At 66.6% G+C, this 56714-nt stretch carries 51 protein-coding genes and 1 tRNA gene (2 of these 52 running past the window's edge); 22 read left to right on the top strand and 30 right to left on the bottom strand.

Annotation, left to right across the window (positions count from 1 at the left end):
• Both ACFWIX_RS13070 and ACFWIX_RS13065 read left to right on the top strand, forming a co-directional pair.
• Positions 1 to 1208, top strand: the 3' portion of a protein-coding gene (locus tag ACFWIX_RS13070) for an MFS transporter (RefSeq protein WP_377216556.1). Its footprint begins 94 nt before the window's first position; only the last 1208 of its 1302 coding nucleotides appear in the window; its start codon lies beyond the left edge, outside the window; it ends in the stop codon at positions 1206 to 1208.
• A gap of 68 nt (positions 1209 to 1276) precedes the next feature.
• Positions 1277 to 2089, top strand: coding sequence for a GDSL-type esterase/lipase family protein (locus ACFWIX_RS13065; protein ID WP_377216555.1), 813 nt, complete (start codon positions 1277 to 1279; stop codon positions 2087 to 2089).
• Positions 2090 to 2106: 17 nt separating this feature from the next.
• Here ACFWIX_RS13065 and ACFWIX_RS13060 read toward each other — a convergent pair whose 3' ends face one another.
• From ACFWIX_RS13060 to ACFWIX_RS13045, 4 genes are all read right to left on the bottom strand, one after another.
• Positions 2107 to 2862, bottom strand: coding sequence for a GAF and ANTAR domain-containing protein (locus ACFWIX_RS13060; RefSeq protein WP_377216554.1), 756 nt, complete (start codon positions 2860 to 2862; stop codon positions 2107 to 2109).
• Between the two features lie 161 nt (positions 2863 to 3023).
• Positions 3024 to 3578, bottom strand: a complete 555-nt coding sequence (locus ACFWIX_RS13055) for a cysteine hydrolase family protein (RefSeq protein WP_377216553.1) — start codon at positions 3576 to 3578, stop codon at positions 3024 to 3026.
• Between the two features lie 6 nt (positions 3579 to 3584).
• A complete protein-coding gene (locus ACFWIX_RS13050; protein ID WP_377216552.1) occupies positions 3585 to 4157 on the bottom strand; it encodes an HhH-GPD-type base excision DNA repair protein in 573 nt (190 codons plus the stop codon).
• An 886-nt stretch (positions 4158 to 5043) separates the two neighbouring features.
• Positions 5044 to 5116: transfer RNA gene (locus ACFWIX_RS13045), tRNA-Lys, on the bottom strand.
• 184 nt (positions 5117 to 5300) lie between these two features.
• On the opposite strand from ACFWIX_RS13045, the gene ACFWIX_RS13040 reads away from it, so the two are divergent.
• The 4 genes from ACFWIX_RS13040 (at position 5301) to ACFWIX_RS13025 (ending at position 8352) form a co-directional block, all read left to right on the top strand.
• Complete coding sequence (locus ACFWIX_RS13040; RefSeq protein ID WP_377216551.1) at positions 5301 to 5960, top strand: hypothetical protein; 660 nt, start codon at positions 5301 to 5303, stop codon at positions 5958 to 5960.
• Positions 5961 to 6158: 198 nt separating this feature from the next.
• Positions 6159 to 6776, top strand: a complete 618-nt coding sequence (locus tag ACFWIX_RS13035; protein ID WP_377216550.1) for a DUF47 domain-containing protein — start codon at positions 6159 to 6161, stop codon at positions 6774 to 6776.
• 1 nt (position 6777) lies between these two features.
• Complete coding sequence (locus ACFWIX_RS13030) at positions 6778 to 7788, top strand: anion permease (RefSeq protein ID WP_377216549.1); 1011 nt, start codon at positions 6778 to 6780, stop codon at positions 7786 to 7788.
• A gap of 156 nt (positions 7789 to 7944) precedes the next feature.
• Positions 7945 to 8352: a hypothetical protein gene (locus tag ACFWIX_RS13025; RefSeq protein WP_377216548.1), complete on the top strand. Its 408-nt coding sequence runs from the start codon at positions 7945 to 7947 to the stop codon at positions 8350 to 8352.
• Between the two features lie 21 nt (positions 8353 to 8373).
• On the opposite strand, the gene pstB is transcribed toward ACFWIX_RS13025, so the two are convergent.
• From pstB to pstS, 4 genes are all read right to left on the bottom strand, one after another.
• The gene (pstB, locus tag ACFWIX_RS13020; RefSeq protein ID WP_377216547.1) at positions 8374 to 9153 is read right to left on the bottom strand and encodes a phosphate ABC transporter ATP-binding protein PstB; all 780 of its coding nucleotides are present in this window, start codon (positions 9151 to 9153) and stop codon (positions 8374 to 8376) included.
• A gap of 95 nt (positions 9154 to 9248) precedes the next feature.
• Entirely contained in the window at positions 9249 to 10361 is a 1113-nt protein-coding gene (gene pstA, locus ACFWIX_RS13015; protein ID WP_377216546.1) for a phosphate ABC transporter permease PstA, read from the bottom strand.
• The gene (pstC, locus tag ACFWIX_RS13010) at positions 10362 to 11294 is read right to left on the bottom strand and encodes a phosphate ABC transporter permease subunit PstC (RefSeq protein ID WP_377216545.1); all 933 of its coding nucleotides are present in this window, start codon (positions 11292 to 11294) and stop codon (positions 10362 to 10364) included.
• A gap of 108 nt (positions 11295 to 11402) precedes the next feature.
• Positions 11403 to 12521: a phosphate ABC transporter substrate-binding protein PstS gene (gene pstS / locus ACFWIX_RS13005; protein ID WP_377216544.1), complete on the bottom strand. Its 1119-nt coding sequence runs from the start codon at positions 12519 to 12521 to the stop codon at positions 11403 to 11405.
• Positions 12522 to 12753: 232 nt separating this feature from the next.
• Between pstS and ACFWIX_RS13000 the strand changes: the two genes are divergently transcribed.
• Positions 12754 to 13881: an aromatic acid exporter family protein gene (locus ACFWIX_RS13000; protein WP_377216543.1), complete on the top strand. Its 1128-nt coding sequence runs from the start codon at positions 12754 to 12756 to the stop codon at positions 13879 to 13881.
• Between the two features lie 6 nt (positions 13882 to 13887).
• Here the strand turns inward: ACFWIX_RS13000 and ACFWIX_RS12995 are convergent, their stop codons facing one another.
• Genes ACFWIX_RS12995 through ACFWIX_RS12985 form a run of 3 tightly spaced genes read right to left on the bottom strand, consistent with a single transcriptional unit; the run spans position 13888 to position 18212 of the window.
• A complete protein-coding gene (locus ACFWIX_RS12995) occupies positions 13888 to 14757 on the bottom strand; it encodes a PRD domain-containing protein (protein ID WP_377216542.1) in 870 nt (289 codons plus the stop codon).
• 56 nt (positions 14758 to 14813) lie between these two features.
• Complete coding sequence (locus ACFWIX_RS12990; protein WP_377216541.1) at positions 14814 to 16223, bottom strand: glycoside hydrolase family 1 protein; 1410 nt, start codon at positions 16221 to 16223, stop codon at positions 14814 to 14816.
• A 42-nt stretch (positions 16224 to 16265) separates the two neighbouring features.
• Positions 16266 to 18212, bottom strand: a complete 1947-nt coding sequence (locus ACFWIX_RS12985; RefSeq protein WP_377216540.1) for a beta-glucoside-specific PTS transporter subunit IIABC — start codon at positions 18210 to 18212, stop codon at positions 16266 to 16268.
• A 218-nt stretch (positions 18213 to 18430) separates the two neighbouring features.
• Between ACFWIX_RS12985 and radA the strand changes: the two genes are divergently transcribed.
• The gene (gene radA / locus ACFWIX_RS12980) at positions 18431 to 19804 is read left to right on the top strand and encodes a DNA repair protein RadA (RefSeq protein WP_377216539.1); all 1374 of its coding nucleotides are present in this window, start codon (positions 18431 to 18433) and stop codon (positions 19802 to 19804) included.
• On the opposite strand, the gene ACFWIX_RS12975 is transcribed toward radA, so the two are convergent.
• The gene (locus ACFWIX_RS12975) at positions 19801 to 20067 is read right to left on the bottom strand and encodes a hypothetical protein (RefSeq protein ID WP_377216538.1); all 267 of its coding nucleotides are present in this window, start codon (positions 20065 to 20067) and stop codon (positions 19801 to 19803) included. The genes radA and ACFWIX_RS12975 overlap by 4 nt on opposite strands.
• A 131-nt stretch (positions 20068 to 20198) precedes the next feature.
• Here ACFWIX_RS12975 and ACFWIX_RS12970 point away from each other — a divergent pair, with 131 nt between their 5' ends.
• The 3 genes from ACFWIX_RS12970 to ACFWIX_RS12960 all read left to right on the top strand — a co-directional run bounded on the left by ACFWIX_RS12970 (position 20199) and on the right by ACFWIX_RS12960 (position 23378).
• Positions 20199 to 20666: an NUDIX domain-containing protein gene (locus tag ACFWIX_RS12970; RefSeq protein WP_377216537.1), complete on the top strand. Its 468-nt coding sequence runs from the start codon at positions 20199 to 20201 to the stop codon at positions 20664 to 20666.
• A 166-nt stretch (positions 20667 to 20832) separates the two neighbouring features.
• Entirely contained in the window at positions 20833 to 21756 is a 924-nt protein-coding gene (locus tag ACFWIX_RS12965; RefSeq protein ID WP_377216536.1) for an ATP-binding cassette domain-containing protein, read from the top strand.
• On the top strand, positions 21756 to 23378 hold the full coding sequence (locus ACFWIX_RS12960) for an ABC transporter permease (RefSeq protein ID WP_377216535.1): 1623 nt from the start codon (positions 21756 to 21758) through the stop codon (positions 23376 to 23378). The genes ACFWIX_RS12965 and ACFWIX_RS12960 overlap by 1 nt, the downstream gene beginning before the upstream one ends.
• A gap of 14 nt (positions 23379 to 23392) precedes the next feature.
• Here ACFWIX_RS12960 and ACFWIX_RS12955 read toward each other — a convergent pair whose 3' ends face one another.
• Complete coding sequence (locus ACFWIX_RS12955; RefSeq protein WP_377216534.1) at positions 23393 to 24622, bottom strand: beta-ketoacyl-[acyl-carrier-protein] synthase family protein; 1230 nt, start codon at positions 24620 to 24622, stop codon at positions 23393 to 23395.
• A 6-nt stretch (positions 24623 to 24628) separates the two neighbouring features.
• Positions 24629 to 26242: a peptide chain release factor 3 gene (locus tag ACFWIX_RS12950; protein WP_377216533.1), complete on the bottom strand. Its 1614-nt coding sequence runs from the start codon at positions 26240 to 26242 to the stop codon at positions 24629 to 24631.
• Positions 26243 to 26602: 360 nt separating this feature from the next.
• Between ACFWIX_RS12950 and ACFWIX_RS12945 the strand changes: the two genes are divergently transcribed.
• Both ACFWIX_RS12945 and disA read left to right on the top strand, forming a co-directional pair.
• Positions 26603 to 27787 carry an acyltransferase family protein gene (locus ACFWIX_RS12945; protein WP_377216532.1) on the top strand — a complete coding sequence of 395 codons (1185 nt, stop codon included), beginning with the start codon at positions 26603 to 26605 and terminating at the stop codon, positions 27785 to 27787.
• A 174-nt stretch (positions 27788 to 27961) separates the two neighbouring features.
• Positions 27962 to 29038 (top strand): DNA integrity scanning diadenylate cyclase DisA, encoded by a 1077-nt coding sequence (disA, locus tag ACFWIX_RS12940; protein WP_377216531.1) that lies wholly within the window; start codon positions 27962 to 27964, stop codon positions 29036 to 29038.
• Positions 29039 to 29057: 19 nt separating this feature from the next.
• Here the strand turns inward: disA and ACFWIX_RS12935 are convergent, their stop codons facing one another.
• Positions 29058 to 29711, bottom strand: coding sequence for a hypothetical protein (locus ACFWIX_RS12935; RefSeq protein WP_377216530.1), 654 nt, complete (start codon positions 29709 to 29711; stop codon positions 29058 to 29060).
• Positions 29712 to 29922: 211 nt separating this feature from the next.
• On the opposite strand from ACFWIX_RS12935, the gene ACFWIX_RS12930 reads away from it, so the two are divergent.
• Together ACFWIX_RS12930 and ACFWIX_RS12925 are read left to right on the top strand one after the other, a co-directional pair.
• The gene (locus ACFWIX_RS12930; RefSeq protein ID WP_377216529.1) at positions 29923 to 30882 is read left to right on the top strand and encodes an A/G-specific adenine glycosylase; all 960 of its coding nucleotides are present in this window, start codon (positions 29923 to 29925) and stop codon (positions 30880 to 30882) included.
• A 41-nt stretch (positions 30883 to 30923) separates the two neighbouring features.
• Positions 30924 to 31412 (top strand): hypothetical protein, encoded by a 489-nt coding sequence (locus ACFWIX_RS12925; RefSeq protein WP_377216528.1) that lies wholly within the window; start codon positions 30924 to 30926, stop codon positions 31410 to 31412.
• 17 nt (positions 31413 to 31429) lie between these two features.
• Here the strand turns inward: ACFWIX_RS12925 and ACFWIX_RS12920 are convergent, their stop codons facing one another.
• The 6 genes from ACFWIX_RS12920 to lysS all read right to left on the bottom strand — a co-directional run bounded on the left by ACFWIX_RS12920 (position 31430) and on the right by lysS (position 37339).
• Positions 31430 to 31585: a hypothetical protein gene (locus ACFWIX_RS12920; RefSeq protein WP_377216527.1), complete on the bottom strand. Its 156-nt coding sequence runs from the start codon at positions 31583 to 31585 to the stop codon at positions 31430 to 31432.
• Between the two features lie 191 nt (positions 31586 to 31776).
• Positions 31777 to 32286: an amino-acid N-acetyltransferase gene (locus ACFWIX_RS12915; RefSeq protein WP_377216526.1), complete on the bottom strand. Its 510-nt coding sequence runs from the start codon at positions 32284 to 32286 to the stop codon at positions 31777 to 31779.
• A 93-nt stretch (positions 32287 to 32379) separates the two neighbouring features.
• The gene (locus tag ACFWIX_RS12910; RefSeq protein ID WP_377216525.1) at positions 32380 to 34872 is read right to left on the bottom strand and encodes an ATP-dependent Clp protease ATP-binding subunit; all 2493 of its coding nucleotides are present in this window, start codon (positions 34870 to 34872) and stop codon (positions 32380 to 32382) included.
• A gap of 289 nt (positions 34873 to 35161) precedes the next feature.
• Complete coding sequence (locus tag ACFWIX_RS12905) at positions 35162 to 35491, bottom strand: Lsr2 family protein (protein WP_377216524.1); 330 nt, start codon at positions 35489 to 35491, stop codon at positions 35162 to 35164.
• 136 nt (positions 35492 to 35627) lie between these two features.
• Positions 35628 to 35804, bottom strand: coding sequence for a hypothetical protein (locus tag ACFWIX_RS12900; protein ID WP_377216523.1), 177 nt, complete (start codon positions 35802 to 35804; stop codon positions 35628 to 35630).
• A 2-nt stretch (positions 35805 to 35806) separates the two neighbouring features.
• Positions 35807 to 37339, bottom strand: coding sequence for a lysine--tRNA ligase (lysS, locus tag ACFWIX_RS12895; RefSeq protein ID WP_377216522.1), 1533 nt, complete (start codon positions 37337 to 37339; stop codon positions 35807 to 35809).
• 45 nt (positions 37340 to 37384) lie between these two features.
• Between lysS and ACFWIX_RS12890 the strand changes: the two genes are divergently transcribed.
• Positions 37385 to 38248, top strand: coding sequence for an alpha/beta fold hydrolase (locus ACFWIX_RS12890; RefSeq protein WP_377216521.1), 864 nt, complete (start codon positions 37385 to 37387; stop codon positions 38246 to 38248).
• Positions 38249 to 38309: 61 nt separating this feature from the next.
• Complete coding sequence (locus ACFWIX_RS12885) at positions 38310 to 39146, top strand: alpha/beta fold hydrolase (RefSeq protein WP_377216520.1); 837 nt, start codon at positions 38310 to 38312, stop codon at positions 39144 to 39146.
• Positions 39147 to 39212: 66 nt separating this feature from the next.
• Here ACFWIX_RS12885 and ACFWIX_RS12880 read toward each other — a convergent pair whose 3' ends face one another.
• The 5 genes from ACFWIX_RS12880 to ACFWIX_RS12860 all read right to left on the bottom strand — a co-directional run bounded on the left by ACFWIX_RS12880 (position 39213) and on the right by ACFWIX_RS12860 (position 45354).
• Positions 39213 to 40688, bottom strand: a complete 1476-nt coding sequence (locus tag ACFWIX_RS12880; protein ID WP_377216519.1) for a DHA2 family efflux MFS transporter permease subunit — start codon at positions 40686 to 40688, stop codon at positions 39213 to 39215.
• A 151-nt stretch (positions 40689 to 40839) separates the two neighbouring features.
• A complete protein-coding gene (locus ACFWIX_RS12875; RefSeq protein ID WP_377216518.1) occupies positions 40840 to 41406 on the bottom strand; it encodes a type 1 glutamine amidotransferase domain-containing protein in 567 nt (188 codons plus the stop codon).
• 76 nt (positions 41407 to 41482) lie between these two features.
• Positions 41483 to 42424 carry a sugar ABC transporter permease gene (locus ACFWIX_RS12870; protein WP_377216517.1) on the bottom strand — a complete coding sequence of 314 codons (942 nt, stop codon included), beginning with the start codon at positions 42422 to 42424 and terminating at the stop codon, positions 41483 to 41485.
• Positions 42421 to 44025 carry an ABC transporter permease subunit gene (locus ACFWIX_RS12865; RefSeq protein WP_377216516.1) on the bottom strand — a complete coding sequence of 535 codons (1605 nt, stop codon included), beginning with the start codon at positions 44023 to 44025 and terminating at the stop codon, positions 42421 to 42423. The genes ACFWIX_RS12870 and ACFWIX_RS12865 overlap by 4 nt, the downstream gene beginning before the upstream one ends.
• Before the next feature lie 6 nt (positions 44026 to 44031).
• A complete protein-coding gene (locus ACFWIX_RS12860) occupies positions 44032 to 45354 on the bottom strand; it encodes an extracellular solute-binding protein (RefSeq protein ID WP_377216515.1) in 1323 nt (440 codons plus the stop codon).
• Between the two features lie 216 nt (positions 45355 to 45570).
• Between ACFWIX_RS12860 and ACFWIX_RS12855 the strand changes: the two genes are divergently transcribed.
• On the top strand, positions 45571 to 47286 hold the full coding sequence (locus ACFWIX_RS12855) for an alpha-amylase family glycosyl hydrolase (protein WP_377216514.1): 1716 nt from the start codon (positions 45571 to 45573) through the stop codon (positions 47284 to 47286).
• Positions 47287 to 47308: 22 nt separating this feature from the next.
• On the top strand, positions 47309 to 48331 hold the full coding sequence (locus ACFWIX_RS12850) for a LacI family DNA-binding transcriptional regulator (RefSeq protein ID WP_377216513.1): 1023 nt from the start codon (positions 47309 to 47311) through the stop codon (positions 48329 to 48331).
• Here the strand turns inward: ACFWIX_RS12850 and ACFWIX_RS12845 are convergent.
• From ACFWIX_RS12845 to ACFWIX_RS12830, 4 genes are read right to left on the bottom strand one after another with little or no spacing between them, the layout of a single operon-like run.
• Positions 48325 to 49497 (bottom strand): ROK family transcriptional regulator, encoded by a 1173-nt coding sequence (locus ACFWIX_RS12845; RefSeq protein ID WP_377216512.1) that lies wholly within the window; start codon positions 49495 to 49497, stop codon positions 48325 to 48327. The genes ACFWIX_RS12850 and ACFWIX_RS12845 overlap by 7 nt on opposite strands.
• On the bottom strand, positions 49494 to 50429 hold the full coding sequence (locus ACFWIX_RS12840) for an N-acetylglucosamine kinase (protein WP_377216511.1): 936 nt from the start codon (positions 50427 to 50429) through the stop codon (positions 49494 to 49496). Before ACFWIX_RS12840 ends, ACFWIX_RS12845 begins: the two co-directional genes overlap by 4 nt.
• Entirely contained in the window at positions 50426 to 51580 is a 1155-nt protein-coding gene (locus ACFWIX_RS12835) for a glycerate kinase (protein ID WP_377216510.1), read from the bottom strand. The genes ACFWIX_RS12840 and ACFWIX_RS12835 overlap by 4 nt, the downstream gene beginning before the upstream one ends.
• The gene (locus tag ACFWIX_RS12830; RefSeq protein ID WP_377216509.1) at positions 51577 to 52932 is read right to left on the bottom strand and encodes a glycogen debranching protein; all 1356 of its coding nucleotides are present in this window, start codon (positions 52930 to 52932) and stop codon (positions 51577 to 51579) included. Before ACFWIX_RS12830 ends, ACFWIX_RS12835 begins: the two co-directional genes overlap by 4 nt.
• 236 nt (positions 52933 to 53168) lie before the next feature.
• On the opposite strand from ACFWIX_RS12830, the gene ACFWIX_RS12825 reads away from it, so the two are divergent.
• From ACFWIX_RS12825 to ACFWIX_RS12815, 3 genes are all read left to right on the top strand, one after another.
• Positions 53169 to 54617 (top strand): extracellular solute-binding protein, encoded by a 1449-nt coding sequence (locus ACFWIX_RS12825; protein WP_377216508.1) that lies wholly within the window; start codon positions 53169 to 53171, stop codon positions 54615 to 54617.
• Positions 54618 to 54757: 140 nt separating this feature from the next.
• Entirely contained in the window at positions 54758 to 56065 is a 1308-nt protein-coding gene (locus ACFWIX_RS12820; RefSeq protein WP_377216507.1) for an extracellular solute-binding protein, read from the top strand.
• Between the two features lie 2 nt (positions 56066 to 56067).
• On the top strand, positions 56068 to 56714 hold the 5' portion of the coding sequence (locus tag ACFWIX_RS12815; RefSeq protein ID WP_377216506.1) for a carbohydrate ABC transporter permease. The gene runs 412 nt beyond the window's last position; 647 of the gene's 1059 nt are visible here — the first part of the coding sequence; the start codon lies at positions 56068 to 56070; the stop codon falls past the right edge of the window.

Genomic DNA, 56714 nt, shown 5'->3' with positions numbered 1-56714 from the left:
GCGGAACGCTTGGCCAGGAACGGACGGTCCTGCCACTGCTGGCCGGACAGATCTTCGCCCTGGACCTTTACACCGGAGCCCTGACCTACATCCTGGCCTTCGGCCTGGCGAAGGCCGCCACGAACTATTTCGCCGGCACCCTCTCGGACCAGTACGGCCGCAAACCGGTCCTTGTCGCCGGCTGGCTCATTGCCTTACCGGTTCCGCTGATGCTGATAACTGCCCCCACCTGGGGGTGGATCGTTGCCGCGAATGTGGTGCTGGGCATCAGCCAGGGCCTGACCTGGTCCACCACCATCGTGATGAAGATGGATCTGGTGGGCCCGGCCCGGCGCGGGCTGGCCATGGGCCTGAACGAGGCTGCCGGGTATCTGGGCGTTGCCGGTGCCGCACTGGGAACGGGTTACGTGGCCGCCCATTATGGACTGCGCCCCGCGCCGTTCCTGCTCGGCGCAGCGTTCATCGCCGTGGGCCTGGGACTGTCCGTCCTCACCGTCAGGGAGACCCACCAGCACGCCAAGACCGAGGCCAGCGGGCACGTGGACAGCCACGCCGGCGCCCACGCTGGCCTGAGCAACCGGGAGATCTTCTCCCTGACGAGCTTCCGCGACCGTTCGTTGTCCTCGGTGAGCCAGGCCGGGCTGGTCAACAACCTCAACGACGGCCTTGCCTGGGGCCTCTTTCCCGTCCTGTTCGCGGGAGCCGGGCTGGGAGTTGACCGGATCGGCATCCTTGCCGCGGCCTACCCGGCAGTATGGGGTGCCGGCCAACTGCTTACCGGCGGGCTTTCCGACAAAGTAGGCCGCAAGCCGCTGATCGTTGGCGGCATGCTTGTCCAGGCCCTCGCCCTTGCCGTGACCGGCCTCGGTGAAGGTTTCGGGATCTGGCTGGCCGCCGCGATCCTCTTGGGTGTGGGGACGGCCATGGTCTACCCAACCCTCCTGGCAGCGATCGGCGACGTCGCCCATCCCCATTGGCGCGCCCGCTCCGTCGGGATCTACCGGCTATGGCGCGACGGCGGATTCGCCGTAGGTGCGCTGCTCTCCGGCCTTATCGCGGACGCCTACGGGATCCCGGCGGCGATCATCGCCGTCGCCGCCCTCACCGCCGCCTCCGGCATCCTGGTGGCGTTCCGGATGCGCAACGACGACCACGCATCGGCAGCAACGGACGAACCGCCGTCGACACAGCCGAGGCACCGGGTGTAGCTTTTTGCCTCCAGGGTCTTTTTGTGGGCGCCGGCCCGTCGCAGCGCCGGCCATACCAGGAGGTTGCCGTGCGCAAGATCGCGAAGTTCCTGCTCATTCCACTGCTGTTCTTCTTCATCGCCGCCGGGGCACAGCCCGCGGCCGCGGCTGCCTATCCCAAGAGCATGGCCGCCCTTGGCGACTCGATTTCGCAGGCTGCCGATGTCTGCTGCTGGTACGGGGACCACCCGGCCCAGTCCTGGTCCACCGGGAACAACCAGTACGATGGCATCCGCAGCCACTACGAGCGGCTGCTGGCCGTGCAGCCGGCCATCGCAGGGAAGAACTACAACAACTCGCGCAGCGGCGCCAAAGCCTCAGACCTCCCTGCGCAGGCCCGAGCCGCGGTGGCACAGAAGGCCCAGTACGTCACCATCCTGATCGGCGCCAACGACCTCTGCACGTCCACGACGGGAGGAATGACGGATCCTGGCAGCTTCGAGACCTCCATCCGCACCTCCTTGCAAACGCTCAACCAGATGCGGCCCCGGCCCCAGGTTTTCGTCAGCAGCATCCCTAATGTCCACCATCTGTGGTCCGTCCTGAAAGGCAGCGAGATCGCGCAGTGGGTCTGGTCCACGGCCAAGGTCTGCCAGTCCATGCTCTCCACCGCCAACACTGACGCTGACCGGCAGCTCGTGGTGGACCGGGAACTCGCGTTCAATGCTTCCCTCGCGCTGGTCTGCCAGGAGTTCGGGCACATGTGCCGGCACGACGGCGGGGCGGTCTACAACTATCCCTTCACCGCCGGGGATGTCAGCGTCCTGGACTATTTCCACCCCAGCCTCCGGGGCCAGGCAGCCCTGGCGGACGTTACGTGGAATGCGGCCGGATGGTCCTGACCTGCTGACGTCCCCGCCTACTCGTCGAAGTAAGTGAAGGTTTTCGCCCCGCCGGCGATGGATGCCACCACCGCGGCGGCGACATCCCGGAGCTTCATGTTGCGGGTGTTTGAAGCCTTCTGCAGCACGCGGAAGGCGGAATCCTGCCCGCACCTGTTCTGGGCCATGATGGCACCGGTGGCAAGATCGATCACGGTCCGGCTCTGCATAGCAGCGCTCATGCCTTCCCGGGTGTCCTCGAGTTTGGCCATCCGCAACACGAGCGAGAGCCCCTTCGACGCCTGCTGCACCAATGCATCGGCGGCCGCAACGGCATTGCGGTCGAATGCACCGGCCTCCCTGCCGTAGACGTTCAGTACGCCGCGGCACCCGTCTTCGAGCTTCAGCGGAACGCTCAGCACGGCAAGAAACCCGTTGTTCCCGGCGGCAGCGGCGTACTCCGGCCACAGCCGTTCACCCCTCAAATCCGGCACGTTGACCGTGGAGTGGGTGTGCACCGCAGTCATCCCGGGGCCGCCGCCGAAACGGCCTTCCAGCTGATCGAGGAGCTGCGCGGCAGGATCGCTGCCAGCTACCACGGAGGCCTTCTTGTGCCGGTCCAGCCGGATTCCACACACCAATTGCGAGCCGTCTGCGCCCAGAGTGGCTGCCGCATACCGGGCCAGCTCCGAGAGAAGCACGTCGACAACGGGGCCACTTTCCAGAACCAGGTTCTGCAGGTGCAGGGCCACGTCGGCCTGGATTCTGTCGTGTGGGACAGCTGTATGGGGCACGGTTCTCCCTCCGGACATTGGTCTCGACCCATAACTGCATGGCCCGCCCACTGCCGAACGGTAGTTCCACCCTACCCGCGCCGCCGGAAACCACGGAGGCAGCGGCGGGCAGTGACGCCGTCACCCGTCTCTTGAGGCGTGGGGAGGCCCTGGAGTGGAAACTATCCGCCCCGCAGCCTGGCGAGGATTTCGTCGTTGGACTGCACCGCCTGCCGGTAGGCCGTGGACAGGATGCGCAGCATGTCCGCGGCGTCCTCACTGTCCTCGGAGGCCACCGCGTCCCTGGCGTAGGTAACGCGGATGTTGTGCGCAAAGGCGTCGGCGCCGGTCTGCGCGATGCAGTTATGCGTTGAGATGCCGGCGAGCACCACTTCCTCGGCACCCCAGTTCCGCAGCCGGGCCAGGAGGTCGGTGCCCACGAAGGCGCTGTCGCGGGTCTTGTTCAGTTGCGGCAGCCCGTCCTTGGCCAGGCCCGGCACGGCCTCGGCCTGCTTGCTGCCGCGGAAGATGAAGCCCTGGTCGTCGTCGAGCATGTTCAGCGTCCAGGTGGACTTGTCCCGCTCGTGTTCCGTCCCTACCAGGAGGGCCTTGTGGCCGGTTGCGGTGAAGCCCTCCAGGAGCGCGTTGCAGGAGGCCACCACCCGGGCCTGCTGCGCGGCCAGTTCGGGCGCCTCGAAGTAGGCGTTCTGCATGTCGATTACCAGCAGTGCGATCACGGGAGCCTACTTCGCAGCCTTGGCGGCCGCCTTGGCCGCCTGTTTGGACGCGCGGACTTTGGCGAGGGATTCGGGGTCCACGATGTCCGCCACCGAAAGGTAGGCGCCAGCCTCGCCGTATCGGCCTGCGGCCTCGCGCCAGCCAGGAGCCTGCAGCCCGCGCTGCTTGCCCAGCAGCGCAAGGAAGATCTTCGCCTTCTGATCCCCGAAACCGGGCAATGCCTTCAACCTTCGCAGCACCTCAGGGCCGTCCGGGTCGCCTTTGGTCCAGATTGCTTTGGTGTCGCCGCCCCATTCGGTGTGCACGGTGTCCGCGAGCGCCTGGACGCGCGCGGCCATGGATCCGGGAAACCGGTGGACGGCCGGGCGCTCCTTGAAGAGCTCCACGAACGCCTTTGGATCGTGCCCTGCGACGGCCTCCGGATCGATGGAGCCGAGCCGTGCCCGAATCTTCTCCGGCCCCGCGAACGCGGATTCCATGGTCACCTGCTGGTCCAGCAGCATTCCGGTCAACAGCGCGAAGTCATCTTCGCTGAGCAGCTTATCCGCGGCGGGGTCGCCTGTGATGTGCAGTTCCATGCGCCCATCCTGCCACTCCGCGGCCCTCCCCCGGGAAACCAAGTACCGGCCCTGCCAAAAAACGAGTACTCCTTACGCGTTACCTGCCATACCCGCCCGGGCTAAGTTTTTCCTCACAGCCAACGGGGGTCTGGCTCGCAGCACTTGACTCATGAGGGGGTGGGGCTGGCGATGCATATGCGGCACACAGCAGGTTTCCCTGGGCACCGGCCCCGGGTACTAAGCGGGGCCGGCGATGAGGAGGCCTTTGAGACCGAGGCCTCTCCCCCAGCCGTCGCCGGCCCCCTCCTCCTGGACACAGTCGCCGAATTCGAACCGATCACCGGCGTCGAAAGCCTCTCGGCATCGCTGCTGCGGCTGGCTGCCGCGGCCGCCGCGGTGATGGCGTCGAACGTCCGAATCCCCGTGGACTGCGGCCTCGTAGTCCTGCAGCCCACCCGCCCGGCGCAGGTGTCCGGTACCTCCCCGGATGCGGCCCGCCTCCTGGAATGGGAAATCGCAAGGCATCAGGGGCCGGCGAGCGCGGTGCTCGCGGGCGGCCACCCCGTGGGGGCGCTTCAAGGAAGCGGAGACGTGCGCTGGCCGCAGTACGCCGAACAGATGTACGACGCCGGACTGGCCAGTTCGCTGGCCGTGCGGCTTCGGCTGGACTGCTGCAGGGAGTGGCAGGGGACGCGGGCGGCCCTCACCTTCCATTCCCGCAGCGCCGGCGGGCTTTCGATGGACGTGATCGCAGCCGCCCGTTTCCTCGCCGTACCTGCGGCCCGCGGCCTGGAGCGCGTGCTTGAGGGAGTTGCGCGGACCAGAACTGCCCTCCCCGGAACGCACAATCCCCGGCTCCCTGCAGCAGCAGGAAACCGGGGATCATGTCCACTCTCCGAAAGAGTGGGCCCTGTGGGGCTCGAACCCACGACCCACGGATTAAAAGTCCGATGCTCTACCAACTGAGCTAAAGGCCCCTGCCGGGCAACACTGCCGCCCGGCCCAATCCATTTCTGGACGTTTAATACTCTAACGCATGCTCCCGCCGCCTTCGCACCCGGCCGGGCGCCGCCGTCGTACGCTGACGCCCGCCCGGCAGCGCCTCCATGGTGCGCCCCCGGATGCTCGATTTCCACCGCGGCACAGGAGTAGCGTGGGGGCATGAGCGAGGAACCAGGATCCAGTCCGTATGGCGGCGCGAACCGGCACCACAAGCCGAAGCCCTTTGCCCCGGTTGATTTCGAGCCTTTCGCGGGCGGCGCGGATCCGGCACGGATCTCCGAGGCCGCCCACCTCGCCGCTCAGGCGCTGGTCCGCCATGGCCGGGACAGCGATGATCCGGTGGTCACCGAGCGCCTGGTGAAACTCGCCGATGAACAGGGTCTGGAGGCGATCGCGGAGATGTGGGCGGAGAGCCCCGCACGCTCTCTGCCCGGAGCCCTGTGGCGCCTGTACGCACTGCGGGCCGCCACCGTCCGCGACCCGGAGCGGATCTCGGTGTACTTCCGCGCCGGCAAGGACACGGCGCAGGTCTCCAACGTGGTGGCCGGTGCTGCGGAGCCGCCCGGGGCGGATGAGATGACAGCCATGGCAGACGCCATACTTTCGGGCGCGTTCGACGGCGAGTTCGACGTTGCGCTGGAACGTTCCGCCGCGTTCTGCCGCGTCGTCGCGCTCGGCCAGGCGACCCTCGCCGACGGTGCCGAGCACGCCAATGAGGCCCACGCCAGCAAGCTCACCCGCAGCTCCCACCAGCTGGTGAAAACCGCGGAGGACCTGGAGCACGCCGCCAACGCCTGGCGCCTGGGCGAGCTGGACTAGCACCCTGGCGCCACCCCGGATGCCCCGATTGTCAAGATTGACTTGGACCAAGCATCGTAGAACACTGAAACTGGTGCCGAACCGCGAAACCCCCGGGCTTCAACAATTAGCCGCCTAGAGCGGCCTACCGCCGAGAGGCGTATCCGGTTCGGCACCATTTTTGCGCCCGTTTTCATACCCTGCCGGTAGAGTTAGCGCGTGAAGCTGCGCCTTTTCCCCCAGGAGCCCGCCGGGCTGAACCTTCTCTCCCAGATGGCACAGCAGATTGTGCTCGCCTCCGGCACGCTCGCGGAGATCCTGGGCGTACCGGCAGCCGAGCAGGGCCGGCTCGTGGAGGACATGCACAACCACGAGGCCAAGTCGGCTGAACTGAACTTCGCCCTCCTAACGCACATGCGCACCAGCTTCGTGAACCCGCTCCCCCGCGAGGATATGTACGCCCTGTCCCGCTACCTGAACGAAGCCATGGAGAAGATGGACGCCGCCGCAGAGCTGGTGGGCCTCTACAAGCTGGACCGGTTGCCCAAGCGCGCCGCCGAGCAGCTGGAGATCATCAGCCGGCAGGCCGAGCTCACCGTTGACGCGATGCGCCGCCTGGACAACCTGGACGACCTCGAGGACTACTGGATCGAAATCCTCCGCCTCGCCAAACGGGCCGAACGGACGCACCGGCTGTGGGTCTCGGACATGATCAACGACATGAAGTGGGCGCAGTACTCCCGCAACCGCGACGTCGCCAACCAGCTGGTGGAGGTCACCAAGGACATGCGGCGTGTCGCCGTCCAGGTGGGCAGCATCATCGTCAAGGAATCGTGAGGTGGCTCCGGTCATCTTCGGCGCGGTGGTGCTGCTTGCTGCCGGATTCGCATTCTTGAACGGCTTCCGTGACGCATCTACTTCCGTGGCACTGGCCGTCCGCACCAGGGCCCTTACCCCAAGCGTGGCCGTTCTGCTGGCGGGATTCTTCAACTTCGTCGGCGCCCTCCTGAGTGCAGGCTTTGCCGTGGCCATCAGCCGGACCTGGATCAGCCTCCCCGGCGGAACGGACGGCCTTACCATCCTCGCGGCGGGGCTGGCCAGCGCCTGTGCGTGGGGAATCCTGATGTGGTGGCGCGGCATCCCGACCTCCTCCACGCATGCATTGGTAGGCGGGCTGGCCGGCGCAGCCCTGGCCAGCCTGGTGGTGGGCGGCCCAGGCGTCCGCGGGGTTGACCAGTCCCTGCTGCTGCAGGTGGTGCTGCCGCTGCTGCTGTCACCGCTGGTTGCGTACAGCGGCGCCTTCCTGCTGGTCTATCCCGCCACCTGGAGCGCCCGCTACACGCAGCCGTCCGTGGTCAACCAGCGGTTCCGCCGCAGCCAGGCGGTTGCCGCGGGGGCGGTGGCCTTCGGCCACGGCCTGCAGGACGGGCAGCGGATCAGCGCCGTGCTGCTGCTGGCGCTGATCGCCGGGGGGTATGACGACGGCGGCGGCATCCCCTCCTGGGTGGCCCTCCTGACCGCCGTGCTCATCAGCGCGGGGACACTGTTTGGCGGCTGGCGCATTTCCCACACGGTGGGCTACAAGATCACCCGGATCGACCCCCTGCGCGGCTCCGTGGCGCAGATCCACAGCGCGCTCCTGCTGCTTCTGGGGGCCGTGGTGTTCCACTGGCCACTGTCCAGTACCCATACCGTCACCGCTGCGGCCCTCGGCGCGGGCGAAAACCAGCACTTTTCAGTCACCAACCGGAAGCTCGTGTTCCGCATCGTGGCGCTCTGGGTGCTGACGCCGCTGGCTGCTGCCATGCTGGCGTTCATCCTGGCGCTGGCGCTCTCGCCCCTGCCGTAAGACCCTATACACCCGGGCGGCGGTGACGTACATTCAAAAGTACGTTCCGGCGGCGGTGACGCCTGGAACGTGCGTCCGGGCCGCGTGCTGGGCCCGGAACCGCGCCGCTGCAGCCACCGGCGGCCCCCATGCACTTCGTGGAAAAGAGCCGGCGCTTTGTCCCACTCCGTTCCCCGGTACCCCCTGCCACTGCCCAGGGCTCTGCGGTGCGAGTCCTGCGGAACCGAACACCGGCTCACCATCCATGCGATCACCGCGATGGAGACAGGCAACAGCGAACTCGTTACCGTGTCCTACACCTGCGCCGACTGCCAGCGGTTCCAGGAGCATCCTGCCTACGCTGCGGACGTGACGGCCGTCCTGCACCAGGTCCGCTGGATGGCGCGGGTCATCCTGTTCGGCGACGACTACGTGCACTGCGGTTTCCCGATGGAGGAGGCCGAACTGGAGGTCGAGCGGCTCTGCTACCGGAGCAGTGCGACCGGCGGCGGGCTCAACACGCTGTCACTGCCGGTCCGCGTGCTGCGCTGCCACTGCGGCTTCCAGCTCGAAGTCCCGGGATAGCGTTCCCGGGACAGAAGAGCTTTATCCGAAGCGGCCGGAGACGTAGTCCTCGGTGGCCTTCTGGGTGGGGTTGCTGAAGATGGTGTGCGTGTCCCCCACCTCGATCAGCTTGCCGGGCTTGCCGGTGCCGGCAATGTTGAAGAACGCGGTGCGGTCCGAAACGCGCGCCGCCTGCTGCATGTTGTGCGTCACAATGACAACGGTGTACTGGTCCTTGAGCTCATTGATGAGGTCCTCAATGGCAAGGGTGGAGATGGGGTCCAGCGCGGAGCAGGGTTCGTCCATCAGGATGACCTGCGGCTCCACGGCGATGGCCCGCGCGATGCAGAGGCGCTGCTGCTGGCCGCCGGACAGGCCGGAGCCGGGCTTCTCCAGCCGGTCCTTGACCTCGTTCCACAGGTTGGCACCCTTGAGTGAGCGCTCCACCAGGACGTCGGCCTCGCCCTTGGAGATCTTCTTGTTGTTCAGTTTCACGCCGGCCAGGACGTTGTCCCGGATGGACATGGTGGGGAACGGGTTGGGGCGCTGGAACACCATGCCGATCTGCGAACGCACCGTCACCGGGTCAACGCCGGGCCCATAGAGGTTGTCGCCGTCCAGCAGGACGTCGCCTTCCACGCGGGCGCCGGGGATGACCTCGTGCATGCGGTTCAGGGTCCGCAGGAAGGTGGACTTGCCGCAGCCGGACGGGCCGATGAAGGCGGTCACCGACTTGGCCTCGATGTTGATGGTCACGTCTTCCACGGCAAGGAAGTCGCCGTAGTACACGTTCAGGTCCTTGACGTCGATGCGCTTAGACATGGTGTTCCTTCACTAACTGGGTATGAATTGAAGTCTAGGATCCGGCCCGGAAGAGTGGAAGGGCCGGCGTCCGGGGAACGGAGCGGAAGGGCTGGTCAGCGGCCGATCTTCGGCGCGAACACCCGGGCGATCAGCCTTGCGCCGAGGTTCAGGACCATCACCAGGATGATCAGCACCAGGGCCGCCCCCCACGCACGCTGGTTGGACGGGTCCGGGTTGGCCGGTGACGTGGGATTGAGGATCTGGGTGTAGATAAAGGTGGGCAGGGAAGCCATCCATCCGCCGAACACGTTGTTGTTAATGCTGGTGGCGAATCCGGCGGTGACCAGGATGGGCGCCGTTTCGCCGATGACGCGGGCGATGGCCAGGGTGACGCCGGAAGCGATACCGGAGATCGCCGTCGGAATAACGACCTTAAGGATGGTCCGCCACTTCCGCACGCCCAGGGCGTAGGCGGCCTCACGCAGCTCGTTCGGGACGATCTTGAGCATTTCCTCGCTGGAACGCACCACAACGGGGATCATCAGGACGGAAAGCGCAACGGCGGCTACCGCGCCGGTCTTGGTCCCCGGCCCCACCACCGCGAAGAAGAAGGCGGCGGCGAAGAGACCGGCCACGATGGACGGGATGCCGGTCATGACGTCCACGAAGAACGTGATGGCCCGGGCCAACCGGCCCTCGTTGCCGTATTCGACCAGGTAGATGGCGGTCAGCAGGCCCACCGGAACGGAGATCACGGTGGCCAGGAGGGTGATCTGCACAGTGCCCAGGAGCGCGTGGTAGATGCCCCCCAGAACCGGGGTCCCGTTCTCCACGGCCTTGTTGTCGTAGACGCCGGTGACGCCGTTCATGGAGTTGGTCAGGAAGCCGGGGGTCACGAGGCCCGGGATGCCGTTGACCAGGACCGTCCAAACCACGGAGACCAGCGGAAGCAGCGCAACCAGGAAGGAGCCCACCACGAGGCAGGTGGCCAGCTTGTCCTTGGCCTTCCGGGGTCCTTCCACCGCTGCGCTCCAGGACACGAGCCCCACGGCGAACAGGATGGCCGAGACGATGCCCCAGCCGAAGACATTGAACCCGATCAGGGCCATGATGGCTGCACCGGCAATAAGCGCGCCGGCCAGCACCGCGTAGGGAGCATACTTGGGCAGTTGGCCCTTGGTCAGGGCGGAGCGCTTGCTGCGCAGGGGGGTAAGCGTGGAGGTCATTTAGTTGGCTCCCGAGAATTCTTTGTGCCGGCTGATGATCCAGCGGGCGACCATGTTCACGGCCAGGGTGATGATGAACAGGACCAGGCCGGCGGCGATGAGGGTGCTTACCTTCAGTCCGCTCGCTTCCGGGAAGTTCAGTGCGATTTCCGCGGCAATGGTCTGGTTACCGGACTGGATGAGGCTGGCGGTGAGGGCACCGGAGGAGAGCACCAGCGCCACGGCCATCGTTTCACCCAGCGCGCGGCCCAGGCCGAGCATGACGGCGCTGATGATGCCGGGACGGGCGAACGGAAGAACAGACATCTTGATCATTTCCCAGCGGGTGGCGCCGAGCGCCAGGGCGGCCTCTTCGTGCAGCTTGGGGGTCTGCAGGAAGATTTCACGGGACAGGGAAGTGATGATGGGGAGCACCATGACGGACAGCACGATGCCGGCGGTGAGGATCGTCTTGCCGGTGGCGGATGCCGGTCCCTGGAAGATAGGCAGCCAGCCCATGTTCGCGGCCAGCCAGTTGTAGGCGGGGGAAATTTCCTTGGCCAGGAACGCCGCGCCCCAGGCGCCGTAGATCACGGAGGGAATCGCGGCCAGCAGGTCAATCACGTAGCCCAGGCCCGCGGCGAGGCCGCGGGGGGCAAAGTGCGAGATGAAGAGGGCGACACCAATGGCGATCGGGGTGGCGATGACAAGGGCAATCACCGCGGCGATCAGCGTGCCGATGACGATGGGCCAGATGTAGGCGAAGAATCCTTCACCGCCGCCGATCTCTTCGGCGGGGGCAGTCAGGGCAGGGATGGCCTGGACCACCAGGAAGAGGGCGACGCCGAAGAGGACGGCGAGGATGAGGCAGCCCGCGGCCAGGGCGGCGCCCGAAAATACTTTGTCCCCGGCGCGGCCGGCGCCCTGGGTGCTGGTCAGGGTTGTGGCGGTCATTCGACGGCCCTTCGATCGTGGAGGTACTGAAACTGGGGGTGCGGCTTCAATGCCAAGTTCCCCGCACTGCCTCACGGCTGTGCGGGGAACCCGGTTTTGGTGCGGTAATTAGGACTTTACCTTGATGGACTCGATGGCCTTGACAGCCTTCTCGGCCAGCTCGGCGGAAATCGGAGCCGACTTCGCGGAATCCGCGGCGGCCTGCTGGCCTTCCTCGGACACTACGTAGTTCTCGAAGGCCTTGACGAGGTCAACGGTTTCCTGGTCTGCGTAGGTGGAGCACACCACGTGGAAGGAGACCAGAACGATCGGGTAGGCACCCTCGATGGTGGTCTTGCGGTCCAGCTTGATGGACATGTCGTTCTCGGAACGGCCTTCCACGGGCTTGCCGGCGTCGACGGCCTTGGCGGCGGCCTCGGCGGAGATGGTGGTGAAGGACTCGCCCACCTTGATCTGGGCCACGCCGAGCTTGCCGCTCACGGCGGAGTCGTCAGCATAAGTTACGGCGCCGGGGGTGTCGGTGACGGCTTTGACCACACCGGAGGTTCCCTTGGCGTTCTCACCCTTCAGGCTTGCCGGCCATTCGCCGTCGGCCTTGTCGGTCCATGCCTCGGGGGCAGCGGCAGCCAGGTACTCGGTGAAGTTCTTGGTGGTTCCGGAATCGTCGGAACGGTGCACTGCGGTGATCTTGAGGTCGGGCAGGGTGGTGCCCTCGTTCAGCGCTGCAATCGCGGGGTCGTTCCACTTGGCGATTTCGCCGCGGAAGATCTTGGCAGCCGTAGCGGCGTCAAGCTTGAGTTCCTTGACCTCCGGCAGGTTGTACGCGATGGCGATCGGGGAAACGTATACCGGAATGTTCAGCGCGCCTTCAGGACCGCAGACCTTCTTGGAGTCCTCGAGCTCTTCGTCCTTCAGGTAGGCGTCGGAGCCTGCGAACTGGGCGGAGCCGTCCAGGATGGCCTTGCGGCCGGCGCCGGAACCGTCCGGGGAGTACTGTACGGTTGCGCCGGGGTTGGCGGCCGCGAACTCGGTCTTCCAGGCGTCCATGGCTGCGCCCTGGGCGGATGAACCGATGCCGGTGAGGGTACCGGTGACCTTAGCGCCGCCGGACGCCTGGTCTGCGGGAGCGGTGCCCGTAGCGTTGTCTGAACCGCATGCCGTAAGCGCGAGTGCGCCGGCTGCGATAACAGCGATAGCCGCGTGGCGGCCGAAGCGGAGTGCCTTCACAGATGTACCCCTTCCAGGGTTATTCAGGTGCGGGACAGGGCTGGAGGGGCCCTGTTGCGCGATGCGTACGTTTTGTACCTCGAAGAAACTTATGGGCCCCAGGTAACGGGATTGGCCGTCCAAGATGAACGGAAGGTGAACGCGCAGACCACATTAGTTTACAAATACCGGGTCGCCGTTGCGCAGATCACATTTCAGGCCCTAAAGGCGGCCACGAAATAGACTGGGCCCCATGGCGCCCTCCGCAGGACTCTCAGCAGGCAGGCGGTTCCTGCGCGGCCGTGTCCAGACTGGGCTGATCCGAAGCCGGAATTCCCTTGTGCCTGCCGTGCAGATGACCGTTTGCGCCGTGGGAGCGTATGCCTTTGCCGAGTATGTACTCGGGCACTCGGGACCCCTCTTCGCCGCCACTTCCTCGCTGATCGCCCTCGGATTCTCCCGCGAACCGCGGCTTCGGCGTGTCGTGGAGGTGGGCCTGGGCTGCACCATTGGCATCGCCGTAGGTGACTTGCTGCTCCACTGGCTGGGCAGCGGAATCTGGCAGGCCGCCGTCGTACTTCTCTTCTCCATCCTGCTGGCCCGTTTCCTGGACAGCGGCACGATCTTCACCACCCAGCTGGGGCTGCAGTCCCTGCTGGTGGTGCTGCTGCCGGCGCCCGACGGCGGCCCCTTCACGCGCAGTCTCGACGCCGTGGTGGGCGGGCTGTTCGCCCTGCTGGTGACCATCCTGATCCCGAAGGATCCGCGGCGCGAGCCCCGCAGGGATGTCCGGAAGCTGCTCCACGAGCTGGCGGAGGTGCTGCGCGAATGCAGCACGGCCCTGATCAACAGCGACTCCACGCAGGCGTGGCACGCGCTGATCCGCGGCCGGAACTGCCAGCCCTTGGTGGACGCGATGCGCCAGTCGCTGCGGGCTTCCGGCGAGGTGGCCACCCTGGCGCCCGCCTACCGGCGGCACCGGGACGAGCTGGAACGGCTCGCCGGGTCGCTCGATTTCATTGACCTTGCACTGCGCAACAGCCGCGTTTTTGCCCGCCGCCTCACCAGCGCCATCAATCATGCCGCGCTCACCGATGCGGCCACGGAGAACATCGCGGAGGTGCTGCAGGACACCGCTGCCGCGATTGACGAGCTCTCGCTGGGCCTTGCGGAAACGCACGACGGCGTCCGGCGCGCCCACCTGCGCACCGCCCGGCAGGAGCTCAGCGAAATCGCCCTGCGGCTGCACCCCAAGCTGCTTGAGGTGGAGCGGTTGGAGGGCGAGACCGTGGTGATGCTGTACCGCCCCTTGATGGTGGACCTCCTGGAGGCCACGGGGATGGACGCGCAGGAAGCGCGGGACGTGCTGCCGGCGCTGTGAGCGGCCTCAGCCCTGGGTTTCGGCTGCCTGCTGGAGCCTCAGGTCATCGGCCATACGTGCCACGTGCAGGGTCAGGTAGGTGACTTCGTCCTCGGTGAGGGGTTGGCCCAGCCGCAACTCCAGCACAGCCTGCAGCTTCAGTGCCGTTCCGTAGGCGTCGGGGTAGGCGGTACGGATGGCGGATCCCAGGCCGGTGGCACCTTCGGCCAGCTGCCTGCCGGTGTGGGCACGGACGAAGAAGTACCTCAGGTGGGTGATGAACCGGGCGGCATTCACGGTTTCCCGGTCGAACGCCCGCCCATAGGCCTGTTCCAGGACCTCGAACAGCTGCGCGAACACCCCGGTCATCTGGTACGTGTAGGACAGGTCTCCGCTGGCAAAACCGGCATTGACCAGGTGCAGGGCAACCGCCACCGCCTCATCGCGGGGCAGCGGCTCCTCAAGCCTGCTGTTGACGAAATCCACAATTTTCTGGGCCATCCGCAGCTCGTCCGGATAGAGATGGGCCACCTCGGCGCGGAGGGGGTATTCGATCACCAGGCCCTGGCGCAGCCGCTTGATGGCGAAGCTGAGGTGGTCCGCGAGCGCCACGACGGTGGTGGAGTTCAACGGCCCCGCCATGCCGCCGCGGGCAATCTCGAGTGCCTGGTCCGCGAGCATCAGGTGTTCCGGCGGGATGGCGGCCACCAGCGCACCGAAGTTGTCCGCGTTGCGGCCGTCTTCCGGGACGAAGACCCGAACCACCTTGGCCTGGTCAACCTGCTGACCGGGCTTCGCCTGGAAACCCAGGCCGCGGCCGGTGAGGATGACCTCTCCCCTGCCGTCCGCGTCCCGGGCGAGGACGACGTTGTTATTAAAGACGCGAAGCACCTCCACGCCGTCCTCCTTTCGTTCGTAACCCGGCAGCCGTCGTCGTGCGCTGCCGGGTGCTGCTAGTTCAGGCTGGCGCCATTGGTGGCAATGACTTCCTTGTACCATCCGTAGGACTTTTTGGGGTAGCGGGCAAGGGTGCCGGTGCCGTCATCGTTGCGGTCCACGTAGATGAAGCCGTAGCGCTTGCTCATCTGGGCCGTCGAAGCACTCACCACATCGATGCAGCCCCAGGAGGTGTAGCCCATCAGCCGGACGCCGTCGGCCACCGCCTCGCGCGCTTGCACAAGATGGTCGTTGAGGTAGGCGATCCGGTAGTCGTCAACCACCGTTTTCGTCCCGTCCACCTCCACAAGCTGGTCTTTGGCGCCCATGCCGTTCTCCACGATGAACAGCGGCTTCTGCCAGCGGTCCCAGTAGTCGTTCAGGGCCACGCGCAGACCCTGCGGATCGATCTGCCAGCCCCATTCGGAGGCCTTGAGCGTGGGGTTGGGCACTCCGCCCATAATGTTGCCGGGACCCTTGCCCTTCCTGGCGGGGTCAGCAGTTTCGCAGATGCTCATGTAGTAACTGAAGGAGACGAAGTCCACGGTGTTTTTGAGGTCTTCGCGGTCCTGCGCGGTGATCTCCAGTTCGATGCCGTTGTCCCGGAAGTAGCGCAGCAGGTAGCCCGGGTACTCGCCGCGGCAGTGGATGTCGCCGAACGCGTAGCTGTCCTGGGCTGTGTGCATGGCAGCCACAACGTCGGCGGGATCCGGGGTGAGCGGGTAGACCGGCAAGGCGATGATCATGCAGCCCACCTGCGCGCCGGGCATGAGCTCGTGGGCCAGTCTGGTCGCCCGGGCCGACGCCACCAGCTCGTGGTGGATCGCCTGGTAGAGGTCCTGCTTGGTGAGCTGGTCCTTCGGTGTGGGGATCCCGCCGGAGAGGAACGGTTCATGGATCACCGAGTTGATCTCGTTGAACGTGAGCCAGTACTTCACGCGGCCGCCGAAGTGCTCAAACAGGGTGCGGCAGTAGCGTTCGTAGAAGCCGATCAGTTCGCGGTTGGTCCAGCCGTCGTACTTCCGCGCCAGGTGCAGCGGGGTCTCGTAGTGGCTGATGGTCACCAGCGGTTCGATGCCGTGCTTCTCCAGCTCGTCCAGCACACGGGAGTAGAAGGCCAGGCCTTCGGCGTTGGGGGTTTCCTCATCGCCGAGGGGGAAGATGCGGCTCCAGGCAATGGAGAACCGGAACACTTTGAACCCCATCTCGGCGAAGAGTGCGATGTCCTCCGCATAGCGGTGGTAAAAATCGATCGCCACCTGCTTGAGGTTGTCCGGCGTCGGCCCCTCGGTGGGGGCCTCCGTGATGCCCTTGGGCATCACGTCCTGGATCGACAGGCCCTTGCCGCCCTCGTCGTAGGCGCCTTCGAGCTGGTTGGCGGCAGTGGCGCCGCCCCACAGGAATCCGTCAGGGAAAGTGGTGGTCACAGTTTTTCCTTTGTCAGTCGGGATTGGCTGGATGTGGCGGCATCAGGGCCGCACGCTGATGGCGGCCTGGCCCTGCGCCAGGGTGCCGCCGGGCAGTGACGAACCATCCACGGGTGTCACGCTGGCAAGTTGAGCGGTGTTGGTGACCATCACCAGGGTGGTGGTGTCATAGCCGGCTTCGGCCACCAGGTCCAGGTCCACGACGGCGAGAAGGTCGCCCGCCCGGACCTGGTCGCCGCGGACCACGGCTGCTTCGAAGCCACGCCCCTGTAGTTGCACGGTATCGATTCCGATGTGGACCAGGACCTCCACGCCATCGTCGGATTTGATGCCGAAGGCGTGGCCGGTCTTCATGGCGGCCTTGATGGTTCCGGTGACGGGTGAACAGATGCGGCCGTCCGCAGGGACGATGCCCAGGCCACTGCCCATGGCGCCGGAGGAGAACACTTTGTCCTGGACCTCCGCCAGTGCCACAGCCTGACCGGACACGGGAGCCAGGAGCTCCACGGTGCCGGCCGTACCGGCGGACGCGGCGGGTCCGGCCGCGCCGGTGGCCGGCTGAACCGGGACGGGCGAACCTGCCTCCAGCGGGTCCGCGGCGGACCCGGGAAGGGGCGCGCCGGCGTCCGCGGCTTCCAGCTCACGCGGGCCGAAGAAGAAGGTGAGGGTGAAGGCAATGGCGACGGCGAGGCCGGTGCCCAGCAGCTGGAGGCTGAAGTTGCCCACGGTGCTGAAAGCCGGCAGGCCAAGGAGTGACGGGAATACGAAGGAGCTGGCGCCGCTGCCGCCGACCGCCGCGATGGCGCCACCGACGATGCCGCCCGCAATGCCGAAGTAGAACGGCTTCTTCAGCGGCAGGTTGACGCCGTAGATGGCCGGTTCGGTGATGCCGGCGAGGAAGCCGGAGAGTGCTGCAGGTCCCGCCACGGTACGGCGGGCCTTGTTGCGGGTGCGGAGCATGACGGCAAGGGTGGCCGCGGCCTGGCCGAGGACTGCCGCTAGCAGCGGGCCCATCATGAGCGAGTAGCCCTGCGTGGACATTTCACTGAGCATGCCGGGGACCAGACCCCAGTGCAGTCCGAAGAGGACGAAAACCTGCCAGAAGCCGCCCATGATGGCGCCGGCGAGCCAGGGCACGTAGGTGAAGGCGGCGTTGATCCCGGCGGAAAGGCCCTGTGCGGCAAAGGTGGTGACTGGGCCCACCGTCATCAGGACCAGTGGAACCATGACCAGGAGCGTGAGCAGCGGCGTGGTGAAGTTCCGGATGGCTGACGGAAGGACACCTGTCAGGAAGCGCTCAAGGTAACCCTGCAGCCATACGGCCACGATGATAGGCAGCACCGAACTGGTGTAGTTCATCATCACCACCGGAATGCCGGCGAAGCTGACCGGTGCGCCCGCGCCGGCCAACGCCACGATGCTTGGGTAGACCAGGGCTGCAGCGATGGCCATGGACGTGAACTGGTTGGTCTTGAACCGTTTGGCAGCCGTGACAGCCAGGAACACCGGCAGGAAGTAGAAGAGGGCGTCAGCGGTGGCTGCCAGGATCACGTTGGTTTGGGATTCCGGTGCCAGCCAGCCCAGCTGGGTGGCCAGGCTGAGGAACGCCTTGAGCAGGCCCGCCGCCGCCAGCGGCCAGATGACTGGCGAGAAGATGGACGAGATGAGGTCGATGAAGCGGTTGAAGAGGTTGCCTTGCGGCGCCGTCTCCGCTTCGGCGGGGGTGCCGTCCGTGACTTTGGTGATCCTGCCAAGCTCAGCGTAGACCGTAGGAACGTTATCTCCGATCACGACCTGATATTGGCCGCCGGCCTTCATCACGGTGATCACTCCGGGCAGCTTTTCCACGGCTGCGGTGTCTGCCTTTGCCTCGTCGCGCAGCTTGAGCCGGAGTCGGGTGGCGCAGTGGGTGGCGCCGGCAATGTTGCTTTCGCCGCCAACCCCCGCCACGATGTCGCCGGCCAGTGACCGGTAGTCCACAGTTGCCATGTCAGACCTCTCTGTCTATTTTTGGGCACAAAAAAAGACCCGAGACGCACGTGCTGTGCTTCTCAGGTCTTGCCTCTTACGAGTAACAATCCTGTAGGCGAAATTGCCTTCGACGTTGAACTATAGCGGTGATTCAGGTCACGCGCAACGTCTCTCTTGGGTTGGGTCGTTTGGAGCCAGGCAGTTCGTTGTCGGTGGCCGCCGCTAGGGTGGAACGCATGGCAACGAAGACTTCCCGGGCCGCTAAAGCGCCCGCCTACAAATGCGCTGAATGCGGCTGGACCACGGTCAAGTGGGTGGGCCGCTGCGGCGAGTGCCAGGCGTGGGGCACCGTGGAGGAAACAGGCATCGCCGTAGCGCGTACGACGGCGGCCGCCACCGTTGCGGAGCCGGCCCGCCGCATCGCCGAGGTGGACGCCACTACGGCGGCTTTCCTGCCCACGGGCGTGGACGAACTGGACCGCGTCCTCGGCGGCGGACTGGTGCCCGGTGCCGTAATCCTGCTGGCGGGCGAGCCCGGCGTCGGAAAATCGACGCTGCTGCTTGATGTCGCCGCGAAGTTCGCACGCACCGCGCAGGACGTTCTCTACGTCACGGGCGAAGAATCCGCCGCGCAGGTGAAGCTTCGTGCCGAGCGGATCGACGCCGTCGCCGAATCCCTCTACCTCTCCGCGGAAACGGACCTCGGCCAGGCGCTGGGACAGGTGGAGAAGGTGGAGCCGCGGCTCCTCATCGTCGACTCCGTCCAGACCCTCAGCAGCGCGGATGTGGACGGCAGCGCCGGCGGCGTCTCGCAGGTGCGCGAAGTGGCCGCCTCCATCATCGCCGCGGCCAAGCGCCGGAACATGACGACACTGCTGGTGGGCCACGTGACCAAGGACGGCTCCATCGCGGGCCCGCGCCTGCTGGAGCACCTGGTGGACGTGGTGTGCCAGTTCGAGGGCGAAAGGCACTCCCGGCTGCGGCTGCTGCGCGCCGTGAAAAACCGCTACGGGCCAACCGATGACGTTGGCTGCTTCGACCTGAACGAGAACGGCATCGAAGGGCTGGCGGACCCCAGCGGGCTGTTTGTCAGCCGCACCAAAGACCCGGTTTCCGGCACGTGCATCACGGTGACCATGGAAGGCCGGAGACCCCTGCTGGCAGAGGTGCAGTCCCTCCTGGCCGAAAGCCCCAACTCGCAGCCCCGCCGTGCCACCAGTGGCCTGGACAGCTCGCGGGTGTCCATGCTGCTGGCCGTGCTCCAGCAGCGGGCCGGGACCCTGCTGCACAAGGACGATTCCTACGTGGCCACCGTGGGGGGAGTGAAGCTCAGCGAGCCTGCGACGGACCTCGCCGTTGCCCTGGCGGTGGCCTCGGCGAAAGCCCGGAAACCGCTGCCGGTCCGCCTGATCGCTTTCGGCGAGGTGGGGCTTGCCGGGGAGGTGCGGCCGGTGCCCGGCATCAACCAGCGGATCCAGGAAGCGCACCGGCTTGGTTTCACCCACGCCGTGGTTCCGGCCAGCCACACGGGTCCGGGGCCAATCCCGGCAGGGTTTTCCGTCCGGGAAGTGGAGCACCTGACGGAGGCCCTGAGTTTGCTCATCGGTTAGGCGATGGGACGCGGATCCGGGTCGTCGAGGTGGGACGTAAACAGCCACCCGGACACGTCGCTGCGGAGGACCAGCAGCGGGGCGCCGGTGCTGGTGACGTTTCCGGTGGGCACGTAGTAGCCGCGGCCCGACCCCGGTCCGCCGGCTGCCCGGTCCAGCGCGTCAACCAGGTGGCGGGGCAAGTGGCCCTGCGGCCCCAGGCCCCGGAGTTCATCCAGTTCTTCCGGCGTCAGCCGTCCCAAAACCTCAGCAATATTGGCCATGACGGGTGTCCCTTCGAGCTAAGTGCCTGAAGGATTACCCTAGAGCAGGGCTGTGAACTGCAGGTTAACTTCTGCGGCCATTTTGAAGTCGTCCGGCCTGAATTCGTCGCCGGAACCAGGAAGGGGCCGGAATGCCTGTCCGAAGTGCCGGAATCCTGCTGTACCGGCGTCGAACCGACGCCGTGCTTGAAGTGTGGATCGCGCACATGGGCGGGCCGTTCTGGGCCCACAAGGATGAGCGCGCATGGTCGCTTCCCAAGGGCGAGTACGCGGTAGGCGAAGATCCGCTCGCTGCCGCACTGCGCGAGTTCCAGGAGGAGATGGGAACTCCCGCTCCCGCCGCCGGATACACCCACCTCGGCGACTTCCGCCAACCGTCGGGCAAAGTGATTACCGTATTCGCCGCCGAGGCAGCGTTTGACCCGGAGGCGATCCGCAGCAATACGTTCCCCCTCGAATGGCCCAAGGGTTCCGGCCGGATCCAGGACTTCCCGGAAATTGACGACGCCCGGTGGTTCCCCGAGCAGGACGCCCGCCTGAAGCTGGTCAAGGGCCAGGTCCCGATCCTCGACGCGCTGGTGGCGGATGGCCGGTCGTAGGGACCTTTAGCCGGGGTGGCGGCAGCCTCTTCCACGGGGATTACGGCGCTTGTATGATGTGGACACGGAGAGCCGGGAAGCCTGGTCGGCCCGCAGGTACGCAGGCCTGCGGCACGCAGATTGCGTCCGCCATATGCGTGAGCGACGACCCTGAACGGACCCGGCCATGCGTACAGATCAAGCACCCGTCGTGCATACCTCCCGCCTTGTGAAGGACTTCGGTCGGACTACTGCCCTGGCGGGTCTCGACCTGACGGTGACGCAGGGCGAAGTGCACGGATTCCTCGGCCCCAACGGCGCCGGAAAGTCCACCACGTTAAGGGTCCTCCTGGGCCTGATCCGGCCCACGTCCGGAACCGTGCGGGTTTTCGGCATCGATCCCTGGGCCGAGCCCGTCAAGGCGCACCGTGACGTGGCGTACGTCCCCGGCGACGTGACCCTGTGGCCCAACCTGACCGGCGGCGAGGTCATCGACCTGCTCACCGGCCTCCGGGGCGGCGCAGACCAGGCCCTGCGCCGGCAGCTCATCGAGGAGTTCGACTTCGATCCGCGCAAAAGGGCCAGGACCTACTCCCGGGGGAACAGGCAGAAGACCGCCCTGATCGCCGCCTTTTCCCGCCCGGCCAAGCTCTACCTGCTGGACGAGCCAAGCTCAGGACTGGATCCTGTGATGGACGCCGTGTTCCGCCGGCACGTCCGGCGGGTCACCGCGGAGGGAGCCACGGTGCTGCTGTCCAGCCACATCCTGGCCGAAGTGGAGCAGCTCTGTGACAGGGTCACCATCATCCGTGCGGGAGCCGCCGTTGAGTCGGGGACCCTCGCCGAGCTCCGCCACCTCACCCGGACACGCTTCCGGATCATCGCCTCCACACCTGCGGAAGCGGTCTCCTCATGGCAGGGCGTCTACGACCTCAGGACGGACGGGGACGCCGTCGAGTTTGACGCTGATCCGGCCCACCTTGGGCATGTCATGGAATCGCTGGCCGCCGCAGGAATTACCGGCATTACCGCTGCCCCGCCTTCCCTGGAGGAGTTGTTCCTGCGCCACTACGGCCAACAGCCCCCTGCAGAGCAAAGCACGGTGCGGTGATGGCGCCGGTGCTGCGCCTGGTACTGCTCCAGGCACGCAGGGACCGGGGAATCCTCACTGCGTGGATCCTGGGCATCGCGGGGCTGGGGTATGCCGCCGCCGTCGCCATCACCACACAGTTCGCGGAGGACAGTGACCGTACGGCCCTGATGGCCCTCGCGGCAGCCAGCCCGGCGTTCCTGTTCCTGCGGGGGCTCCCGGACGGAATCAGTTCCGGGGCGGTGACAATCTTCCAGGGCTACTCCTTCACGGCCGTCCTGGCCGGGCTGATGGGATCATTCCTGGTGATCCGGCACAGCCGGGCCGACGAAGACCAAGGCCGGCTGGAGCTTCTCGGTTCAACGGCCGTGGCCCGCATAGCGCCCCTGCAGGCCACCCTCCTGCTGGGAACCGGAGCCAACGCTTTCCTGGTCCTGGCCGTTGCCGGCGGATTCATAGCCGCCGGCCTTCCGGCTACGGGTTCGTTCCTCGCCGGTTTGGCGGTAGCGGCAGCGGGTCTGTTCTTTATGGCCGCCGCGGCGCTGGTCGCACAGGTGATGCCGTCCGCCCGCACCGCCAACGGCACAGCGGCGGCCCTGGTGGGTGCAGCCTACGTGGTCCGTGGCGCAGGCGATGCGCTGGGAACGGTCGGACCCTCCCTGGTGCACGTAGCCCCGGCCTGGCCTTCGCTGTTGTCGCCCATCGGCTGGGGGCAGCGCGTCCGGCCCTTCACTGACACCGATCTGCTTCCGCTGCTGGTGCTCGGCGGCATCGCGGCGGTCCTGGCAGTGGCGGCGGTGGCGCTCCGCAGCAGGCGGGATATGGGCGCGAGCTATATCCCGGCCAGTGATTCCGGCCCCGCCCGGGCCGGTGCAACGCTGGCGACGATGCCCGGCCTTGCCTGGCGGCTGCAGCGCGGAAGCCTGGCTAGCTGGTGCTTCACCACCGGGGTGCTCGGCGCCATAGCGGGCGGCCTGGGACCGGTAGTCCGTGACGCCCTGGCCGCAAATCCGACCCTGCTGGAAGTGATGAGCCGGCTGGTTCCCGGCAATGCCGCGGTGGTGGACCTCTTCACCACTGCCATGCTCGGCATCGCCGGCACCCTGGCCGGGGCCGCGGGGATCCAGGCTGTGCTCCGGCTGCGGGCGGAAGAAGCGGAAGGCCGGGCCGAGCTGCTCCTTGCCGTGCCGGCGTCACGCGCGCGCTGGCTTGCGGGAACGCTCGCCGTCGCAGCAATGACGACGGCGGCGGTCGCCGCCGCAGCGGGAGCCGCAGCGGCCATCGTGCTCACCATCACCCAGGCCGGGGGCAGCGGCCCCGGCGAGGTCTTCGCGGCTGCCCTGGCCCACATACCGGCGGCTCTGGTTTTTCCCGCGGTGACGGTCCTGGTGTTCGCGTTCGCCTCCCGGTGGGCTGGCCCCGTCGGGTGGAGTGCGCTGGCGGCGGCGCTGGTGCTGGGGCAGTTCGGGGAACTGCTCGGGCTGCCGGTGTGGCTGCAGGACCTCAGCCCGTTCCGGCACTCCTCAGCGATGCCCGTCGAAGCCTTCGACCCGGCAGGCGCCCTGCTCATGGGCGCAGTTGCCGTGGCCGCGGCGGCCGTGGCCCTGCGCATTATCCGGACCCGCGACCTGGTGGGCGCCTAACGGATAACCGGCTGCTATCCGCCGGTGACCACCAGGGCGACGCTGTGCCCGCCGAAGCCGAACGCGTTCACCAGGCCGGTGCGCGGGCTGTCCGCAGACAGGGCCCGGGCGTGTTCCGCCACGACGTTGAGTTCCACTTCGGTGTCCTGCGCCTGCAGGTTCAGCGTGCCCGGCAGCCGGCCCTCGCGGAGCGCTTCGAGGACCACAACTGCTGCCAGCGCCCCGGCGCCGCCCAGCAGGTGGCCGGTGTGGCCCTTGGTGGAGGTGACCGGCACGTCGGGTCCGAAGATGGCGTTGATCGCCAGCCCCTCCAGCCGGTCCCCCACCGGCGTGGAGGTGGCATGGGCGTGGATGAAGCCAATGTCAGCCGGTTGCAGGCCGGCAGAATCCAGTGCCTTCTGCATGACGCGGCGCTGCATCACGGGGTCGGCGGCGACGATGTCATTCGCGTCGGAAGTCACCGCACCTCCTGCCACGGCACCCAGGACGGCGGCTCCCCGGGCACGTGCATGGGCCTCGCTCTCGAGCACCACGATCCCTGCCCCTTCTGCCAGCACGAAACCGTCGCGGTCGCCGTCGAACGGCCGTGACGCCCGCGCGGGCTCATCGGAGCGGCCCGACAGCGCGCGGATCTGGGAAAACCCGGTGATCACCAGGTCGTTCACGGACGCATCCACGCCGCCGGCAATCACGACGTCGGCCGCACCCGAGCGGATCATCTCCGCTCCCTGGACAATCGCCTCTGCCCCGGAGGCGCAGGCGCTGACAGGGGTCCGGGCGCCGCCCTTGGCGCCGAGGTCGATGGACACCCAGGCGGCGGGGCCGTTGACCATCAGGCGGGTCAGTGTGTGCGGCGAGACCTTGCGCGGGCCCGAGGCAGCGAGCACGCGGTCCTGCTCGATGGTGGAACCCAGGCCGCCGTACGCGGAACCGATGACCACAGCGAACCGCTCCGGATCGACCTCGGGCGCACCGGCCTGCGCCCACGCCTCGCGGGCGGCGATCAACGCGAGCTGGCCGCAGCGGTCCATCCGCTTCATCTCGCGCGTGCTGAGCCGCTTCGAAAGGTCCGCGGTGACCCGGCCGGCGATCCTGACCGGAAGGTGCTCCGCCCAGTCCTCATCCAGCGCGGCGATCCCGGAGGTCCCGGAGATGAGTCCGGCCCAGGTTTCGGGAACGGTGGAACCCACCGGGTTGATGGTGCCGGAGCCGGTGACCACGGCACGGGGCTGCGATGCGTTCAAGATGCCCTACTTCGCGGGGTTGTGGGTGCCGATGGGCACCAGGGTGAGGTCGGGGTGGTTCTTTTCGATCCGGCGCAGCGCCCATACGTCGGTGAAGAGGGCGAGGTATTCGCCGTCGGACCGCAAAAGAACCTCAGCGCCCGGCACGTTCGCCAGCGCAGGCATCGCGTCCGCCGTCGTAATCCTGGCGAGGGAGTAGGACAGTCGCTCCAGGCGCATGGGGGCGCTGAAGTCGTGCGCCATGCGGTCCTCCACCACCTCGAACTGCATGGGTCCGACGGCGGCGAGCACCGGCGCCTGGTCACCGCGGAGGTCGGAGCGGAGCAGCTGGATGACGCCCTCGTGCTCGAGCTGCTCGATACCGCGGCGGAACTGCTTGAACTTGCTCGGGTCCTTGGAGCGGGCCACCTGGAAATGCTCCGGTGCGAACAGCGGAATGGCCGGGAATTCGACCGGTTCTTCAAGGAAGAGGCTGTCGCCCACGCGCAGGGAGGAGGCGTTGACCAGCCCGACGACGTCGCCGGGGTAGGCCTCGTCGATGACTTCGCGTTCGCGGCCAAACACCTGCTGGGCGTACTTGGTGGCGAAGGATTTGCCGGTGCGGGTCTGGGTGACCACCATGCCGCGTTCGAACACTCCGGAGCAGACGCGAATGAAGGCGACGTGGTCGCGGTGGGCCTTGTTCATGCCGGCCTGGACTTTGAAGACAAAGCCGGAGAAGGGCGCCTCCACCGGGCGAGGGGTGCCGTCCACGTCCGGGCGGGGTGCTGCAGGCGGGGCGAAGTCCACCAGGGCGTCCAGCAGTTCCTTGACACCGAAGTTCAGGGCGGCGGAGCTGAACAGGATGGGGGTGGCCCGGCCGGCGTGGAACGCCTCGGTATCGAACTCCAGGTTGGACTCGATGACCAGCCCGGCCTCGTCCACCGCGTCGGACCAGTTGCTGCCCTGGTCCGCGGCGGCTTCCTCGGGGCTGAAGTACTCGGTGATGGCGATCTGCGCGCCGGCGTTGTTGCGCTGGAAGCGGGCGAATCGGTCGTTGCGGAGGTCCCAGACGCCGCGGAAGTCGCCGGAAATGCCTACGGCCCAGGTGAGCGGCATGGGCTGCAGGCCGGTCCGCTCGGTGATTTCATCCATCAGGGCCAGGGCGTCCAGGCCGGGCCGGTCCCACTTGTTGATGACGGTGATGATGGGCAGGTTGCGCTGTTTGCAGACCTCGAACAGCTTCATGGTCTGCGTCTCCAGGCCCTTGGCGGCGTCCACGAGCATTACGGCGCAGTCCACGGCCGCCAGCACACGGTAGGTGTCCTCGGAGAAGTCGGCGTGGCCGGGGGTGTCCAGCAGGTTGATGACGGTGTCCCGGTAGGAAAACTGCAGGGCCGCCGAGCTGATGGAGATGCCGCGGTCCTTCTCCATCTGCATCCAGTCCGAGACGGTTTCCTTGCGGTTGGCCTTGCCGCTGGAGGCGCCGGCGGTGCCGATCACCTTCGCGTGCAGGGCGAGCGCCTCCGTCAGGGTGGACTTGCCGGCGTCCGGGTGCGAAATGACAGCGAAGGTCCTGCGGCGGCCGGCCTCTTTGTGAATCGCATTGATCCGGGCGGGAGTCAGGACATCTTGGGACACGGTGCTACCTTCGCTGCGGTTGGGGCTGCCCGGAGCGCCTTCATGGAGCCGCGCCCAGGGCACTGCGGCCGCGGGGTTTCTTACCTGCGGCCGGGGATACAGGCTGCCAAACAGCCAAGCATCCAGTTTATCGCAGGGGCACAAACCACGACGGCGGGCCGGGCGGCTTAACGTTCCGGCACACAGGCGGCGGCGACTTCCTGCGGAAATCCTCGCTAAGTCCTTTGGCATTCCTGTCCCTCTTAGCCCACTGGAGGCGTGACGTTTCACTTAGCCTTAAAGGGCACAGCGAGCGTCCCCCTGTTGTCAGCTCGACCGGGGACCCGCCCTCCGTCACGCATCCCCGAAAGTAGTCCCCTCATGAATCCTTCCGCCGACACGGCTGTACAGCGCGGAGCCCGTACTGCCGCCGCGGCAGCGGGATTCGCCGTTGGAGGGGTTGAAGGCAGGGGCGCGCGGCTGAACTCCCTGACGAGCCTGAGGTTCTTTGCCGCGGCAGCCGTGGCGCTCATGCACGCATTCGGCCTTTACGCGGTCCCTCTCCTGAATGTCGGCTTTGTCGGTGTGAGCTTCTTCTTCGTACTGTCCGGCTTCGTCCTCACCTGGGCAGGAGCGGCCGACAACGGCGTTGGAACCTTCCTCCGGAACCGCATTGCCAAGCTTTTCCCCCTCAGTGCAGCCACGCTCGCCATCGCTGCACTGATCCCAGTGGCACCGAATTCGAATGGGGTGTCCTTCCTTCACAGCCTGTTCCTACTCCAGGCCTGGTGGCCCTCGTCAGCACCATCGTTCAACCCCGTCGCGTGGTCACTCTCAGCGGAAGCTTTCTTCTACCTCCTCCTGCCCCCACTTGTGGCGAGAATGCGTCGCTTCAGCACCCGCGAACTGTTGGGCGCCATCGTCTTCCTGGGCGTTCTGCAACCTGCAGCGGGAACTGCGTTCCAGGTCATTCTGGGAACACAGGTCAACGCATGGGCAGCGCAGTTCTTCACCTATAACTTTCCGCCGTACCGGATTCTTGAGTTCATCATCGGGGTGGCTCTAGCGTTGCTCCTCAAGTCGGGTTATGCCCCTGCCCACCGGACGCAACTTCTGGTAGCGGGCCTCGCCACTGCAGGAACCATGCTCACCGTCCTCGCAGCGAGCGCACACGTGGGCCCCTGGTGGGTTTACCAATCGCTCATGCTTCCAGCCATTGTTGCCCTGATCTGGACAGCTGCACGGCGGGAAATCGCCGGCGCCAGCGGCCTGCTAACCTCACCACGGCTGGTCAGGCTCGGCGAGCTCTCCTTCGCGTTCTATATGGTCCACTACCTTGTCCTGGGTACGGTCGGTGTCCTCGTCAACCGGTGGGCACAGGGCCTCCCATGGCAGCTCGCGTTGCCCGCGTTGATCGCTGCGGCGGGCATCGCATGGCTTGCCCACACATACATCGAAAAACCCTGCGAGCGTGCGCTGCGCGACAAGCTGCCCCGGCTGGCTCTACCAAAGGGTGAACCGCAGCGAAATGCGGGTGCCGCCGTCCGCCGTCGGACGCGTTCCTGAAGCTGTTTGCCGCACCGCCTGATGGGGCACTTTGGCGCATGAACATGCGGAAAACAGGCCCTCTTACCTCTATCATGGTGCTTGCGGGAATCAGAGCACTTTTGAATCCTGCCGGCGGAGCACCGAAGCCGGCATTCCTGCGGGCGGCGGTCCGCACCTTTGAAGGGAACACCTATGGCGCGGAGCCCCGAAGAATCGCTCAAGGCGACTCTGGGCAGGGTGGCACCCGGTACCCCCTTGCGCGACGGCCTGGAGCGGATCCTGCGGGGACGCACCGGCGCGCTGATCGTGCTCGGCTCTGACCGGACCATCGATTCGATCTGCTCCGGCGGTTTCGACATCGGGATCGACTTCTCCCCCACGCGGCTGCGGGAACTGGCCAAAATGGACGGCGCCATCATCTGTGACAAGGATGCCGGGAACATCCTGCGCGCCGCCGTACAGCTGGTCCCGGACTCAAGCATTGAGACGCACGAGTCCGGCACCCGCCACCGGACCGCCGAGCGCGTCGCCATCCAGACCGGGGTTCCGGTGATCTCCGTCAGCCAGTCCATGCAGATCATCGCCCTTTACGTGAACGGGCTGCGGCACGTCCTGGAGGGCTCCGAGAAGGTCCTTGCCCGCGCCAACCAGGCCCTGGCCACGCTGGAACGCTACCGGTCGCGGCTGGACCAGGTCACCAGCTCCCTCTCCGCCCTGGAAATCGAGGCTATGGTCACCGTCCGGGACGTTGCCGTGACCCTGCAGCGGCAGGAAATGGTGCGGCGGATCTCCGAAGAGATATCCCAGTACGTCCTGGAACTCGGCGAGGACGGACGGCTGCTGTCCCTCCAGCTGGACGAACTGACGGCGGGGCGCGGCCCGGGCAGCGACGTCGTGATCCGCGACTACGCCGGGCCGGATGCCACTCCGGAGGACATCGAGGGCGCCGTCAATGCACTAATGAACCTGGGACCCACCGAGCTGATCGACCTGGGCAAGATCTCGGGCATCATCGGCTTCGCCGGCGGGGTGGAAACACTCGATGCCGTGGTCCAGCCGCGCGGCTACCGGCTGCTGTCCGGGCTCAAGGCCGTGCCGAAGGCCGTTGCAGACCGGCTGGTGGACCACTTCGGCGGTCTCCAGTTCCTCATGGCCGCCACCATCGATGACCTCATGACCGTTGACGGCATCGGCGACCAGCGCGCCCGGACAGTCCGCGAAGGGCTGAGCCGCATGGCGGAGGCGAGCCTGCTGGACCGCTTCCTCTAACCCCATCGGTTGCTGGGAATCAGTTGAGCTGGAAGACCGCTTTGGGGCTCGTCTTGGCGCCGAGCTTCGCGGTGAACACGTAGTACGCGCCGCCGGCGCCCGGCTTCGCATCGATCGCCCGGCACCCTTCGACGGTACGGTTCCGCGACCACGGGAAGTTGGCAGTTTCGCTGGCGCCCGGCGCGATCTCCTTGATCAGGTCCTCGCTCCTGGCCTGGCAGTCGCGCGAGGAGAAGATGCGGTCCTCGCCGCTGGTGACCAGGAATTCCATCTGGGACGTGCCGATGTTGACCTTGCACGGCATCTTTCCGCCATTGGTGACCTTGAGGGTGAGCAAGGGTTTTTCGTCCGGACCGTAGGCAGGCTTGTCCGTGGCGGCTGTGACGGTCACCAGCTTCTGGTCGCAGGAAGGCGTGGGAGTGGGTGTCGGGGTTGCCGCCGATGAGGCCGAGGGAGCAGCCGAAGGCGATGCCTGGCCGGCTGAGGAAACCTGTTCACGCCCGTCGAAGGCTCCGCCGGCAGCCATGCCGCCAACAACCATTGCGACGATCGCCAGCAGCACACCCCCGAGGAACAGCCGACGCCGGCGGTACACGGCAGCGCTCGGCTTCCGTACCGCGGATGATCCAGAGCCCGCCTTGCCCCGTGCTGGTGAAGTGCCTTCCCGTCCCATCCTCCTAGGCTAAAGAGTCACCACGCATTCAACCCCGGGACCACGCCGGGGCGGACCATTGCGCTGGTCACATCGGCTGCTTCCGCCCCCGGGAGACCCGGTTTTCGGGCGGCCGGGAGCGATCCATTACAGTGTTGGAATCGACACTCACACCGCCCTTCCCGCGGACACCTCCGCGCCCGCCGGCACGCCCTCCACCACGCCTGCCGCCGTGGCTCCTGGCTCTGAGCCTGACCCTGACCACCTGGCCCGCCTGCACGAGGACATCACCGCCTGGTTCTCCAGGACCGCGCGCAACCTCCCCTGGCGGCATGCCTCCTGCTCTCCCTGGGGCGTCCTGGTCAGCGAAATCATGCTGCAGCAAACACCGGTGGTCCGTGTCCTCCCGGTATGGGAGGAATGGCTCCGCCGCTGGCCCACCCCGGCTGCCCTCGCCGTCGAACCTTCCGGGGAGTCCGTGCGGCACTGGGGCCGGCTGGGCTATCCGCGCCGCGCGCTCCGGCTGCACGCGGCGGCGTCCGCCATCGTGCGCGACCACGGCGGCGAGGTGCCCGGAAACTACACCGAACTGCTCGCGTTGCCGGGTGTTGGCAGCTATACCGCGGCGGCCGTGGCGGCGTTCGCCTTTGGCCGCCGGGAGACCGTGGTGGACACCAACATCCGCCGCGTCCACGCCCGGCTGGTTTCCGGAGCAGCGCTGCCCGCCCCTGCCCTCACCGCCGCGGAGATGCGCCTGGCCACCGCGCTTTTACCGGACGACGACGGCGCCTCCGTGCGCTGGAACGCTGCGGTCATGGAGCTGGGCGCTTTGGTCTGCACCGCCCGTGCGCCAAGGTGCGGCGACTGCCCGGTGCGGCACTCCTGTGCGTGGCTCGCTGCAGGTGAGCCGCCGCCGTCGTACGTTCCCAAGGGCCAGGCGTGGCACGGCACCGACCGACAGGTCCGCGGCGCCGTGATGGCGGTCCTGCGGTTGGCGGAGGCGCCGGTTCCAGCGGAGATGTTCCGGCAGGAACCGGCGGACCTGGGCTTTGCGCCCGAGGGAATCGGGGTGCCGCTCGTGGCTCTCCACCGGCTCAACACGGCCCCGGAACAGCTGGACCGTGCGCTGGCCGGGCTGGTCGCGGACGGACTCGCCGAGCTCGACGGCGGGGGCTACCGGCTGCCTGCCTGACAACCCTCGACGGGCGTCCGCGGCAGTCCTACGCTGAAGGTATGGGCAGGCCAGGGCTGCTGATCGCGTTAATGACGACGGCGGGACTCGCCACCGCGTGCGAGCCTTACGCCCCGCCGTGCCCGGCCATCGCCCAGGCGACCGTGGTTGCGGTGACGGTCGCGGCAGACTACGCCCCCGAGGTCAGGTCCCTGCACCTGAAAGCGTGCCAGGACGGGAACTGCAAGGAAGGGGAGCTCGAATTGTGCCCTGGCAGCGCGTCCATCGACCAGGGCTGCGATGCCTACGGCGCATGCTCAGCGACGTCCTCCCCCGACGGCACCAAGGTGGGTTCGCTCATGCTGGATGTCCTGACCGAGTCGGTCATCGACGTCACGGCTACGGGCACAGCCACCGACGGCTCGGCGCTCCCGGTGCGCACGCTGACGTTCCGTCCCCGGGCCAACTACCCCTTCGGGGAACAGTGCGGACGGTTCCTGGACGCGTCCGTGATCCTGGACCGGGACGGCCTGCGCGCGCGGGAGGGCTGACGAGCGAAGGCCCGCTGTTAGAAGAGCGCCGGCTGGCTGAACGGCGCGTTGGTTCCACCAGGGGTGGTCCCGGCACGCCATTCGAAGCCCAGCTCAGCCAGGAGCTCCTCGACGGATATCTGTCCGTCAAGCACTTCGATCTCCGTGGCGTTTTCGAGCTCCAGCCGTTCCATGCCCCCGAGTTTATTAGCCGGACCCCCGGCGGCCGCCGCTAACACACCGGCAACGCCCGATCGGTCCGTTTATCCCGGCGTCACCCGCGGCTACGCGAAAGGGACAGCCCCCAATGACTGTCCCTTTTCGCGGGCCCCCCATCGCGGCCACCCACAGTTTATCCAGCGAGTCGAATAACACAAGTCAAGCGTCACAGCATGCGGATCATGCGGGTGTTTCCCAAGGTATTGGGCTTCACGCGGGCAAGGTCCAGGAATTCCGCCACACCTTCGTCGTGTGAGCGGAGCAGTTCCGAGTAGACCTCCGGGTCCACGGCCGATTGGTCCGCCATCACCGAGAAGCCGTGCCGGGTGAAGAAGCCCACCTCGAACGTGAGGCAGAAGACGCGTTTAACTCCTAACGCCCGGGCCTCCTCCAGCAGGCTTTCAACCAGGACGTGCCCGACGCCCTTACCGCGCCAGTCCGGCGAGGTTGCCAGAGTGCGGACCTCGGCCAGGTCCTCCCACATGACGTGCAGGGCCCCGCAGCCAATCACGTCGCCGTCGTCCGACTCAGCGATCCGGAACTCCTGGAGGCTCTCGTAATACGCCACCGTCTCCTTAGCCATGAGGATCCGCTGGTCGGCCAGCGGCGCCACCAGCTTCTTGATGGCGGACACATCGCTGGTACGGGCAGGCCGGATGCGGAACGAGTCAGTCACAGGCCCATCCTAGTTCGCCGCCTGGCCGCCGGCCCCACAAGCCAAAAGCCCCGCCGCTCCTTGCGGAGTGGCGGGGCTTTTGGCAGGCGCTGGTTAGACGCTGGGTGCGATCTCCGGGATGCGCGGCTTGGCGTTGCCTGCGAACGTGAACTTGGCGTCGTCGCCTTCGCCTTCGACGTCCACCACCACTATGTCGCCGGGGTGCAGCTCGCCGAACAGGATCTTCTCGGAGAGCTGGTCCTCGATCTCGCGCTGGATGGTGCGGCGCAGCGGCCGGGCACCCATGGCGGGATCGTAGCCACGGGTCGCCAGGAGCACCTTGGCTTCCTTGGTGAGCTCGATGCCCATGTCCTTGTCCTTGAGGCGCTTCTCCAGCCGGGTGACGAACAGATCCACGATCTCGATGATCTCGTCCTGGGTCAGCTGCGGGAACACCACGACGTCATCCACACGGTTCAGGAACTCGGGGCGGAAGTGCTGCTTGAGCTCCTCCGTCACACGGGCACGCATGCGGTTGTAGCCGGTCTGCGTGTCGGTGCCGGACTGGAAGCCGGTGGCGACACTCTTGGAGATGTCCCGGGTACCCAGGTTGGTGGTCATGATGATCACGGTGTTCTTGAAGTCCACCACGCGGCCCTGGGAGTCGGTCAGGCGCCCGTCTTCCAGGATCTGCAGCAGCGAGTTGAAGAGGTCCGCGTGGGCCTTCTCCACTTCGTCGAAAAGCACGACGGAGAACGGACGGCGCCGGACCTTCTCGGTCAGCTGGCCGCCTTCCTCGTAGCCCACGTAACCCGGAGGGGCACCGAAGAGCCGCGAGACGGTGTGCTTCTCGGAGTACTCGGACATGTCCAGCGTGATGAGGGCGTCCTCTTCGCCGAACAGGAACTCCGCGAGGGCCTTGGCCAGCTCGGTCTTGCCGACGCCGGTGGGGCCGGCGAAGATGAAGGAGCCACCGGGCCGCTTGGGGTCCTTGAGCCCTGCACGGGTCCGGCGGATGGCCTGGGACAGTGCCTTGATGGCCTCGTCCTGGCCCACCACACGCTTGTGCAGTTCGTCTTCCATCTTCAGCAGGCGGGTGGACTCTTCCTCCGTCAGCTTGAACACGGGGATGCCGGTGGAATTGGCCAGCACCTCGGCGATGAGGTCCTCATCCACCTCGGAGATGTCATCCATGCCGCCCGACTTCCAGAGGCGTTCCTTCTCGGAACGCTCGGCAATCATCTTCTGCTCCTTGTCGCGGAGCGATGCGGCGCCTTCGAAGTCCTGCGCGTCGATGGCGGATTCCTTCTCCATCTTCAGCTTGGCGATGCGCTCGTCCATGGCCTTGAGCTCCGGCGGAGCGGTCATGCGGCGGATGCGCAGGCGGGCGCCGGCCTCGTCGATCAGGTCGATCGCCTTGTCCGGCAGGAAGCGGTCCGAAATGTAGCGCTCGGCGAGGCTGGCCGCGGAGGCCAGGGCGCCGTCGGTAATGGTGACGCGGTGGTGCGCCTCGTACCGGTCGCGCAGGCCCTTGAGGATCTCGATGGCGTGCGCCACGGAGGGTTCCTTGACCTGGATCGGCTGGAAGCGGCGCTCCAGGGCAGCGTCCTTCTCGATGTGCTTGCGGTATTCGTCCAGCGTGGTGGCGCCGATGGTCTGCAGCTCGCCCCGGGCCAGCATGGGCTTGAGGATGGAGGCTGCGTCAATGGCGCCTTCCGCGGCACCGGCGCCGACGAGGGTGTGGATCTCATCGATGAACAGGATGATGTCGCCGCGGGTGCGGATCTCCTTGAGGACCTTCTTCAGGCGCTCCTCGAAGTCACCGCGGTAGCGGGAACCAGCCACCAAGGATCCGAGGTCCAAGGTGTAGAGCTGCTTGTCCTTGATGGTCTCGGGGACGTCGCCGCGGACGATCGCCTGGGCCAGGCCCTCGACGACGGCGGTCTTGCCGACGCCCGGCTCACCGATCAGGACGGGGTTGTTCTTGGTGCGGCGGGAGAGGACCTGCATGACGCGTTCCATCTCGTGCTCGCGCCCGATCACGGGGTCAAGCTTGTTCTCGCGCGCCGCCTGCGTCAGGTTGCGGCCGAACTGGTCAAGGACCACGGACCCGGCGGGAGTGCCTTCGGCCTGTCCCTGGCCGACGCCTGCGCCCGTGGTCTCCTTGCCCTGGTAGCCGGAGAGCAGCTGGATGACCTGCTGGCGGACCCGGTTCAGGTCTGCGCCAAGCTTGACCAGCACCTGCGCAGCAACGCCTTCACCCTCGCGGATGAGGCCCAGCAGGATGTGCTCCGTGCCGATGTAGTTGTGCCCCAGCTGCAGCGCCTCGCGCAGCGAGAGCTCCAGCACCTTCTTGGCGCGGGGGGTGAAGGGGATGTGACCGGACGGAGCCTGCTGGCCCTGCCCGATGATCTCCTGCACCTGCTCGCGAACGCCGTCGAGCGAAATGCTCAAGGACTCCAGAGCCTTGGCGGCAACACCTTCACCCTCGTGGATCAGACCCAAGAGGATGTGTTCGGTACCGATGTAATTGTGGTTCAGCATGCGTGCCTCTTCTTGGGCAAGCACAACTACGCGACGGGCACGGTCCGTAAATCGCTCAAACATTTCGCCACACTCCTAGCTACGACGTACTTTGATGCTACGTGGCGGGCCCGGCGTTGGGGAGCGTGTTCGCCACAGGGGAAACCCGGACCAGTGAGAGGTCCGGGGGCGGGCTGGACCGGGCCGGGCGTCCGGCCGGCACAGTTGCCCATCACAAAATCCTTCGGCCGGTCAGAACCAAAAAATTCAGGCGCCTGTCCAATTTCGCTAAAAACGAAAGCCCCGCCCCTGCCGGAACCGGCGGAGGCGGGGCTTATCGTTTGAAGCGTTTTACCGCAACTGCAGATGAGTCCTAGGAATTTGCCTTTTGATAGGCTTCCTGGATTTCGGCCTGAATTCGGCCCCGGCTGTTAACGGTGTAACCGTTATCCCGGGCCCACTGCCGGATCTGCGCAGACTCATTGCCGCGTCCCCCCGACGGCGCTTTGGTCCGGGCAGTCCGACCGCTGGAGCTCTTCCGCCCGGCCGCTACATAGCGTTCCAGGGCAGAGCGGAGTTCAGCAGCATTGGCAGCCGATAGGTCAATGTCGTAGTTCGTCCCGTCAAGGCCGAACCGGACATTCTCATCTGCGGGTCCCCCATCCAGATCGTCCACAAGGACGATGTTTACTTTCTGTGCCATTAAAGGCCTTCCTCTTTGAAAGGTGGTTTTTCAGAAAAGCAGGATGTTTCCGATAAAAGTATGACCCTTTTTATGGCAACGCGTCAAAGCGGCTAATGGCCGGCCCGGAATGGAGGCCGCAAACAAATGGACTTATCTATTGGGAATCGGCGTCAGGGCGGTTCTCGGGCGAGGCAGCCCGGGCTTCCGCTTCTTCCTGGGCCTTGGCTTCTGCCTGCCGTTCCGCCTTGTCCGCGTTGAAAATCGACTTCATGGCGAACCAGAACAGCAGGCCCACCACGATCGAGGGAAGCAGGACAGCTACGTATTCCACGGTCAGTGCCCTTCAGGCTTCAGCAGGGGGAACAGGATGGTTTCGCGGATACCGGCGCCGGTGAACAGCATCACCAGGCGGTCAATGCCGAGGCCGATCCCGCCCATGGGCGGCGCGCCGTATTCCAGGGCACGCAGGAAGTCCTCGTCCAGCTGCATGGCTTCGTCGTCGCCGGCGGCAGCATGGCGTGACTGCTCGGTCAACCGCTCGCGCTGGATCACGGGGTCGATCAGCTCGGAGAAGGCTGTGCCGCGCTCCATGCCGCCGATAATCAGGTCCCAGGCTTCGATTAGCCGGCCGTCCTCGCGGTGCGGACGGGCCAGCGGCTGCGCGGACGGCGGGTAGTCGTAGACGAAGGTGGGGTTCAGCAGCGTGGGTTCGACAATTTCGCCGAACAGTTCCACCGCGAGCTTCTCCGCGTCCCACTTGGGGTCGACCTTGACTTCGTGCTTTGCCGCAACCTCGCGAAGCACCTCAAGGGGAGTGTCCGGAGTGATTTCCTGCCCAACGGCGTCGGACAATCCGGGGTAGACGGCCAGCCACTTCCACTCGCCGTCGAGGTTGATCTCCCCCGCCTCCGTCTGGATGGTGCGGCCGGCACCCACGGCATCCGCGGCGTCGAGGATGATCTCCTTGATGCGCTCCGCCATGACGAACTGGTCCGCCCAAGCCTCGTAGCACTCAAGGGTGGTGAATTCGGGGCTATGGGTGGAGTCCACGCCCTCGTTGCGGAAGACGCGGCCCATGTCGTAGACGCGGTCGATCCCGCCCACCACGGCCCGCTTCAGGTACAGCTCGGTGGCGATGCGGAGGGTCATCTTCTGGTCGAAGGCGTTCATGTGGGTCTCGAAGGGGCGTGCAAGGGCACCGCCGTGGACCAGGTTCAGGATGGGCGTTTCCACCTCCACGTAGCGGTGGCGGAACAGCGTCTCCCGGATGGAGCGGGTGATGGCAGCGCGGGTGTAGACCATTTCGCGCGCTTCGTCGCGGACCATCAGGTCCACGTAGCGCTGCCGGACCCGGGTCTCCTCGTTCAGGTCAGCGTGCAGCACGGGCAGCGGGCGGAGCGCCTTGGAGGCCATGGACCAGGACTCGGCCATGACGGAGAGCTCGCCGCGGCGGGAGGAAATCACCTCGCCCTTGATGAACACGTGGTCGCCGAGGTCAACCAGGGCCTTCCAGTCGGCGAGCGCTTCCTCGCCCACGTTGGCAAGGCTCAGCATCGCCTGGAGCCGGGTGCCCTTGCCGTCCGTGCCGCCTTCCTGGAGGGTGGCGAAGCACAGCTTGCCGGTGTTGCGCACAAAAACCACACGGCCGGTGACGCCAACAATATCTCCGGTGGTGTCGTCAGCCTCGAGGTGGGCGTACTTCTCCCGGATCTCGGCGAGAGAATGCGTCCGCTCCACACCCACCGGGTAGGCCTCGGTGCCGCGCTCGATGAGTTTGGCGCGCTTTTCCATGCGGATCCGCATTTGCTCGCTGGCGTCGAGGGGTTCCGGGGCGTTCTTGGGCGCGGGGGTGTTTTGGGAAGTCACAATGGACAAGTTTACCGGGACTTCGCTCCCCCGTTCCCGCCTAGGATGGGACGGGTGGAAGAACAGGAAATTCCAACGTACGACGGCGGCCGGCTGGCTTTGTACAGCTACGGCACCGAAGATGCGCCGGGAGACCGCCGGGTGCTGCTGATCGGCGGGGCTTTCCTCACCGCCCTGATCTATCGGCCCTTTTCCGTGGCCCTGGCGAAAGGCCTCGGCGACGGGTGGGCCGTTGACGTCTACGACCGCAGGGGCCGGGGCAGCTCCTCCCCGCAGCCGCCCGACTACTCCATGGCAACCGAGATCGAGGACGTGCGGACCATCCTGGATGCTACCGGCGCCCGGAACATCCTGGGCCACAGCCTGGGCGGCTCCGTGGCCCTGAACGCGGTCCAGGAATTCACCGGCACCCGATACGTTCCGGACAAGCTCGCTGTCTACGACGCCGCAGTGAATATCGACGGCAGCATCGACACCGCCTGGCTGGACGGGTTTGAGGACGCCGTGAACCGTGGCCGGGTAGGCCACGCCCTGGCGCACATGAAGAAGGCCACCAGCCCGGGATCGGCCATTGCCCGGATCCCGGAACCCGTCCTGGCAGGCCTGATGGCGGTGCTGTCCCGGACCAAGGTCAACCGGCTGCTCCGCGAAGTGATGCCCAGCGCGGTGGGTGAGCTCCGGGCGGCGTACAACGAGGTGGACCACGCCCGGGACTTCAGCGTCCTTCCGGCCAACACCCACTTCATGGCCGGCGGAAAGAGCCCTTCGTATTACAAGGCCACTGCGGAGCGGCTGCATGCGGCCGTGCCCGGCAGCACGTACCAGCTCTCCCCAAAGTGTTTCCACGGGTCCATCCCCGCGGCGGTGGGGGAACTGGTGACCGACATTTCCGCGTATTTCAAGGGCTGAGTCCGGGCGGCGGCCGGTGCGGGTACTCCCTGCACCCAGCTTGCTCCGCTAGGCTCGGGGAATGACGCGCGAGAACATCAGGACCCCCGACGGCGGCACTCTGGAGCTCTTCTCCACCGGACTGGACCTGGCCTCGGCCGGATCGGGCGTGGTTGTCGTCCCGCCCTCCATGGTCACGGCCGCCGATTACACGAAGTTCGCCCAAAAACTGAGCGCTGCGCTCGGCCGGCCGGTGCACACATTCAACCGCCGGGGCCGCGGCACGTCATCGCCGCAGCCTGAGGACTACACGCTGGACGTGGACATCCGTGACCTCGATACGGTGATGAAGCACACCTCGAGCACGGACGTGTTCGGCCACAGCTTCGGCGGGGCCGTTGCCCTGCACGCGGCGCGGACCCTGCCGGTGGAGCGGCTCGCGGTCTACGACCCCGCCGTTTCCGTCAACCACAGCGTCAAGGCGGATTGGACGGCCGAATACGAGCGCGCTGTGGCGGCGGGGGATGACGACCGCGCCCTGGCCGTCCTGCAGCGCGGCCTGGAGGCCGGCGGATCCTTCTCCTCCCGGATGCCGCTGTCCATGCTGACCCTGGCCAATAAGCTCACGGCGGCAACACCGATGGGCAAGCAGCAGCGTGAGCTGATGCGCACCTGCGTACGCGAAATCAAGGCCATCATCGCCGCGGACATGCCCGCCGAACCGTTCCTGGAGCTGCCGCTGGAAACGCTGATCGTGGTGGGCGAAAAGAGCCCGGCCTACTTTGGCGTGGCATGCGGCCAGATCCACGACGTCCTGTCCGGCTCCAGCTACACCATCCTGCCGGGCATGGGCCACGACGACGTCCTTAAGGCCCCGGACCGCCTGATCAAGGAACTGAGCGACTTCTACTCCGGCTAACCCAACTAGGTAGCGCTAAGTGCCGTTTTGGACCCCCAAAACGGCACTTAGCGCTACCTGGTTGGATCAGTGGGCGGCAGTGGGGACGGCCGCACCATCCGTCTTACGCATCATCGCGGAGAGTACGACGGCGGCAACGGCTATGACGGCTGCCGCCAGGAAGGCGGCGCTCATCCCGGCGACGAGGCCCGCCGTCGTACTTACCACCGCGAAAATGGATACGAGCAGGGCCGTTCCTGCCGCGCCCGCCACCTGCTGGGTGGTGCTCATGATGGCGGATCCGTGCGAATACAGGTGCGGGGGCAGCGGGTTCAGGCCGGTGGTGAACGCCGGCGTGAAAAGCAGTGCCAGGCCGAAGCTCAGGCCTACGTGCAGCACGATGATCCACCAGACCGGCGTGCCGGCGTCGAGCCTGGAGAACTGGAAGAGGCTCAGGACCAGGAGGATCGAGCCGGTGACGGTGAGAGGGAGCGGGCCCACCTTGTCAAAGAGACGGCCGATGACCGGGCCCAGCAGGCCCATGGCGAGTCCGCCCGGGAGCAGTGACAGGCCGGTCTCCAGGGAGCCCAGCCCGCGGATCTCCTGCAGGTAGAGCGGCAGCAGGATCACTCCCCCGAACAGCGACATCATGGCAACCACCATGAGCAGCACGGACACTGTGAACATCCGGAACTTGAAGGCCCGGAGGTCCAGCAGCGGCGCCTGGGACTTCTGCAGCCGGACCTGGCGGAGGATGAAAACAGCCAGGCTTGCCACGCCGATGACCAGGGCTGCGATGGGGACAGCGCCCGGACCGGCCTGCCCGCCGTGTCCGCCGCCGATCTGGCTCAGGCCGTAGACCAGGCCGCCGAACGCCGGGACGGTGAGAAGCACCGAGAGGAAGTCCAGCCTGGCTTTTTCAGCTTCCCCCACGTTGGTGAGGTACTTGGCGCCGATGGCCAGGGCGGCGAGGGCGACCGGCAGGACGAAAACGAACATGAAGCGCCAGGTGAAGTGCTCCAGGATGAGCCCGGAGACGGTAGGACCCATTGCCGGTGCCACGGAGATGGCGATGCTGACGTTGCCCATGACAGCGCCGCGCCTTGCCACCGGAACCAGCGTGAGGATGGTGGTCATCAGCAGCGGCAGCATGATGGCCGTGCCGCCGGCCTGGATGATACGGGCCAGCAGCAGCACCTCGAAGCCCGGCGCGGCCGCGGCCAGGGCAGTGCCGATGCTGAAGAGGCCCATGGCCAGCATGAAGACTGCACGGGTGGTGAGGCTTTGCAGGATGAAACCGGTGGTGGGTATGACCACTGCCATGGTGAGCATGAACCCGGTGGCCAGCCACTGCACGGTGGGGGCGTCCACGCCCAGGTCCACCATGAGCCGCTGCAGGGCCACGTTCATGATGGTTTCGTTCAGGATCACCACGAATGTGGCCACCAGCAGCGTGGCGATGACCGTCACCGATTCACGGGACATTTTCGCCGGTGCGGACGGCTGCGCTTCAGCGGCCTGGACGGGCTTGCCGGAGGCGTTTGAAGAGACTTCTGTAGACATGGGTGTTCCCTCAGGGAGTAATGAGTGGGGCACGCGATCGGCGTCGCTGCAGATTCCAACACTCTACCGGCAGGAGTCATTCCTCCATCCGGACTTTTCTCTTAACCCTGAGGGAACACTTGGCCCCGTAGAACCGGGCCGGGATCGGCCTTTAAGCGGTCTGGCCCGCGTGGGTGCCTTCGGCGATTTCCTCCACCAGCTTGCTGTTGAACGCCGGGAGGTCGTCCGGCTTGCGGCTGGTGACCAAGCCCTGGTCAACCACCACCTCCTGGTCCGACCAATTGGCTCCCGCGTTCTTCAGGTCCGTCTGGAGCGTGTGGTATGAGGTGACGTTGCGGCCGCGGATGACGCCGGCATCGATCAGCAGCCAGGGGCCGTGGCAGATGGAGGCCACCGGCTTATGCTGCTCAAAGAACGCCCGGGCGAACGCCTGCGCGTCGCCGTCCACCCGCAGGTGGTCCGCGTTGACGACACCGCCCGGGAGGACGAGTGCGTCGAAGTCGCCCGCGCTTGCCTCGCCAACGGTGATGTCGACGTCGAACGTGTCGCCCTTGTCGGTGCCGTTGAAGCCCTGCAGCCGGCCGGCCTTCAGCGCCACCAGCGTGGGCTCGCCGCCGGCCTCTTTCACGGCCTGCCACGGGCTGGTCAGTTCAACCTGTTCCACGCCGTCGGTCAGCAGGAACGCGACCTTCTTGCCTGCAATGCTGTGTTCTGACATGGTTCCTCCTTGGCTTGGAGATTCGCTTGCCTGACAGGGTCCAGCCTAGGAAAGCACAAACTGATAAGCAAGCTGACTACTTTACGGAACCCGCGGTCAGCCCGCCCACAATGAACTTCTGCAGGTAGAGGAACAGCAGGAGCACGGGCAGGGCGATGAGTACCGATCCCGCCGCGAAGACGCCCAGGTTGTTGCTGCGGTCACCGGCGATGATGCCGAACATACCCACGGCGAGGGTCTTAACGCTGTTGTCCGTCAGGAAGATGCTGGCCAGGATGTACTCGCCAATCACCGCGACGAACACCAGGAGCCCCGTGACGGCCAGAACCGGCCGGATCAGCGGGAGGATCACACTGGTGAACGTGCGGAAGTGGCCGGCACCGTCAATCCGCGCGGCCTCGTCCAGCTCATGCGGGATGGAATCGAAGAAGCCCTTGATCAGCCAGACCTGTCCCAGCGCCCCGCCCATCAGCACCAGCCCGTACCCGGCCAGGGTGTTCAGCCCGATGGCCGGCACTACCTCGCCGAACTTGGCGATCATGAGGAACAGGGCCACCACGGCCAGGAACTGCGGGAACATCTGGACCAGCAACAGGGCCAGCAGCCCGCCGCGCCGCCCGTAGAAGCGGAACCGGGAAAACGCGTAGGCGGCAAGGGTGCTCAGGAACACCTGGGCAACGGAGACCGCAGCGCACAGGATCAACGTGTTCAGGTACCAGGTGCCGAACGGTCCCTTGGATCCACCCAGGAGCGTCTCGAAATTCATCAGGCTGAAACTGCTGGGGACCAGCTCGGTGGTGGCCACACTGCCCAGCGGGTTGAACGCGGCGGAGATGATGTACAGCACCGGAAAGCCTGCGAAGGCGACACCGGCCAGGCCCACGGCGTGGCGCCATCCCACTTCGCGCCACCAGCGCCCGCCGCGGGGCATTTCCAGCCCGTTTTTGCGGACCCGGGACGGTCCGCGCCGGGCCGGCCGGGCGGTTTCAACCGGCGCTTCAGTCAGCAGATTGGTCATCGCACATCCTCCAAGGCCTTGGTGTAGCGGAACTGGACGCCTGCAAGCACTGCCGTGACAATGAACAGGACGACGGAAATGGCGGACGCGAAACCGAACTCGGCTCCGGCACCGCCGAACGCGATGCGGTAGGCGCCGCTGATCAGGATGTCCGTTGCGCCGATCTGCCCGCCGCTGGCCGGGAAGGGTCCACCGCCGGTGACCAGCTGGATCACGTTGAAGTTGTTGAAGTTGAACGCGAAGGACGACACCAGGAGCGGTGCCACCGCCACGAGCAGCAGCGGGAACTGGACCCTGGCGAACGTGGTCCAGGTGCTGGCGCCGTCGATCTTGGCGGCCTCGGCGATGTCCTGCGGCAGCGCCTGCAGCGCACCCGTGGCAATCAGGAACATGTACGGGAAACCCACCCAAAGGTTGGTCAGCAGCACGGCCACCTTGGCCAGGAACGGATCACCCAGCCAGTCGATCTTCGCCCCGCCCAGCATGGAGTTGATGAGCCCGAAATCCTTGTTGTAGAAGCTCTGCCACACGATGAATGAAATGAACACCGGGATGGCGTACGGCACGATGATCACGGCGCGGTAAAGCTTCAGTCCCCGGACGCGCGGATCGTTCAGCGCTGCCGCCAGCAGCAGCCCCACCACGAAGGTGGTGCCCACGGAACCCACGGCGAAGGCCAGGGTCCATACGAACGAGCCCAGCAGGGAGTCGCGGATCTGGGGATCACTGAAGAGCCGGACGTAGTTGGCGAAGCCCACGTTGCGTTCCCAGCTCTGGTCGAAACCCTTGGCGCCGGTGGCATCTGCGAAGTATTCGCGGTCACCAAACTGCTTGACCGTGTACACCTTTCCGGTAACGGAATCGGTGATGGCGTCGGCGCCGGCGTCGTACGTCAGGGTCTGGACACCTTCAAAGGCGCGGTTGATGCCCTGGGCGCGGATGGCGCCCTTGTCAGTGGGGACCGTCAGCGCACTGATGTTTGGACCTGCGGCGTTGACCTCCTTGCCGGTGAGGATCGTGTACCCCTCCGCGGCCCGGACGTACCCGCCGTCCACCGTGACGTCGTCGTCCGCTGCAGGGCGGAGGCCCTTTTCGTCTCCTTCGAAGACGTCGTTGGACGGCGCCTCGACCAGGAAGAACGTAAACGGGCCCTCGGTGGCGGAACCCTTGGTGCCCACGGTGAGGTTGAAGGTCCTCGACTCCGGCAACTGCGTCACGGAGTTCCGGACAATGGTGGACACCGCATCTTCCTTGGACCCGCGCGTCCCGTCACCGGAGTTGGTGAAGGAGAGCTGGACCGTGGAGAGAATCGGCAAGAGCACGAAAACGGTAAGAACCAGGGTGCCGGGAACCAGGTACTTCAGCGGCACCATGCGTTTGGTGGAGTAGACGGCGAGGAGGCCGGCAGCACCGGCCCATAGACCTGCCAGCATGGCCCACTCGCCGCCGGCCAAAAGCAGCGGGGTCAGCGAGACGGCCGCACCGAGCACGGCGCCCAGGCCCAGGATCTTGGCCAGCAGCGCCGGGACCGACGCGGTGGAGCCCAGCGACAGACCGGGCCCCACCGCCTTCCCCGGGGCGTTCTTGAGTCGTGTGGTCATGGAACGTTACTTCAGCGCACCGGCGATGGTCTTGCCGGCCTGCGTCATGGTCGCAGTGGGGTCCGCACCGCCGGCGATGGCGGCCTCAGCCTGGCCCAGCGGCGCCCACACGGCAGCCATCTGCGGCAGGGCAGGCATGGGAATTCCGACGGCGGCCGCATCAGCGGCGATCTTTGTCTCCGGGTTGTTCTTGGCTACTTCCTCGATCAGGGATGCGTTGGCCGGGGGAATGAACACGGCCTCGTAGAGCGCACGCTGGGTTTCCTTCTGGGAGGCGACGGCCTGGACGAAGGTTTCTGCGAAGGACTTGTTCTTGCCCTTGGAGGCGACGTAGAAGGACTGCACGCCGGTGAAGGGCTGGGCGGGCTTCATGCCGGCGAAGCCGGGGACGGGGCTGATGGCGTAGTCGATGCCGGCCTTCTTCACGTCGCCGAGGGCCCAGGGGCCGTTGACCATGAAGGCGGTCTTGCCCTGGTTGAAGAGGGCGATCGAGTTGTCCGAGCTGACGGACGTGCTCAGGATCCGGGAGCCCTTTTCGCCGAGCGCCGCGATCTTCTTGGCCGCGGCGATGGAGCCTTCCTTGCCCACGCCCAGGTCCGAGGGGTCGAAGCTGCCGTCGGCCTTCTTGCCGAACAGGTAGCCACCCGCGGAGGAGTAGAGGGGCTGCATGAAGTAGGCGTCACCCTTGGGGCCCACCTGCAGGTTCAGCGCCCGTTCGGCCTTGCCGGCGGTGACTGCCGCTTCACCGGCGGCCAGGAGTTCCTCGAACGTGGCGGGTTCCTTGGGAGCGAGCGCCTTGTTCCGGATGAGGACCAAGGACTCGACGGAGGCCGGCATGCCGTAGGTCTGGCCGTTGTAGGTGACGGCGTCCGTGGCCACGGGGAGGAGTTCCTTCTTCTGCTCCGCGGTGATCTGGACGGGATCGATGGCGCCGTTCTGGACCAGGTTGCCGATCCAGTCGTGCGCGCCCATCACGATGTCCGGGCCATTGCCGGAGGCATTGGCCGTGACGAAGTTGGTCTGCAGTTCGGTGGCCACCGTCTGCACCTCCACCGTGATGCCGTTCTCCTCGCCGAACTTGTCCGCGATGGGCTGCAGCGCCTGGACGACCGGGCCGTTGGCCCAGATGACCAGGTCGGCGTCGCCGCGCTCCGGGGCGCCGCTTGCGGCGGGGGCGGCGGAAGCGCTTTCAGCCGGCGCGCCGGAGGCATTGCCGGCCGGGGCCTGGCTGCCGGAGCACCCTGAGGCGAGGAGCATGACGGAGACGGCTGCCGCCGTCGTGAGCGTTAAACGGGCCTTGCGGGCCAAAGGTTTGATAAAAGTGCGCACCGGCGCGCCTCCTTCGTAAGTGGGCATCCGCCCGTTTGTGGTAACCGCGGCTGACGGACGACGGCGGCGATGGCCGGCCCGGCACGGGTGAGACAAGTCACAACTGTAAGCGATTCCAAACTATGCGTCTACATCGTGATTTTGCTTTGCGGCTTCCGCGTCATACTTAACTGGAAGCCGTTCCATTTCATGTGTCTAACCCCTTAGGATGACCGGATGACAAACACGCTCGCCCCCGCCGCGCCCGGCTTTTCCGCCGCGCAGCTGGTCCCCGTCCACCCCGCCGACGAAGGCTCCGAGTGGTGGCGTTCCTCGGTGATTTACCAGGTCTATCCGCGCTCGTTCCGCGACCTGAACGGCGACGGCGAGGGCGACCTGCCCGGTATCACCGCCGAACTGCACCACCTCGCGGATCTGGGAGTGGACGCTGTGTGGCTGTCGCCGTTCTACGTCTCGCCGCAGCGTGACGGCGGCTACGATGTGGCCGATTACTGCGATGTGGACCCGATGTTCGGCACCCTCGCGGACTTCGATGCGCTGGTGGCGCGGGCGGACTCGCTGGGCGTCAAAGTCATCATCGACCTGGTCCCCAACCACTGTTCGTCCGATCACGCACTGTTCCAGGCTGCCCTGGCCGCAGGCCCCGGCAGCCCCGAGCGGGAGATGTTCGTGTTCCGCGACGGACGCGGGGAACACGGTGAACTGCCGCCGAACAACTGGCAGTCGCATTTCGGCGGACCGGCCTGGACCCGCATCGAGGAACCCACCGGCGAACCCGGCCAGTGGTACGTCCACCTGTTCGACTCCTCCCAGCCGGACTTCAACTGGGACAACCCGGCCGTGCATGATGAGTTCAAGCGGATCCTGCGGTTCTGGCTCAGCCGCGGCGTGGCGGGCTTCCGGGTGGACGTGGCGCACGCCCTGATCAAGGCGCAGGGGCTCCCGGACTGGCACGGGCGGCCCGACGGCGTCAGCACCGAAGAGCACCCCGGCCACCTCGCGCCGATGTTCGGTCAGCCCGAGATCCACGACATCTACCGGGAGTGGCGCAAGGTGCTGGCGGAGTTCGACGGCGAGCGCATCCTCTGCGCCGAAGCCAGCATCGACCCGCTGTCCCGGCTGACCAACTGGGTCCTGCCGGACCAGATGCACCAGGCGTTCAACTTCGCCTACCTCGGCACGCCGTGGGACGCGGAGCGGCTGCGGTCGGTGATTGAAAGCTCGCTGCGGATGTTCGATTCCGTGGGCGCTCCCACCACCTGGGTGCTGTCTAACCATGACGTGGTCCGGCACGCTACGCGGTTCGGCATCGTGGAGCCGGCCGCCCGCCCGGGTGACGGCCTGGGCGTGGAGGATCCCCAGCCGGATACCGGGCTGGGGCTGCGCCGGGCGGCGGCTGCATCCATGCTGATGCTGGCGCTTCCCGGCGGCGTGTACCTGTACCAGGGTGAGGAGCTGGGGCTTCCGGACCACACCACGATGGACCACACCTTCCGGCAGGACCCCACGTACCGTCGGACCGCGGGTGAGCGGATTGGCCGGGACGGGTGCCGCGTGCCCCTCCCCTGGGAAGCGGCCGCCCCGGCAGCAGGCTTTAACCTCACGGGCTCCTCGTGGCTCCCGCAACCCGACGGCTGGGGCTCCCTCGCCCGCGACGTGCAGGCGGCGGATCCGTCCTCCGCCCTTGCCCTGTACCGCCGCGCCCTGGGACTGCGGCGTGAATTGGGACTGGGCGCAGGCTCCCTGGACTGGCTGGAGGGCGCGGCTGGTCCCGAGTGCATCGCGTTCGTTAATAACGGCATCCTGGTGATGATGAACATGGGTGCCGCTGCGGTTGAACTGCCGGACCTCGAGGTCCTCCTGGCCACCGACAGCGAAGGGGCGGCCCAGCGTAAGCTTGGTCCTGCGCAGTGCATCTGGCTGCGCATGTAACCAAGGGGAACAGCAGGGGTCAGTGGCAGGAATAAAGGATGTGGCCCGGCTGGCAGGGGTTTCACAGGCGACGGCATCCCGCGCCCTGAGCGGCAAAGGCAGCGTTTCCGAGCGGGCCAGGCTGGCCGTGACCGCCGCGGCCCGTGAGCTGGACTTCGTCATGTCCTACCACGCTTCGAGCCTTGCCAGCGGGCGGAGCCACAACGTCGGGGTGGTCCTGCCGTTCGTGAACCGCTGGTACTTCTCCACGCTGCTGGAGGGTACCAACTCCGCGCTCATGGATGCCGGCTATGACCTGACGCTTTACGACTTCCAGGGCGACCGGTACCGCGAGTCCGTCCTGGGCGACTTCCTGCTCCGCAAGCGGCTGGACGGCGTCATCGCCGTGTCCCTGCAGCTCAACGACCACGAGACGCAGCAGATCCTCTCGGCCGGGATCCCGGTGGTGGGGGTGGGCGGGCCCCTCCCCGGGATCCCCACCATCAGGATCGACGACGAAGCGGTAGGACGGCGGGCCACCGGGCACCTGCTGGGGCTGGGCCACACCCGCGTGGCGCATCTGGGCGGCGAGCAGGAATTTGGCGGGCACTTCAAGATCTCCGGCGGCCGCCGCGCCGGGTACGAGGCTGCGATGGCCGACGCCGGCCTGCCCGTCCGCCCGGCGTGGAACCTGGCCGCGGACTATTCCATGAACGATGCATACCGGCAGGCCAAGCACCTGCTGGCCGATCCCGACGAGCGGCCCACCGCCATTTTCTGCGCCTCTGACGAGATGGCCGCCGGCGCAATGCTCGCGGCGCGGGACCTGGGGCTCCGGATCCCGGCCGATCTGTCCGTGATCGGCGTTGACGGCCACGAGATGGGTGAGATCCTGGGCCTGACCACCATCGACCAGCAGGCCCACGCCCAGGGCTCCCGGGCCGTGGAACGCCTGCTGTCGCTCGTGGAAGACGGAACGGGCGCGGCTGGCCCGGCGGATGAAATCATCGAAGCCCGGCTGGTGGTCCGCTCCTCAACCACCGCCCCTCGAACTTCCGCCTATTGAGCGGACGGGGCCAGCGCGCGGTCGATGGCCGCCGGGTCGTAGACCTTCCGCATGACAAGGGCTGCAAGCCCCGCGATGGCAGTGCGGTCGTGGGGGTCTCCTGCTTCCACCACGAGGCCGTCTGCGATCCGCTCCACCACATCGGCGAAAACACGGCTGCTCACGTTGTCCACCAAGACCGGAAGCGCGCCGATCCTGCCGCCCAGGACGAGCCTGTCAGGGTTGATCGTGGTGATGGTCGCGGCGAGCGCCCGGCCCAGCACCTCCGCTGCCTGTGTGAGGGCCTCCAGCGAACTCTTTCCCCCGTCCAGGGCCGCCTGCCGGATGGCGTCGACATCGGAGAGGCCTTCCGCGGCGAGCCGGTCGGCGATGGCACGCCCTGAACTGTAGGCGGCCAGGCAGCCGTTTCGACCGCACCGGCAGCGCGGACCGTCGTCAGTGATCCTGATGTGGCCGATATCTCCGGCGGCGCCGTGGGCTCCGCGGAGAATCTCGCCGTCCACCACAATGCCACAGCCGATGCCAGTGCCCACTTTGACGTAGACCAGCGTTCCCCGGCCCGCCTCCCACTCGCCTAGCGCCGCCGCGCGGGCATCGTTTTCCACCACCAGGGGCACGGACCACGCCTGCGAGACCGCCTCGACTATGGCGTCCGGCTGCCAGCCGGGAAGGGTGGTGGGATGCACCACGTGTCCGCTTGCCACGTCAACGGGGGCGGGGACGCTGACGCCGACGCCCACCAGCACTTCGCCGGTGCCCTGTGCGAGCAGCGTCTCTCCTGCATCGGTCAGCCTTCCCAGGACCTCTCCGGCGGGCCCGCCGATGTCATGGATGATGGTGGTGGACCGTAGTTCCGAGCCGTCCGTGTCCACCACCGCCACTGTTGCGTGGGTCTGGCCCAGCGCCAAGGCAAGGACTACCCTGCCGCGGCTATCGAAACGGATCTTCCGGGACCGGCGCCCGCCGGTTGCCTCCAACGCCTCGCCCTCGTAGATCCACCCGCGCCGGAGGAGGGCTTCCAGCCGTTCGTAAAGGGTGGCTCGGGACATGCCCGTCTCAGCCAGGAGTTGCTGGCGGGAAAGTCCGTCCGCCGAACGGATCAGGTTCAGCAGGTGCCCGTGGGACGTTGCGCCGCCCAGGCTGGCAGGTGTTCGTTCGACCGTCACAACGTCGATTCTTCCCGGGAAAGGTAGGAGACGCCGAATACCGGATCGTTCTCAAGAGTCCTGACGTCAGTGATCCCGTGGGCGGCCAGATAGCCGGTGAACGCCCTGCCCAGCGCCGGCTGGTTCAGGCCGACACCGCCTCCCAGCACCACCGGTCCTGGGTGCATGAGCCGAAGCGAGACCTGCACTACCTGCTCGGCCAGGCTCTCCGCCGCCCGCGCAACCATCCGCTCACTGGCGGCGTGGCCGCGGTCCGCGGACTCGAAGACCAGCCGGGCCTTCGCGGCCCAGTAGGCCCTGTCCGTATCACCATGGAAATGGCGGATCAGGCTTTCGGGCGAGCTAAGGCCGCAATCTGCAAGCAGGGCGCCGGTCAGTTCATCCACCGGCAGCCCGAGGTCGTAGCGCCGGAGGCTGTGCCGGACGGCTTCCCGGCCGAGCCAGTATCCGCTTCCCTCATCACCCAGGAGGTAGCCCCAGCCACCGGCACGCACCTCAGTGCCCTGCCCGTCGACTCCCCAGACAGCAGAGCCCGTTCCGGCAATGACGGCGATGCCCGTGCGCACGTGTGCTGCCGCAAGGATCAGCCGGGTGTCATGAATGATGGTCACCGCCGCGTGAGGCGCGTACGGCGCGATAAGCCCGCGCAGCTCGTCCTTGTCTTCCTCGGTGTCCACGCCGCCCGCCCCGACGTAGACGCGGCCTGCATCAGCGGCGCCGAGCGAGCCAAGCAAGACGCCCAAATGGCGGGAAGCGGTTTCGCGGCTTACATTCTGGACGTTGGCGCTGCCCGCTAGCCGGTCAGCCATGATGCTGTCGCCGACGATGCGGATGCCATGGGTTTTGGAGCCTCCGATGTCCAGCCCAATGACCGTCCGGGCCGAAGCCGCCCCGGAAGCGGGCCGAAGTATCGCCGGGCCGGCGCCGGTCACGTCATGACCCGTTCAGCCGCCAGGGTATTGCCGACGTGGTGGCCCACTGTGGTCAGCAATGCCGCTGCCTCGGACATGCAGCGTGCCGTGTCGGGTTCAAGGTCAGTGAGGCGGAACGAACCCTGGATGCCCAGCGTGTCCAACTGCTCCGTGGTAAGCGATCCCTGGCCGCAGACGGCCATCACGGGAACACCGGCGTCGCGGGCAACAGCCGCGAGCCCGGCCACGGCCTTGCCGCTCAGGGTCTGCAGGTCAAGCGACCCTTCGCCCGTCACCACGAGGTCCCCGGCACCCAGGGCAGCGACGGTTTCGCGGTAGCCGGTGATGTCCATGACTACGTCGATTCCGGGCTGCCTCGTGGCTCCGAGCACCGCCAGGACGGCGTAACCGATGCCACCGGCGGCACCCGAACCCGGGAAGGCGGCCATGCCGGCCAGCACCCCCTGCGCTTCCATCACCCTGACCAGGTGCGCCAGGCCTTCTTCGAGGATCTCCACCTCCTCGGCGCCTGCGCCCTTCTGGGGACCGTAAACCGAAGCCGCGCCGTCGTGCCCCAGAAGGGGATTGTCGACGTCGGACGCCAGGACGATTTCGCAGCCGGCAAGGCGGGGATCCAGTGAGGTGAAGTCCACGGACGCGAGGGTATCCAGCGCCCCTCCCCCGCGGGCAACAGCGGTCCCGTCACCAGCGGTGAGGCGGGCGCCGAGGGCCTGGAGGAAGCCTGCGCCGCCGTCGGTGGAGGCACTGCCGCCCACCGCGAGGACTAGCCGGCGGGCCCCGGCGTCGAGCGCGGCTGCGACCAGCTCGCCCGTGCCATAACTTGTCGCACCCAACGGGTCGGGAATGCCGCCCGCCAGCTGCAGCAGGCCGGATGCCTGGGCCATTTCGATGACAGCGGTCCCGCCGTCCGGATGGAGCGCGAACCCGGCGGAGACAGGCTGGCCGGACGGGCCGGTGACCGACGAGGTGATGTGCCGGTATCCGGCACTGACGGCGGCAGCCACCGTGCCGTCACCGCCGTCAGCGATGGGCATCGGGATGACGTTGGCCCCCGGCCGGACCGCCCGGATTCCCTCCGCCACGGCGTCACATACCTCGGGCGCGGTCAGGCTTCCCTTGAACTTGTCGCAGGCAATCAGGACCGTGCTCATGAGGCGGCAGGCCGGCCGTCGGTGGATCCGGCCAGCCATTCGAGGGCCGCCGCGGCAGTCCACGCCTGGGCCAGGCTGCCAAGGGGTTCGCCGGTGAACGGCTCATAGTATTCGCCGAACTGCAGGTCCGAAAGCTGCCGCAGCGATGTGCTACGCAGCTTTTCCTCCAGTTCTGCTTGGCCGTCGCGGCCGCAGGCCCAGCCCAGCAGGAGGTTCAGGAACGGCCATACCGGTCCCCGCCAATAGGTGCGGGGGCGGAACGCGGCGCTGGCCGGCGAGGTGGAGGGAGGCAGCGGGAAACGAAGGCCCGGGAAGCCCATCCAGTCAGGGCCCTGGAGCATCTCACGTTGCCGGGACAACAGGCCTTCGTCGCCACCGGCCACCAGCGGGGCGAAGCCCGAAACGGTTTCGGTGGCAATCCAGCGTCCGGCCAGGACGTCGAAGTCGCGGGCAAGTCCTGTATGCGGGTCCACCGTCGCTGCCACACCGGCGCGGAAACGCTCGGCAAGGTCACGCAGCTCCTGCGCTTCCTCCCGACCCAGCTCCTGGGCAAGACCGGCCAGGACCTCGGTGGAGGCTGCCATGATGGCCGAGAAGAACACGTCGCGGACGCGGAAGTCAACGATCTCCTGTACAGCTCGGTCATCGAAGCGGACGGATGCCATCTGCTGGACCAGCCACAGATACTTGGTGTATTCGGAATCGTCCGGGCGTTCGCTGACGTCGGCAACGTGGGCGGTGTCCCGCCGGACGAACGGCTCGACGGCGCCGGGCTGGATGGCTGCGTAGGGCCCGTCCCAGCGCGGCGAGTTGTCGAAACCGGATTCCCAGCCGTGGTGGATTTCGATGAGTCCCACCCGGTCCGGGTCGCGGACGTCGGCGAGCCAGCGGTGCCAGGCGAGCCAGCCGTCAAAGGACTCACGTACAAAGGCCTCGGCCGCTGCCTGGTCCGTACCGCCGTTTTCACGGCCGCGGTCCAGGATATGCCGCACCGCGATCACGTGGACAGGCGGCTGGCAAATCCCGCTGGTCTTGACGCCTTCGGGGCGGGCAGCAGCACTTTCCGTTCCCCACCGGTCAAAGCCCGGAAAGTAATCGGTGTCGTTAGCGCTGAACACAATGTGCGGGATCATGCCCGTTGACCACTGGGCGCCGAGGAGGGTCCGCATCTCGGTAATGGCGCGGGGAACGCTGACCCGTGCCAGTCCGATGGCGACGAAGGCCGCGTCCCAGCTCCACATGTGCGGGTAGAGGTTGGGCGCTGCGCTGGTCATGGTGCCGAGGTCGTTGGCGCGGAGCACTTCGATTGCGGCGCCACGGATCTCTTGCGGGGTCACATTCAGTTCGGACACGGGAGCCTCCAAAGGGCTGAGAAAGGGTATCGGGCGCGGTAAGCCTCGGGGAAAGGAGCGGCGAAGCCCTAGCGAAGCCTCCGCCGTAAACTTTCGTATAAGCATCAGACAAAAGTTGGGCACTGTCAATCCTTTGGCGCCAATAGACGCCCGACCAGCCCAGGTCGATGTAAAGATGTTTAGGCGGAGGGTGCCTGCTGGCGCCGTCGAAATCATTGCGAGTAAGGAAGTTCCACATGGCCGCCGAACGGCCTGCCGTCGATCCGAGTCGACCCATTCCTGTCTACGAACAGTTGAAGGCCCACCTGATTCAGCTGATCCTGAGCGGACGCTACGGAGCCGATGGGCAGCTGCCCACCGAGTCGGAGTTGTGCGCCACCTATGGGCTGAGCCGGACCCCGGTGCATCGCGCCCTCGCCGCACTCGCGGCGGAAGGAGTGGTGGTCCGGCATCGACGGCGGGGCACATTTGTGGCGCCCGAATGGCTCGAAAAGCATGCCGGCGTCCGCGAACTGACTGCTGTGGTGCCTGAGGGGCCCTGGGCCAAGCTGATCCGCGCCGAGACCCCCACCGACGTCGCACTCTCGCTGACCGTGGTGCCGCTGGGCGACCTCCACGACCACCTGACCGAGGCCGTGGCGAGCGGCGAGGCTCCGGACATCGCCCTGGTCGACTCCGTATGGGTCCCCGAATTCGCTACCGCCGGCTATTTCCGAAGGATCGATGACATCGATTCCGGCTGGGCCCGGGACCAGTACCGAAAGCTTTTTGCCCAGGTGTTCGTCGCCTCCCAGGCTGTGGACGGCGCCTCCGTGGCGGTCCAGCTCGAAGCCGACGTGGCCGGCCTGTGGTTCGACCGGGAAACCCTGGCCGCTGCCGGAATCGCCCCGCCCGACACCTGGGCCGAACTCGCAGCCGCGTGCAACCTGCTCGCCGGCAAGGACGCCGCGCCGCCCCTGGTCCTGCCTGGCGGACCGGCGGCCGGCGAGGCCGCAACGTATTGCCTCCTGGCCCTCCTTGCGTCTAATGGGGCGCGCATCATTGGGCCGGCCGGCGTCCTTCCGGACCGGGACCGGCTGGTGCAGACACTGGAGTATCTCCAGGAACTGGTGGCCCAGGGCGCCATCGCGAAGGAGTCCGTCGACTTTGCCCGTGAGCGCCCCGTCCAACTCCTAGCCCGGGGCCAGGCCGCCTTTGCCCTGGCAGGCAGCTACGAGTTGCCTGCCCTTGCCGGAGCGGCTGGCCTGGACCAGGAAAGCGCATGGCGCCGGTTCGGGTTTATCCCGATGCCCGCCGGCCCCTCGGACAGCCGGGCCAACCTGGCCGGCGGCATGGCCCTGGGGATCTTCCGGCAAGGCAAGCGGCCGGACCTCGCCCTTCACGTGATCCGGGCTCTCCTTTCCGCGGACGCGCAGGCCCGCATGGCGCGCTCTACGGGACAGATACCCACGCGGACGTCGGTAGTTCCGCTGGTGTCCGATGACGAGTCGCTGCTGGGAAAGTCGGCAGCGATGCTCGATGGAGCCGTGGTCCGCCCGGCCGTGCCGTCCTACGACCGCGTTTCGCAGCAGCTGCAGAAGCTGCTCGCAGACATCATCCTGGACCGGATCAGCCCCGCAGCGGCGAGCGAGTACACCGCCGAACTGATCTCGGCGATCACTGGCCTGCCCGTAGCGGCCAAGTAGCCCTCCCCCAACCCCGGCGAAACCCCCAAAATTTCCATCATCCTCATCCGATCTTCCGTTGGGCCTTGACATCAGCACGTGAGCGACCTCATATTTGTCACTACGGAATGACAAATACCACTGCTTCAACGGAGATACAGATGATCAACTTACGAGTGCGCCGCGCAGCTGTTGCCGCCTTTGCAACGCTCGCCCTTGGCTTTGGCGCCACTGGGTGCGGCACGGGATCCGAGTCCACCAAGACCGATGGCCCGCCCACGGGCGAAATCCGCGTCCTGTCCAACTGGAGCGGGCCCGAGGCGGAGGCCTTCGGAGCCATGGTGGAGGGCTTCGAGGCAAAGTACCCCGACGTCTCCGTGAAGGTGGACAGCGTACCGTTCGACCAGACACAGTCGGTCCTGACCCAGCAGTTCGCCGCAGGCAGCCCACCGGATGCCGCCGTGGCGCTGCCCGGCATGGTGCGCCAGCTTTCCAAGCAGGGCCTCCTCATGGAGGTGAACAGCCTGTGGGATGAATGGATCAAGAACGGCGAATACAACGATTCCCTGCGCGCAATTGCGGCTGGAGCCGAGGACAAGACCGAGGCGGTCTACGTCAAGGGCAACGTCAACGGCCTGATCTGGCATACCACCGCGAAGGCGAAGTCACTGGGTCTGACCGCCCCGCCGGCAACCTGGTCGGAACTGACCGCCACGCTGGACAAGTACAAGGCCACCGGGCAGGCTCCCTTCAGCGTCGGCGCCAAGGATGTCTGGGTTCCCACCCAGTGGATGGACCCCATCCTCCTGAACGTGGCGGGCGAGGAGAAGTTCAACCAGCTGGCACGCGGTGAAATCGGCTGGGACGACGCGGACATCGCCAAGGGCGTCAAGGTGCTTGCGGACATGATCCGCAACTACTGGCCCAAGAACGCCCTGGATACGGGCTTCTCCGACGAGACCTGCGGCTGGGTGACCGGAAAGAACGCGTTCGCCAACAACGGCGCATTCGTCAACGGAATCGTCCCCTCCTGCGACTCGAAGCTCAAGCCGGGTACCGATTACAGCTTCTTCACCCTGCCCGCCTTCGAGGGAACCGAAAAGCCGGCGCAGGCTGTCAGTGGCGACCTCTTTGTCGGAGCCAAGAAGTCCAAGAACCCCGTGGCAACCATGGCATTCCTGGAGTACCTGGGATCCGTTGACGCCCAGACCATCTGGGCAAAGAAGGGCGGCTACATCGCCCCCAACATGAAGGTTCCGGCCAGCGTCTACCCCACGCCCAACGACAAGGCCGCGGCTGAGCTCTGGCCGAAGGATGCTGCCGGTCGGGCCGGCTACGACCTGGACGACTGGATCGGCGGCGAGCTGCAGAGCAAGTACCGCAACGCCCTTGTTGAACTGGTGCGCTCCCAGGATGCAGATGCCTTCATCGAAACCATGAAGACAGCCGACACCCGCTCGAACGGATAATTGTGACTGTCATCCCCAAAGAAGACACGACGAGCGTGCAAAAGGGGGCCGGGGTCTTCCGCAAGAAGGCCCCGGCCGGCCGCCGGCCGGGAAAGCCGGGCCGTTCCGCGCTCACGCCTTACCTCTTTATCGGTCCCATCCTGCTCGTTTTCCTTGGCTTCTACCTGTGGCCCGCGTTCAGCACAGTGACCTCCAGCCTTTTCACCTGGGGCATGCTCAACCCGTGGCAGATCAATGCCCCGGCCGACTGGGAATACGTTGGCCTGGAAAACTACTCTTCGACCCTCACCAGTGCTGATTTCTGGAATGCGGCCCTGAACAGCGCCATCTGGCTGGTCGTTTTCCCTACGCTCGTCCTGGCGGTGTCATTTCCCCTCGCCCTCCTGGTATGGAATGCCCGGCGGGGTTCGGGAATATTCCGGAGCATCTTCATCCTGCCGATGACCATCTCCCTTTCGGCCGCCGGCATCATCTGGTCCTTCATTTACAATCCCGATCCCAACAAGGGAGTACTGAACGCCTTCCTGGCCCTTTTCGGCCTTGAGGACGCTTCCTTCACATGGGGCCCGCTTGAACTTCACGCTGGCCAGTGGCTTTCCAACCCCGGCGTCCTGCACTTGGGCTCGATGGACCTGCGCCTTGCCAACCT

Origin of the sequence: Pseudarthrobacter sp. NPDC058362 (assembly GCF_042723515.1) — a bacterium.
Lineage (GTDB): Bacteria > Actinomycetota > Actinomycetes > Actinomycetales > Micrococcaceae > Arthrobacter.
The sequence above is the reverse complement of the archived record's forward strand: the minus strand, read 5'-3'. Positions and strand labels throughout refer to the sequence as shown.

Coding starts and splice junctions, on each gene's coding strand:
- ACFWIX_RS13050 (WP_377216552.1), bottom strand. CDS start 4,157: ATGGAACTGCACATCACAGGCGACCCCGCCGCGGATAAGCTGCTCAGC.
- ACFWIX_RS13040 (WP_377216551.1), top strand. CDS start 5,301: ATGAGCGAGGAACCAGGATCCAGTCCGTATGGCGGCGCGAACCGGCAC.
- pstB (WP_377216547.1), bottom strand. CDS start 9,153: ATGTCTAAGCGCATCGACGTCAAGGACCTGAACGTGTACTACGGCGAC.
- pstA (WP_377216546.1), bottom strand. CDS start 10,361: ATGACCTCCACGCTTACCCCCCTGCGCAGCAAGCGCTCCGCCCTGACC.
- pstC (WP_377216545.1), bottom strand. CDS start 11,294: ATGACCGCCACAACCCTGACCAGCACCCAGGGCGCCGGCCGCGCCGGG.
- ACFWIX_RS13000 (WP_377216543.1), top strand. CDS start 12,754: ATGGCGCCCTCCGCAGGACTCTCAGCAGGCAGGCGGTTCCTGCGCGGC.
- ACFWIX_RS12985 (WP_377216540.1), bottom strand. CDS start 18,212: ATGGCAACTGTGGACTACCGGTCACTGGCCGGCGACATCGTGGCGGGG.
- radA (WP_377216539.1), top strand. CDS start 18,431: ATGGCAACGAAGACTTCCCGGGCCGCTAAAGCGCCCGCCTACAAATGC.
- ACFWIX_RS12975 (WP_377216538.1), bottom strand. CDS start 20,067: ATGGCCAATATTGCTGAGGTTTTGGGACGGCTGACGCCGGAAGAACTG.
- ACFWIX_RS12970 (WP_377216537.1), top strand. CDS start 20,199: ATGCCTGTCCGAAGTGCCGGAATCCTGCTGTACCGGCGTCGAACCGAC.
- ACFWIX_RS12965 (WP_377216536.1), top strand. CDS start 20,833: ATGCGTACAGATCAAGCACCCGTCGTGCATACCTCCCGCCTTGTGAAG.
- ACFWIX_RS12960 (WP_377216535.1), top strand. CDS start 21,756: ATGGCGCCGGTGCTGCGCCTGGTACTGCTCCAGGCACGCAGGGACCGG.
- ACFWIX_RS12945 (WP_377216532.1), top strand. CDS start 26,603: ATGAATCCTTCCGCCGACACGGCTGTACAGCGCGGAGCCCGTACTGCC.
- disA (WP_377216531.1), top strand. CDS start 27,962: ATGGCGCGGAGCCCCGAAGAATCGCTCAAGGCGACTCTGGGCAGGGTG.
- ACFWIX_RS12935 (WP_377216530.1), bottom strand. CDS start 29,711: ATGGGACGGGAAGGCACTTCACCAGCACGGGGCAAGGCGGGCTCTGGA.
- ACFWIX_RS12925 (WP_377216528.1), top strand. CDS start 30,924: ATGGGCAGGCCAGGGCTGCTGATCGCGTTAATGACGACGGCGGGACTC.
- ACFWIX_RS12920 (WP_377216527.1), bottom strand. CDS start 31,585: ATGGAACGGCTGGAGCTCGAAAACGCCACGGAGATCGAAGTGCTTGAC.
- ACFWIX_RS12910 (WP_377216525.1), bottom strand. CDS start 34,872: ATGTTTGAGCGATTTACGGACCGTGCCCGTCGCGTAGTTGTGCTTGCC.
- ACFWIX_RS12905 (WP_377216524.1), bottom strand. CDS start 35,491: ATGGCACAGAAAGTAAACATCGTCCTTGTGGACGATCTGGATGGGGGA.
- ACFWIX_RS12890 (WP_377216521.1), top strand. CDS start 37,385: ATGGGACGGGTGGAAGAACAGGAAATTCCAACGTACGACGGCGGCCGG.
- ACFWIX_RS12885 (WP_377216520.1), top strand. CDS start 38,310: ATGACGCGCGAGAACATCAGGACCCCCGACGGCGGCACTCTGGAGCTC.
- ACFWIX_RS12880 (WP_377216519.1), bottom strand. CDS start 40,688: ATGTCTACAGAAGTCTCTTCAAACGCCTCCGGCAAGCCCGTCCAGGCC.
- ACFWIX_RS12875 (WP_377216518.1), bottom strand. CDS start 41,406: ATGTCAGAACACAGCATTGCAGGCAAGAAGGTCGCGTTCCTGCTGACC.
- ACFWIX_RS12870 (WP_377216517.1), bottom strand. CDS start 42,424: ATGACCAATCTGCTGACTGAAGCGCCGGTTGAAACCGCCCGGCCGGCC.
- ACFWIX_RS12865 (WP_377216516.1), bottom strand. CDS start 44,025: ATGACCACACGACTCAAGAACGCCCCGGGGAAGGCGGTGGGGCCCGGT.
- ACFWIX_RS12855 (WP_377216514.1), top strand. CDS start 45,571: ATGACAAACACGCTCGCCCCCGCCGCGCCCGGCTTTTCCGCCGCGCAG.
- ACFWIX_RS12835 (WP_377216510.1), bottom strand. CDS start 51,580: ATGAGCACGGTCCTGATTGCCTGCGACAAGTTCAAGGGAAGCCTGACC.
- ACFWIX_RS12825 (WP_377216508.1), top strand. CDS start 53,169: ATGGCCGCCGAACGGCCTGCCGTCGATCCGAGTCGACCCATTCCTGTC.
- ACFWIX_RS12820 (WP_377216507.1), top strand. CDS start 54,758: ATGATCAACTTACGAGTGCGCCGCGCAGCTGTTGCCGCCTTTGCAACG.